We start from the raw sequence: 57,671 nt of genomic DNA, 5'->3' as shown, positions 1-57,671 counted from the left end.
GAAATATTAATCGCAATAATACTGAGATCTAATCTGGCCAAAGTACCAAACATGATATGACATATTAACAATTCCACAGATAAATAAATAAACGTCATCAGGACAGAAGATAACAATTTCATTTTTATAGAAAGGGACTGGAAAATAGGAATGAACAACGTAAACATAAATAAACTCATGCTAAGTAAAGTGAGGAAGTGAACGTAAAACCCATCCCCACCTATAAGAAAGCGATTTATAAGTGAATATATGACTAACACGAAGACGACACGTTTTCCCCCATAAATGACCCCGATAAGAAGGGGAAGAAATCGGAGATCGAAAGCATGACCATGGTAATCGTATATGGGGAAACTCATGCATAAAGAAATGGCTACTGCTGACAAGATGATTAAAACAAGAGTACTGTACCTTTTAACGGTCTTATGTATGTTCACAAAAATTTGGTAAGCAAGAACACTTACCAACAGAATAGAAATGTTAATGTATAAATTTTCCATTTATGCCACTCTCCGTTATAGCGATATATAATACTTCGTCTTAATAAACAATTTTTCCTGCTTTACTGACGGAGAAATCAAGTAGTATTATTCAAAAAAAAATGGAAATTTAGGGGATGCGGTTGCAAAATCGAACAAGAATAACTTTTATCTCAATGGAATGGAAGAAAATAGTTGTCCCTAAAACCTAGATAAACCTAAAAGGCGCCCCCATAAACAGGTCCTTCTTTGACCTGTTGGGGCAGCCTTGTAAAAAACAAGTTTATATACGATCCTGATCCACGGCTGAGGATGTATGTTCAATGACCCACTCCCTTGTCATATCAGAGACAAGGGGCCAGTCAGGAATTTTATCACTATGTTGTTGAATCCAGTTCATACAAAATTGAGGATCAATACTTTTCTCTTCACATTGCGATAAAAAATGCTGAATATTACTAGTACTGCAGTTTTCCCATGAACCACAAGTTACTCGCCAGATCTCTTCCATCTTATCCTGAACCTTAGAGTCTACACGTGGATTGAATTGATCATTTGACATTCGGATTCCCTCCTAAATGAATATACATAATCAGTATTTCCAACTAGGGAAAAACCATGTAATGAAAGGGAAATCAAGAGATGTGTTGTTTGAAAAAACTTCTGCTTAACTAGCCTCTTTTTTAGAGAACGATTTCTGATTACCATGTTTGGAAAAATAGCTGTGCGTTAGCATCCCAAAAATAATAATAAATATCCCGAGTAAGGCGTAACCACTTGGGAAAGGACTGGATAGTAACCATACTTCTCCGATGATGACGAATAAGATAGCAGTGGACTGGGTTGCCTCTACCGCTGCTAATTTCCCTTGATCCTTGCGCGCTCTATCTGTTGCGATAAAAAATAATGTAGTCGCAATTACCCCAGATGAGATGGCAACAATCAATGTCTGAAGGAGTTGATCAGAAGAAGGTGGCCCGACAGAAAGGAATCCATAGACACTTATAACAAACCAAAAGGGGATGCTTACTAACGTCATCCCAAAAACACGTTGAAATGTATCCAATCTTCCACCGGAGACTTCCATCATTTTACGGTTTCCTAACGGATAAGCAAATGCTGCAATGACAACAGGAAGAACGCCTACCAAAAGCATGTTGAGGGTGAAACCATCAGCGTGTTGCCATTGTATGATGATCGCACCTGTTAAGATGAGCAATGAAATAAATAGCGCTTTTAGCGGTATTTTCTGTCTAATTTTAATAGACCCAATATCTGAAGGTGACGTCTGAAAAAAGAGGGGACTTAATAATACACCAGCAACAATTGTTAATTGCCACGTTCCTGCGATTAACCAACCTGGTCCATAGGAAGCGGCGTAAGTTAACGGGGCATAAAACAATCCAAATCCCACCGTGCTCCAAAGGATCCATTGTATTGGATTGCTCTTTATTTCATGAATGACTTGTTTAAAGTTGTTTTTTAATATGACAATGAGAAATAACATAGGGAGCATGAAGAAGAATCGCAAAGACGAACTCCACAACCAACTTCCCCCACTTAAATCCATGGAGCGATTTAAAATAAATGTAACAGCAAAAAACATGGATGCTATTATGCCAATCGCGATTTCTTTCATGTAATTCCCACCTCTTGTTCGTTGAACGAATCATTTAAACGTTTATTGACTAGAAAAAACTTTTCGCTGATAAGATACAATGTTTTGACGTTATTACTCCTATTTGTTAATGGAATTTGTTATACTATACTTAACTTTCGGATAATTATACTATATTTTTCAGGCGATGAATAGAAACAAATAAGGGGTAGTGCATAATGGAGGATTCCAATTCATTACATGATGCTGAAAAGCTTGCTAAACAGGTAGGAGAGACACTGAGACGAATACGTCAAGAGCGAGGTTTAAGTTTACAAGAATTGGCGGAGATCACAGAGGTGAGCAAATTAACTTTAGGAAAAATTGAAAGGGGGGAAGCAAATCCATCCTTGACGGTTATTTGGAAGATAGCAAATGGATTAACGATTCCCATTTCTGTATTAGTGACGGAACACCAAGATGTAGTGGTTTCCAGAAAGAATAAAGGGAATAAAGTGTTGAGTGCGAATGGGGCCTGTTCGTTAGAACCCATATTCGATTCAACGAACTACGGATCGTCTGAAATCCACAGGGCTTTTTTAAAACCAAATAGTGAATATTCCCCTGACCCCCATCAACCTGGAGTGGTGGAATATGTGACGGTGATGAAAGGGGAGCTAATATTAAAAATACAGGAAGCGATTTATCATCTCCATGAGTATGATGCGATTAAGTTTCGAGGGGACCAGAGACATACGTATAGTAATCCAACTAATTCAGAGACGGTCCTTCATTTTGTCATGACGTATTCAAAAATATAATTTACAACGTAACGAGAGGAAGGGAAGTTTGAAGATGGAATTGGACTATCTTTTGTTTATTCTTGCGATATATAGTATCTCTGTTTTTTGGTTAGGTAAAAAATACTTTCGGTCCAAGAAAGTAATTCGTATGGCTAGTAACGCCATTTATCCAACTGTCGCTGATGATACAAAAGGAATGCGCACTCCATTAGGTAAATTAGAAGGCATGACATTTTGTTCTAAGAACTGGAAAAACATCAGGAGGCTTTCGTATGGAGTAATGCTATTTATCACTTTAGGTCTTTTGGTAGCGTTTCGTTATCACGAATCCTTAAACTTGTTTAACGCACTATTCTTTTTTATTTACCCAGTAATGTTTATTTCGGTTTATTCAAAAATACCGAGCTTTTTTGTTGTGGAAGGTGGCTTTTACCTAGATGAGAAGTTTTATAACTGGTCCACTATTGAGGCAGTGAAGATCGATAAAGTTAGGATGGGAGACCATATTTATGGAATGTTTGAGGGTGCATCTGAGTATAGCAAAGTAACCTTTGTCACTGGGAAAAGGGAGACAGTAACAATGCCCAAGGAAATTTATGTTTTAGAAACGACACAGCTCGAAAAATTGCGCAAGGTGTTCCAAGGGCTTGGTGTGAAAGAATTATGTGAAACTACAGAAAGTAAGAAGATAAAATGATCAAGGGCTGGTGGTGAAAATTAAATGAAAAGTTCAGAAGGAGATAAATATTCGACGGAGGAGCAGTAAAGAGGGGGAACATATCAGGGAGAAGAGGAGATAAATTAACCAAGGGGGAGATTGAGGAAGAACATAGTAACGAGATATTGGACAATAAGGGAATTAAGATTATAGACGGGAAGGTGTGGAAGGTGTGTGTGGAAAAATGTAAGGTATGTGGAAAGTAAGAAAGATGTGTGGGAGTTAAGAAAGATGTGTGAAAATAGAAAACGCAATATTTTGTGAAGTTCATAACAAAAAGATTAACAAGTGAGACGTTTGTTTGTATAATGTAGAAAATTTGTATTTCCCCAATCAAATAATAGTCCGTTAAGTTGTAAGGAATCACACTGCAAGTCTTCAAATTTCTTATCAACAATCAGTTCCCCTTCATATCCTTTCCTCAAAGACTTTAGGGTATAAATAAATTTTTCTGGCATAACCATTCGGACATTTAGAGCCGTCAACAAAACAAACTCGTAGGACTTCTTTCGCGAAGAATAAACAAAGCTATGATACTACAAGGATCCTTCCATTTATGTGAAGTTAAAAATATGGAAGGGGAGTATTATATAGAATCAGGAGAGTGGTATTCATCCAATAGTAACAAAAGTATAAACAACCCATTAATACAGCTGGAACGTAACAAATCGATGATCCAGCAGGTATTCAATCACTACCGTATTAATTTACCCATTAAAGCTTACACCATATTCCCCAATCCAAACTTCACTTTATTTCAGTCATCAAGGGATCTTCCTATTATTCTACCAACTCAAATCATTCCTTTTATTAATCAGATGAATAAAATAACGTCTTTAATTAGTAAGGACCATATGCAAATCGCAGAAAGATTACTGTCCTTAACCGTTGATAAATCAAGGTACCTTCGTGTTCCAGAGTATGACTATCCCATGCTAAAGAAAGGGATAATTTGTGAAAAATGTGAACAAGAAATGATGTCTCCAGTTGCAAGACATTTAGTCTGTCCTAGTTGCGGGCACATAGAATCTATTGTTAATGGAGTCATGAGGAATGTAAGGGAACTGAAAATGCTTTTCCCGGAAATGAAGATAACATCGGCTATTGTTTTAGATTGGTGCGGTTTGGATTCCGTGAAGTGCATCCGCCGAATTCTTATGATGAATTATGAGAAAATAGGAAGGACTAGTGGTACTTTCTATGTTGAAAAATAAAGTATAAATGTTCCAAACTATTTTACTTATATCATAAAAACTATGGTCTTTTTTCCTAATCGATAAGAATTTGCTGGAACTAGTGCCCGAACAGGAGCGCCGGTCGGCTGTTCGGTAAGAAGAAGAGCGAAGTTGTGCCCGAACGGGAGCGACGCTTGGTCATTCGGTAAGAAGAAGAGCGAAGTTGTGCCCGAACGGGAGCGACGCTCGGCTGTTCGGTAAGAAGTAGCTCGAACTAGTGCCCGAACAGGAGGGAAGCTCGGTCATTCGGTAAGAAAAAGAGCGAAGTTGTGCCCGAACGGGAGCGACGCTCGGCTGTTTGGTAAGAAGATGAGTGATGTTGTGCCCGAACAGGAGCGACGCGCGGCTGTTCGGTAAGAAGAAGAGCGTCAGCCGTTCAGTTTGATATGTCGTATAATCGGATAAGCAATTCGGTAAAAAATTCATACCTAGTTAATCATAATCAACTACAAAGGCAGACATTATCTTCCTGGCTTGGTTAGTTGCTGTCTGTCCTCTACCTGAGGGGGCTCTTCCATCCAACCATTTTTTATCATTATTTCTCCCCCTTCTTTCGCGAAAGAAAATATTTGTTGGGCAAGCTTAGCCATGGTAAGTGGTAAATCACTACGTAAACTAAATGCCCCTCCAAGTGCATGACTTCCGAGACCAAAGGTACTTAATAAAGAAGTGATATACATCATGATCTTGTCTGAAAATGGGGGAGTAGTGGAATTTGTTGCTTTTCCTGCATGTGTGGCAGGAGGTTCGATGTAATCCCTACGCAAATACTCTCCTAGTGTGGTTTCAACTTCTTTTGATAACTTCATTCCTTTAACAAAATATTCCTTCACTTTCTCATCCCTTGCAACTTGAGCAAACCCCATCATAAGCTGCATCCCAGTCAAATTCGTTTCGATAGCGTGGTGTATTAAAGATAACTCAACGGTGTTCAATGATCGCTTTTCTTTAAATATATTTAATCCAGATAAATAATTGGTATCTTCTACAAAAGATACTTTCTGAGGCATTGTCACATACGGTGGTCGAGCTAATACTCCCTTTTCCAAAAGGAATTGTGCAGACAAGTCAAACTCCATTTGATATGTGGAGGTTAACTCCCGATAGAACTTTCGAATATCCTGTCGATAGGACATGGTAGAGTAAAGGGAAAAAAGACTAGTTCCAATTTTACTGATCATATGTAAAAACATAACTTCGTAGAGGAAATCAAATAATTTCGGTGTTCCCTTTATAAAATCCCTTTCTGTAAATCCAACTGGAATGACTGCTCCATCAAGATGAAAGAAGTTGATGATCCTATCGACAGTTTCTCCACAGGAATCATAACTTTTTTTCAACATCTCATTAATTTCATCGTCCTCAGCATGCTCAAGAAAATGTTCTAAGAACCTCATTTGCATTGTTTGATGCTGGTAAGTCATCCATAAATTGCTTAGTTCTGATGCAGACAAGGGTATATGAGTTGATTTAGTCACGTTTTCCCCTCCTTTATTTTTGTTATAATTTACTTTTAATATAAAATTAATTCACCTTTTTGTAAGAAAATGAACACAAAATGCATCAGTGACGCCACGATTAGACTGGATCTAATCATCTCGACTTATTCACAAAAAAAATTCTTAAATCAATAAAAAAAAATACTTGATTCACTGAAGAAAGTAAGTTATCTTAAATATGAGGGATATATCGCGTTGCCAAAACATGCAAACGCTTAATAAACTATTTTTTTACATACTTAATTCGTTTAACGAATAAAGATAGAAGGTGATTACGTAATGGGACAAAAAGTCAGAGTTGGAAATCGGGAATTAATTAAGGATATTAATCGGTCACTTGTCATCGAGCAGGTTCGAAATCACGCTCCGGTAAGTAGGACAGAGATATCGAAAGAAACAAAACTGGGATTATCTACTGTGACAAAGATTGTGGATGAATTGATGAGTGAAGGGTACCTCTATGAGTCTGGTGAGGCCACGTCTACAGGAGGAAGGAGACCAATCCTGCTTCATTTCAATAATAAAATTGGGTATGCCATTGCTGTAAAAATTGAACAAGATTGCTTGTTGTTGGCTGTCACTGATTTATCAGCAAATATCATCGACAAAAAAGAAGTGCCATTCTCCTATGGTGAAACGTCGGCAGGTGTTGTGGAACTACTAATTAGTACGATTCACGAACTTCTGAGCGAGACTAAGATACCGATTGATAGTGTATTAGGAATCGGTGTTGCGGTTTCTGGATTAGTAAATAGTCAAGATGGTAGGGTTCTCATCTCTCCTCTATTAGGTTGGAAAAATATTAATCTAAAAAGTATTTTGGAAGAGGAGTTTGATACGTCAATTTATATTGATAATGATGTTAATGCTTATGCTGTTGCTGAAATGAATATCGGAAAAGGGAAGTTTCTTACTAATTTTATAGGACTATCTATTGGAGCCGGAATAGGTGGTGCCATAGTAGTTAATAAAAAATTATATCATGGGAAATTCGGTGGAGCGGGGGAATTTGGACACTCCATTGTCGTCCATAATGGGAAACCATGTTATTGCGGACAACAAGGGTGTCTGGAAACCTACGCATCAGAAAAGTATTTCAAACATGAAATCCCTCTTATTAAAGATCAATTTCCAGACAGCAGAACATGGACAGAAGGTCCTTTAACTTTTGATACCTTATACCAAGCAGCAGTAGAAAGGGATAATTTGGCGTTAGAAGTTTTAAAAAATGTTGGAGAATATCTCGGGACTGGGCTACTTAATATCATCAATAGCTTTAACCCTGGGAAAGTAATTTTATTTGGAGAAGGGGTAATTGCAAAAGATTATTTTTTGCCATATGCCATTCAGAGAGCTAATAATAACTTTTTCTCCCGAGCAAATCTTGAAACAGAAGTACTTGTATCCGAACTAGGAAAAGATGCTTGGCTACAAGGAATTGCACTATTGTCTATTAACCATTTATTTATGATACCGATGTATGAAGATCATCAGAGGTAGAAGTTACAAGTATAAAAAGCTTTCGATGATCAAAGGAGGGATGCATTATGGTTGGCTTTCATGGGTGGAAAAAACTTTCTGTACTTGCCATTTTCCTTTTGCCAAATCTGATTGGATTTTCTATCTTTATCTTATTTCCAATACTGGGGTCTTTTGTTATTAGTTTTACGGAATGGGATCTTTTATCTCCCCCCCAATTTATTGGAATCGATAATTATATACAAATTATACGAGATCCAGGTTTTTACAATGCCTTAGGAAACACGCTGTTTTTCATAATCGGCTACTTGCCTACAGTTATTATCATTTCACTCACTATCGCTATTCTCTTAAACAAAAGTATAAAAGGGCGATTATTTTTCAGGGCAGCGTATTTTGTTCCTGTCGTATCTTCCTGGGTAGCTGTTTCTCTCATCTGGAAGTGGCTATTTAATCCAGCATACGGCATAGTGAATTATGTTTTATCACTTGTGGGAATCACAGGTCCCGCGTGGCTTCACGACCCTCATTATGCAATGATCGCAATTATTATTACAAGTGTATGGAAAGATATTGGATTTCTAATGGTGATGTTTTTAGCAGGACTACAAAACATACCAGATACCTTTTATGAAGCGGCATCCATTGATGGAGCATCTTCATTCAGGAAATTATGGAATATCACGATCCCCTTACTCGCACCTACGACCTTCTTCGTATTAATAATTTCCTTAATTAATTCCTTTCAGGTTTTTGACCAAGTGATGATTATGACTGGTGGTGGCCCAGCTGGAACAACAACCGTTTTAGTTCAACAAATATATAATCATGCCTTCCGATATTACGAAATGGGATATGCTTCTGCAATGTCTTGGTTTTTATTCTTAATTATTTTCGTTATTACTGCGTTCCAGTTGCGAATGCAAAAAAGGTGGGTTGATTATGGGAATTGAGCAAAAAAAGAAACGGAAGAGATCTGATCAGATGAAGTTTGTTAAAAATATTGCATTCTACGTCATTTTAATTCTTGGTGCAGTTATCATGATTGTTCCTTTTCTGTGGATGATATCAACGTCATTGAAGACAAGAGGGGCAACGATGGTAATGCCTCCACAACTAATACCAGATAACATTACGTTTGAAAATTATGTTCAAATAACCGAGGCTTTTCCAGTATTACAGTTTTTAGGGAACAGTATCATCGTTGCCGTATTTACGACAATCGGGCAGGTTGTCCTATGTTCCATGGCTGCCTATGCCTTTGCCCGCCTCGAATTTCGAGGTAGAGATATGTTATTTCTACTCTATTTAGGAACAATGATGGTTCCAATGCAAGTAACTATGACACCACAGTTTATATTAATGAGTTATTTTGGTTGGCTTGATACGTACCAAGGTCTGATCATGCCTGGTGTCTTTAGCGCATTCGGAACATTCCTATTGAGGCAATTTTTACTTACTATTCCTAAATCATTAGAAGAAGCGGCATTTATTGATGGTGCAAGTCACTGGAGAATATATTGGCAAATTATGCTTCCGATGGCAAAACCAGCATTAGCAACACTGACTGTATTTGCATTTATGCAATCTTGGAATAATTATCTTTGGCCACTGATTATGGTCAGTCAGGAAAAAATGATGACGCTTCCTTTAGGTTTGGCAACACTTCAAGGGCGCTGGGAAACAAATTGGAACTTGATGATGGCTGGTGTGGTTATAAGTGTCATTCCCGTTCTAGCGGTCTACTTATTTGCTCAGAAATATTTCATCAAAGGGATGACATTAAGTGGTTTAAAGGAGTAAGTGGCTCATTGAGCCTGATATAAATCATCACAAAATAATTAAAGGGGTGTTAAAAAATGAAATTTAACTGGCTGTTTGTTTTGGCGATGTTGCTACTTTTTGCTGTGGGGTGTTCTACGGAAGAAACACAAGGTGATGACAGCTCTGATGATGAAAATCCGGAGACAACCACTGATGGGAATGATACAGGTAATGAAGGAACAAGTGAGGAAGAGAATGTTACGATTCGTTATGCGACATTTTCTCCAGGGGAAGCTCATGAAGAGGATTTAAAGGCTATGATCGCAGCATTTGAGGATATCCACCCGAACATCAAAATTGAATATGAAATGGCTGCATTTGATGACTATTTTACTAGATTGCAGACTCAAATAGCAGGGAACAACGCACCTGACGTATTAGAGTTAAACTATGAAAATTTTGTTAGTTACGCATCTAGGGGAGCATTGATGGATCTCACAGATCTTTTGGCGGAAGATAGTGAGTTTGATCCAACCGTTCTAAATCAAGAAGCATTTAAAGCATTTCAGTATGATGGAACGCAATATGGAATGGTAGAGAGTTTTTCGAACGTTGTTTTATTCTATAATAAAGAGCTTTTTGACGAAGCAGGAGTAAATTATCCTGATGCTAGCTGGACTTGGGAAGATGAATTGAAAGCAGCACAAGATATTATGGCCCACCATGATGATGTGTGGGGAACCTTTTCTCCATTACAATTTTGGGAGTTTTACAAAACAATCGCTCAAAATGGTGGAGGAGTATTTGATGATGCAGGAAATATTGTGCTTAATTCACAAGAAAACATAGAAGCCCTTCAATGGATGGTAGATAAAATTCATGAATATGGTGTAACTCCATCTGATGAGCAAATGTCTGGTCAAGAGGAAGCAGATCTATTCTTAGATGGAAAGATTGCAATGCTCCGTACTGGAATCTGGATGTTTGGGATGTTTGCAGATGCCCCATTTGATTGGGATATAGCACTTGAGCCAGGAAATACAGCAAAAGCCCATCATTTTTTTGCGAATGGATTGGCCATATCTGACAAATCAGAACATGCAGAGGCTGCGTGGGAGTGGGTAAAGTTTATGAGTGCCAGTGAAGAGGCCGCTTCCATCCGGGTAGCTGCGTCCTGGGAACTTCCTGCTATTACAAATGAAGACGTATTAAGTGACTACTTAAGCGTCACTCCACCGGAAAGCAGAGAAGTTGTGTTTGATGCATTAGATTCCCTCGTTACTCCACCGGTAGTGGAAGAGTGGAGCCGAATGACAGATATGATTGGGGAAGAACTTGAATTGGTGAAGTTGAAACAAAAAACTCCTGCAGAAGCATTAGAATCTGCTGAGGAAAGATTAAAAAACATTTTAAACTAATATTTTTTATCTTGGTCGGAAGATCTTTTTCTTCCGACCAAATCTTATCATAGTCTTCTAAACTGGAGGTATTTCAATGAACTCTGCTATAACAAACTATTATCCTACAGGAAATGAATATATTTCAATTCCTACATTAAATGAATCTGGAGACATTGAAAGCATCAATGTTCTTAGTATGAGGCACAGGGGATTACTGGAGATGTGTGGAGATATGGGAAAGGCGCCACTAATGTCTCCGATAGTAAAGGTTGACGGCACTAAACATAATGAAAGAAAACAATGGTCCCGCCTGGAACATTGGATTCCAAGCTGGATGTTGGATGTGAAAGGAATTCAAGTGGAATCCGTAATTTGTGCTCCAATGGGGGAAAAGGCATTTTACTATTCGTATACATTGAAGAACAGTTCTAAAGAAAGAAAGAAGGTTACTGTTGGGTTTACAGGTACTTGGGCAATAACGTATCACACTGTTAATGAACAAAAGAGGATGAGAACAGAAGTAGAGGCTTATAAAAGTCTTTGGAATGAAGGAATGATGTTTGAGATGTATGGAGAAACTCCACTGTTAGCACTTTGTCCCATGTCTTCTCATCCCTTAACTATAGAAGAGTTTGAAAACAAGAACCGTGGTGTCGTATATACCATCGAAACAGAAGTCGATTTATCCCCAGGAGAAGAAGAAGAGATCACTTTTTATTGGGGAGTTGGATTAGAGGAAGTCAGTGCTGCAACAGCGGCAAAAGAATTAATGCGTCAAACAAGAAAAAAAGTTGAAAGTAAAACGAGAGAATGGCTTTTTACTCGCAAACTCAAAAGCAGTGATAAGGAATTAGAATCTATTATTAATTTAAATAGTTTTTTTAACTATTTTTATGCAATCGGAAATACTTATGATACGGAAGAATTGGTCTTAGTAACTTCCCGCAGTCCGAGATATTATGTCAGCGCAGCATATTGGGATAGGGACAGTATGTTATGGAGTTTTCCGAATGTGTTACACATTGATCATCAAAAAGCTAAGGAAATGCTGCTTTACGTTTTTAAAAAACAATGGAGAAACCGGGGAATCCACAGTAGATTTATCGATGGAACTGTACTAGAACCAGGTTTTGAACTAGATGAATTATGTGCTCCTTTCCTTGCGTTAGATAAGTATATTCAAAGTACAGATGATTCGGGAATTCTGGATGAACTAAATGCTCAACAACTGATAGATGAATTTTTATCAGTACTTATGGAGAATAAACACTCGATACATGCACTCTATCGAACGTTCTTACAGCCTACAGATGATCCCGTTGTTTACCCTTATTTAACATATAATAATGTACTCGTATGGAGAACGCTTGAGATTTGTTCAAGATGGAGTGATAAGAGAAGAACAGAGTTACATTCCATGGCAGAGATGACGAAAGAAGCCATTTGGAATTATATGATAACAAATAACGGTGAAGGACAAAAAATATTTAGTTGGGCAACTGATTTAAAGGGAGGATTTCATATTTACGATGAACCCCCTGGCAGTCTGCAGCTCCTTCCATACTATGGATTCTGCTCAAAAGATGAGCCGGTATTGATGGAGACTATTAAGGAAATTCGATCTGAGAAAAACAAGTATTCTTTTAAAGGAAAACAGTTTGAAGAGCTTGGATGTAGTCATGCAGAACATCCATGGGTGCTTGGGATTGCGAATAGCCTCCTTTCAGGTCGGAAGGAGGAAGCAAAAGATTTGTTGTTACGTGCCCCTTTAGATAATGGAATAGCTTGTGAAAGTTTTCATGAAGAAACCGGAGTATCAACAACAGGAGAACATTTTGCCACTTGTGCAGGGTTTCTTGCCTATGCCCTTTATGAAGCCTTTGGGGAAAAGAAGGTGAAGCACCATGTCAAAAACTAATTATCCAGGAGTTACGGTAATTGGGGGAGAAAATATTGCAGCATTATATGGTGTGAATAACGGGATGATAGATTGGCGTGGAACAGGAATTCAACATTTTTTTTACAATAACTATGAATTGGATCTGATACATTCTGCTACTTCTTTCCTCCGGTATGGAGATGGGGTGGTCGAGATTGCAAATAGAAAAGTGGATGGTAAAAGTCACCCGGTCCACTGCTCCCCAATACAATGCCAGGTGAAAGGTGGATTTCTCTATTCCACAACGTTTCAATCACAACATATAGATGGAATAAGTTGGACCGAACGGATTATCGCATCTGAAAAAGATTGTATATTAGTGGAAACAATTATTAAAAATGATTCGCACATGCATCATGAAGTGGAGGCAGGAGCATATTGTATCCTTCGAAACCCTGGAAATTCCTCTGTGAACGTCGAAGGGGACAGTATCATCTGGGAAGGGGAGCAAAATTGGCTGAAAGTGTCATGTCAACATAGTCAATTCAATGATATTTATATCGAGACGCCAACAGGATTTGTTTATCGAACGTTGCAGCAGATGAATCGATTTATATCTGGTGATGGGAAATCCCTAAAACTAAATAAAATGGTTGGGGCAGTTGCAGGCAGAAAACTTAGTTTATCTCCTGGAAGTGAGCATGTCGTGACTTGGTGCTTATCTGCTGGTAATGAAAAATCTAGAAGTAATGAGACTATAGATTGGAATGATACTTTTGAGCAAGCTGTTACTTTTTGGAAGGAATGGTTGGCAAAGACGAAGGTGGAGAAGCTTAGTATAGCAGATCAAGTGAAACAGATTTATTATACAAACCTTGTTGCGCTAAAAGCTGCCGTTCTCGACGGGTTCGTTCCTGCGGATATCACTGGACACTATTTTTCTGGGGGTTCTCCAAGTTATTATGCCAGAGATGCTATGATGATCGCGAGGGCATTGATTCTTGCAGGCTACAAAGAGGAATCGGCATCTATTCTGACCTATTTGGAAAAACGTCCGGTCAAAAAAAATGGGGAATTCTATCAAAGGTATAATGCCAAAGGGGAACCGAGTGAAGGGGCAAATAACGATGTTTTTCATCAATTGGACTCTCAAGGGTATTTTATTAGAAATATATTATCTTTTGAACGACAGTTCGGGGAGAAAGTAGTTTCATATGATAGAGTCCGCCAAGTTTCAAATGTTTTAAAGGGAAGCCAACACCCGATTGGTTTAGTAGGTCCTGAAGGGGGAGTAAATGAAGGGGTCTTTGGACCTGCTTATATAACCTCCAGTAATATGTTCTTATATGGTGGATTGCAGGCTGCAATTGAATTAGCTAAGTTAAATGATGATCATGATTCTATGAAAGAGTGGACTTCCCTTTGCGAAAAAATTGATGAAGGAATACAAAAGATGTGGATTTCCGAAGAGGAGCGATATGGGTATGGATTAGTGGATTATATCCCTCAAGAAGTAGTGAAGAAATACGATACCCCTCAGTACTTCGGCCCTCTGTATGGTTATCCAGTAACAGAACGGATGGAAAAAACGAATGCCTTTTTATTAAAACATGCCAGATTTTTTGGAGCTGGTGTTGGCTATACGGAACAGGAGTACCATCATGGTCCTTGGTTGTTTAACACGGGAGCATGTGCACAATACCAGGCAATCACAGGTAATTGGAGAGAGTATTCTCTGATCGTAGATTGGATGGTAAATCATGCGAATGAATATGGCTTAATGCCGGAAGCGATAGATGGAAATGATGAAAGTATTTGCTTCATTAATCCGTTAACTTGGGCATGTGCAGAATTTGTATCCACGATTGCTATTTGTCTTTCAAAAGATGGTTTGTTGTCCGTACAGTCCGATGAAAAGGCGACGCTTGGAGGGGGAGGGCTATGAAATCTGAATTATATATGAATACGGCCAAGTTTTTTATGATTCGACTGGACCAGCTGAAGGGGAATTGGGACCGATCAGTGGAAGAGTTAAATCGGTTTCCAAAGGAACTGCCAATCTATCATTCTGCCCTATGGCTTTGGCTTGCAGCGGAGCAGGTGGAGAATACTGGGGACTTAGCTGATCAAAGCCTAAGTTTAAGAAGTGTTAAACTGGGTGAGGACATTCGGAAGAATTGGCGAACTCTGAAACCGAGTGTTTTCAGTGAGGATGAGAAAATCTGGATGAGTAATTTAGGGTTTGTGTATGGTGCGTTGATGAATGGAAAACGAATTTTTTCAACGGATGACTGGCAAAAAACTCTAATCGAAATTAGGGACTTTGTTTTTAATCACGGGTTAAAAGGTGGAATGCTAGTTTCCCATGAGAATTCAAAGGTTCCATCAATGGATTTACTTGGAACGGTGATGCCGTTTGGTTTGTTTTCTCCTGAAGATTTAGTTGTCGTAGAGGCAGTTCAATATATGGAAACCTACCTTGTATCTGAAGATATGGTCAGGAAAAGTATCGATGAGAATACGCACTCTCCTGCTAGTGCAGCTTGGTTAGCCTGGTATTTTTGTGAAAAGGGAGACATGGAACGTGCAAAAAAATACTTGAAGATGGCTAAGAAAACAGGGAATGAACAGGAGCGACTAGTAGCAGATGCAATAAGCAAACTAGTTATGCATTATTTGTCAGAAAAAAATTCTTCTACAATCATCATTCATCACAAACCATTAGGGAATGAGAATGTGTATGAGCAATTACCATATGAACGAACCCCACGTAATCCATTGATCGGAGAAAGAGTAAAGGTTCGTGCGAATGTATGGCCGCTGGAAACAAATGATAATGTATTTATAAAAAAATGGTGCAATGGTATAGAAACAGACATTGAATGTCAGTTGGAACGGGAAAAGTCTATCTGGGAAGGGGATTTAGGCGAGGTTATTGAGGAAGATGTGGCTTATCAATTCTATGTGAAAAACCACACGGCAATAAAGGCCAAGTCAAAAGTGTTTTACTTCAAGCCTCGTATGGAGACATATGTAAAAATCATTCATGGAGTGAAGCGGGAGAGAGACCGTCTGCTTATTTTAGTAGAAGAGGCATTTGAAGGAAAACAATTTATTATCTCCATTCATGCAGATAGCAAACAAGTCAAGCTAGACGTTAAATTAACTCATGAAGAGCAAAAGGATTTTATTCCTCTTGAAAAGGCATCGAGATTTGATCTGAATCAATTTGATGTTTCTCTAACTGAAAAACCTAGTTTGAGTATTACTTCGAAAGATAAGAGTTGGAGCCTGCAGTCTTCCTTAACCATTCCATTCCTTGAATGGGAGATGGACAAAGAAACAATGATTTATTCTGTTAAGTGGAATTTCCTTTCTCCGCTAGAAGAACGTTTTTACGCACTTGGAGAGCGCTATAAAACACTCGAATATCGTGGAGAACGATTAGATTGTTATGTATACAACCAGTATCGAGATCAGGGGAATAAAACATATATGCCCGTACCTTTTTTTCTTTCAACGATGGGTTATGGCTGTTATGTCCCAACTTCAAATTATACCATGTTTGATTTTGCATCAACATTGTCGACCATCTGGTCTGTTTCTGAAGAGGTAACAGGTAATGGAACTACTTCCTTGTCGAAACTAGTTTTTTATTTAGGGCAAATACCTGATGTTTGCAGTTCCTTCATGAAAGAAACAGGTCCTCCCGCCCTCCTACCAGCATGGGCGTTAGGTCCTTGGATGTCTAGTAACAACTGGGACAGGGAATCTATTGCACGGGAACAAGTGGAACTTACAAAAAAGTACCAGATACCTTCAACCGTCATTGTGTTAGAACAATGGAGTGATGAAGCCACTTACTATATTTTTAACGATGCCATATATGACGTGAATTCAGGAAAAACTGCCCACCAATATGAGGAATTTCGATTCCCTGCATGGGGGAGATGGCCAAATCCAAAAGGGATGATAAATGATTTTCACAAAGAAGGTCTTCGAGTAATACTCTGGCAAATTCCAATACAAAAGTATTTAAATAAGCAACAGCATAAGCAAAAGGAAATGGATGAAAAGCACATGATAGAGCAAGGGTTTGCTGTTCGCCATTCAGACGGAACTCCTTATCGAATTCCAGAAGGATGGTTTAAGGAAAGCTTATTGATGGATTTTTCTAATCGGGAAGGGAAGCAATGGTGGTTTGAAAAAAGGAAGTATTTATTGGATATCGGTGTAGATGGATTTAAGACCGATGGTGGGGAATTTGTTTTTGGTAATGACGTTCAATTTTATGATGGGCGTAAAGGAAACGAAATGCGTAATGAATATCCAAATGACTACGTGAAGGCATATTATGAGTTTGCGAATGAGGGGAAAAACGGGGATGCCTTAACATTTAGCCGTGCAGGGTATACTGGTGCTCAACAGTTTCCTGCACATTGGGCTGGAGATGAGAGATCTACTTTCGATGCCTTTAAGAACTCCTTAATTGCGGGATTATCAGCCGGATTATCAGGAATTATTTTCTGGGGATGGGATTTGGCAGGATTTAATGGGGATATTCCTAGTTCCGAACTTTTTATTCGATCTTCAGCGATGGCTGCTTTCTGTCCAATTATGCAGTATCATGCTGAAAGTAAAGGGGAATTTAATCAGGACCGAACACCGTGGAATATAGCAGAAAGAACAGGGGAAGAAAAGGCGATATCAGGTTATCGATTTTACGCAAACGTAAGAATGAATTTATTGCCCTATTTATATCATCAAGCCCTCCTGTCTACTCGGGAATATAAGCCAATGATGAGAGCAATGGTTTATTCTTTTCCAAAAGAACCTGAATGTCACCACCTCTATGATCAATATATGTTTGGTGAAGATCTATTAGTTGCACCGGTAATCGAAGAGGGAGCAACAGAACGTTTTGTTTATTTTCCAAGAGGAAATTGGGTAAGTTTATGGGATGACATTGTAGTAACGGGACCATGCCGTAAAAGAATAAGTGCGGATTTGACTGAAATTCCCGTCTACGTAAGGGAAGGGGCAATGTTGCTATTCAATACAGATAAGTCAGGGAAATTAGGATCGTGGGTAGGAAATCGGATGACAATGGCGTATCCACGGTTAAAGCTCTGTCCTAACGGGCCGGACAAACAGATCTTAATGGACCATTTATCTAACGAAACAACTGTCAGTGTGGAAGTGAAAAATGGAGAGGGGATTATTGAAGTAGATTCCCATTATTTTTCTATTACTGTAAATGTGAACACTGCACTGATGAGTAATAAGGTGAAAAAATGGATTATTAACGAAAAGGAAGTACTTGTACAGGAGAAAAATCCTATAATAGAAATTACTATTTAAAAGAAGGGGGGCGTGAATAACGCCCCCCTTCCACATGGTAGTTTAGTATAATATCTCCGGGACCATAGGAGTTCCGCATGCACAAACAAATTCTTGAAAAAGTTTGAAGTTGGCTTGGTCGGTTTCATAATTAAACTCCGGGTGCCATTGTACAGCTAGAACAAAGCGTTTTCCAGGCATATGGACAGCTTCCACCAATCCATCCTCCGCCCTTGCATTGCAAACGAGTTGATCGGAAAGTTCATGAATGCCTTGATGATGATAGCTATTGACCATCATAGAACGTAAGTTCAAAAGTTTGGATAGGAGGCTTTCATTATCTATGGAAACGTGGTGTACAGGTTTATCATATGGGGCATTTTGTTTGTGTCCAACCATCTTTGAAAACTGTAATGGAATATCTTGATAAAGGGTCCCTCCTAAAAGGGTATTGAAAAGTTGAATTCCACGGCAAATTCCAAACATAGGTTTGTCTAAGAGAACTGCCTGATGAAATAAAAATTTTTCCATTGTATCTCGTTCATGACACAGTTCTCCACAAAATTCCTCGACTTTTTCTCCGTAAAGTTCGGGATTCACATCCTGTCCACCTGTAAACAGAAATCCATCATAAGTTTTCGCCAATGTCATTATCAAATCTCTGTCTGTTGTTAAAGGAAGCATGACGGGTATTCCCCCTGCCAATTCAATGCCTTTCATGTAACCAGGCAACATCCAGTAACTTTCTTTGTCTTTGTCGTATAGGGGCAAAACACCAATCATTGGTTTCTTCATAGTAATACCCACCTTTTTTAGAGATAATAAAGTGTAAGTTTCTTAGAATTGTCTAGCTCTTGCGTCAGTCTAATAATTTTCCTATTATACCATTCACAGTAAAAAAAGTGGTAGATTGCAATACAGTATGACAGGGACCGAATCCAAATTATACCAATATGAGTTAATTTGAGAGTTTGGTTAATTCGTTATTGAGAATCCTATCTGTGAGGATTATTGTGTATAATTATTGTAGAATTCTGTAAACTGATATCGATTATAGTCATGAGAGGTCCTCATTATGAAAATGGTTAAATTATTTCCGTCTCAGCAAGTATCTGTTGAAAAACAACAGTTACTGGAAAAGTATCTTTTTGATGATAATATCCAACGTTGTAAACTTTTCGCGAGTATTGTTATTTTGTTTGAAGCCGTTTTTATTGTCATGCACTCATTCTCGAAGGGAAGCTTTTTTCCCGTTGATTTTTATTTGGCAATGTATCTTTCCTTGCTTTTTTTGAGTCTTATCGTACTTATTTACATTCGATTATTTGAGATAAAAAGTGATCCTTCCGAACAATTCCAGATTGCCGTCCAAAGGGGATTACATGTATTTGTTATCGTCTTTTTAGTTTGGGGAGCAGTCATTACCCTAGCAGATCAATCCCATTATGGGCATATCATGGCGTTTGCGATTAATTTTATGTGTGTCTCTATCCTGTATCATGCCACGAATAGGACGATCATAAAAATATATATAATACCTGTGGCGGTTCTTTTGATAGGTTTACCATTTTATCAGCCATCAAGTTCTGTATTAATGGGACATTATATCAATTTATCTGTATTCCTTTTTTTCTGCTGGCTTGCTTCCCGATTACTTTACAGGAGTATTGCAAGGAATTTTTTTAGTGAATTACTCCTAAAGGAATCCAACGAAAACCTTGCATTGAAAATAGCAGAAAATGAAAAAATGAATGTTAAATTAACGGAAGTCAATCAACAGTTAAAACGAATATCGTTAACCGATGAACTGACCAATGTTTTAAATAGAAGGGGAATGTATGAGTCTCTTGAAAAAGTACTGAGAGAATCTGAGGAGAAACGTCCTATTACCATGATGATGATCGATATTGATGCTTTTAAACAATATAATGATCATTATGGGCACTTACAAGGGGATGAAGTTATTCAATTGGTTGCAAGAAAGGTATCTTCTTTTATCTCATCTGAAAATACTATTTTTGCCAGGTTTGGTGGAGAAGAATTCGTACTTGTAACGTTAAATATGAATCAGGAACGTGCAGGAACACTGGCAGAGGCAATAAGACAAGAGGTTGCCAGTATGAAAATTCTTCATGAATATTCTCCCGTTTCGGAATATGTATCCATAAGTATAGGGATTGCGATTAAAGAAGTGAATGAACAAAGCAACGTGGAATCTTTGATGGAGCTGGCGGATCAAGCTCTATATAAAGCGAAGTCGAAGGGTAGAAATCGAATAGAATTAACAGTGGATAACACGTGAGAGCAAAGGGAAATTCATTGATCACCCCGCTTTCACTCTTTTATTTCCTACTCGTTTTGCTTCCCTTCGGTAGTACTACAAGTACCTTTCGAATCAATGGAAAAAGATAATAACCAGTTACGACTCCAAGTACATTAAGGATTAAATCATCCATATCTAAGCTTCCCCTTTTGGTGAGAAATTGAGAACTCTCTATAATACAGACGGAAACAACAGCCACTAGGAGTAATTCAGAGAGCCGCGGCACTTTTCTCACATAGACATAGTACACTCCAAAGGGGAGAAATAGTCCGAAGTTTGCGGCAAGATTATATACAGCGATAATCGTATTTACCTCACCAGACAAATAGAAAAGAATCGTTTCAAAGGGAACAAGATTTATTTCTCCATAGTCTTGATTGGCGGGGCGAAAAAACAATAAGACAAAAAGTCCAATCGAATACAGGCCCATAATAATTTGAAAATAAACGATAGGTAATCGCAATTCCACATTTTTGGCAAGACACACTACAAATAACACGAGGACAGAAAAGCAGAACCAGACGATACCTATCACCAATGGATGGAGATAAGAGGTTAAGTCTGACCAAACCGGATATAAACATAAGAAAACAATTTGAGAGAAGGAGAAAGTGATTAAAATAATCTTTTTCATAGTATTTTTAGTGGTTTAATGGAGTTCAACCAATATTTCCTCCAATCTCTTCTTTGTTATTTTTGGTACTTTACAATCGTGGGAAGGATACCCTACGGGAATTACTAACATTGGTATTTCATTTTTGGCCCTCCCTAAAAGATTACGTAGAAAAGTCATTGGACTTGGTGTGTAGGTAAGGGCACATAAACCAACATGCCGTAAATTTTATGTAGGAAAGATGTTCCCTTTTTAATTTGTTCAGCAGTTGTCATTCGTGTATAGTTCAAATCAATAAACTGATTTGCATTTACCATATATTTCAACTCCAAATACATCAGTAGTGTGTCAGCAATTAGTACATATCATTCTAGCACTTTCTCAAAGAGATTGGTAGATTGTACCTGATTCGGTGGCATTGAATATCATAATACAATTCAGTTTCTTCTTAATTATGGATCTATGGAAAATTCTTTAATCGCAACTTTTATCATAAACATTCCGTCTAATTTAAAACGCTAATTCAGGGGGGACTAATAAAAGATGAATTGGAAATTGGCATACAAGATATTGCTAGCGGGGTTTATGTTATTCATGTTCAGTAATGGTGTATCTGCAGATAATAACGGAAAAACTTTTGAAGAAAGACTTATGGAATGGGAAGCGGAAGGTATTGATGTAAATCATACTGAAGCGATTGAAAATGTCCGGGAATATATTTCGCAGATGGAGAGGCGAGATACTTTCGCAAGTCTCCATATTGACAGGGAGGAACGGGAGTTAGGAATCATAGTTTTGTCTTTTACAGAGGAAGTTTCGCCAATTGTTGTGGAAGAAATAGAGGCTATAGTGGAAGATCCGGCCCAAGTTAGTTTTCGAGTCGTTTCCTTTACAGAACAAGAATTGATCGAAAAGCAAAGGGAAATAGATGGGGTAGTTTTCGGGGATGAATTTGCAGAAAAAGAAGGAATATCTGTTTTCCATACTGCTACAGACATTATAAACAACAAAGTGGAGATTGGGATATCCCCTTTTAACGAAGAGACGGTTGAGACGATGGAAACTTATTTTGGAACAGATATGATTCGGGTGGTGGAAGGACAACAGGCACAGTTGTTAATTGGGGAAGACGCGAGTAATTCCTTGGAAGGGGATGCAGTAGGAGAAGAGGCCTCCCTTGAACACCAAGGGGATAAACAAGGATTATTTTCAAGACTCCTTAATTGGCTTCGAAGCTTGTTTAGATAGGAGGCAAGGGCTCACATAGAGGGTGTATAAGGTGGATGGGATCTATATCTTCATTCACCCTCTGCTAAGTCAGAAAGTGAAGGTGAATACCATGAATAGATCTTTAGTAAGCTTATTCTTTAAGTTCGTAATAATAGCAATGATGTCCATAGTAGTAGGCTGTGGCCAAGGTGAAGAGCAATTCATGTCAGAGGAAGATGAATGGGAGACAGGGCACGGTGAATTACCAAATTCCATTAGGTCATCGGAAAACTTCGATCTAAATATGGATAAAGATATATTGGATTTTTTATATCAGTTTAATGAAGAATATTGGGGGAGAACGGAGTACGAACAGGCTACAGGTGAATGGTTTTTCCAGGATGGGATTGGATCCTTAGGATATGGGTTATCTAATGGTATTCATAGGAAAGAAGAGGAGATTTTTGTCTCTTTTATTACCCATAATGATGAAAGTATATTCCTTGACCGGAATGTACGTATTCAATTGACAGAAAGGGATGGTCAATTAGAGAAAAAGGATGAAATCGTTAATGAAACTATTTATATAGACGAAGTGAATGGTGATCATACAATCTATACAGCACTACTTCCTGAAAAAGAAAACACTTTTTATTTATTAAGTGTGGAGATTATTAACAACGAAGGAGTGGTGGAAGATACAAGAGTCTCATCCATATATGTACCTGTTCCAGAAATTAATGCGACACTAGAGACGGAAAAAGAAATCTATGGTTCCTCCACTTCGGAAATAACACTGCTTTTACAAAACCATGGTCCAACTATCTTATTTTTTGGAACGTATTATACAATTGAGAAAAAAATAGATGGTGCTTGGCACAAGGTGCCACTAGATATTGCTTTTCCAGACATTGGAATAACCCTGTCAGTTAATGATACTTATACGGAAAATGTTGACATTAGTACATTGGAACAGGGAAAATACCGAGTTGTAAAAGAAATACAAGCGGACGGCTTATCTCTAGATACTGTTTTGGCAGCAGAATTTACGAGAGAGTAAGGTTATGGTGGAGTACGATATGTTGGAAGGAGTAAACGGGATGTTGTACAAACAGTTTTCTAACGAAACAAAGAATCAGATACTGAGCCAACTGAAAGATTACTTTCAAGAAGAACGATTAGAGGAAATAGGGGATCTTGCAGCAGAAAATATTTTGGATTTTATCTCAAAAGAGATTGGACCATATTTTTATAATCAAGGAGTAAAAGATGCGAAAGGAGTTTGTGAGGAAAAACTGATAAATTTGGAAGAAGATATTCTTTCACTTGAAAGACCAACGGGCAGCAGGAAATGATTTTATCTTCTTTTATTGTGATATCACCTGTTCTGGAGTGTCATAATAAAAGGATGGTGATCATTATGGGATTTAAAGACAAACCGTTAGAAGAAACTTCACTTAGAAGAAATGATAAACTTTGTTGAAGTAAAAAAACGTTTATTTTCCGGGAAATAAATTGGTTCTTGTCGAATGGTTTAGTTTCTTGCGTAGAATTCAAGGTCAGTTTTAATTGTCCATAAAGCGTTTCGAAGTGGACAATAAGAGCAGTGAATCAAGTTTAATTGTCCAAAAACACGCTTAATGGTGGACCATAGGAGGAGCAATGGAATTGAAAAAAAGCAGCAACCTGAAATGTGGTTGCTGCTTTGATTTGTTTAGGCATCAAACAATGTTAACCACCCATTTTTCTGCGGGTAGATTGTGTTTTCCGGGATTGTTGACTCTTCATCTGATTCTTGTTTTGAAGTGGATTAGAGTTAGATTTACTGTTCATCTGATTCTTTTTTTTGTTTGCTAACTGTTGTTTAATTGCTTCTTGAAGGTTGATTTTCTTCTTTGGTGTGTTTTCTGATTGATTTGAATCCATTTTTAATTCCTCCTGAGGGTATTAATAACACTAGTATAATCTATTCTTCCACAATTTTCTTTAAAATTATTATGTTTGAGCAAAAAAAGACTAGTTAATAATTCTTAAAACAATGTAGTTTCATTAAACAGAGACGCATCATTCTAGTTCAGTCTATAACTAAGGCTCTTTTCGTAAACTTTGTTGCTTTTTGAGGAAAGATTGGAGAAGTGAAAGGCGGTGCCTTCAGTGACGAGCAAATCCCTTTGGATAAGATACAGAGCAATGCTTTTAGAGGAAGAGACAGGAAAGCTAGGTGAAGACCACACAGACACGGTTTTCGTTCATATCAGGAGCCCGAGAAGGGTTTCGGTCAGAAGCTGGAGCAACTTGATCCCGAACGAGCGGGTGGAGAAGGGTTTCGGTCAGAAGCTGGAGCAACTTGATCCCGAACGAGCGGGTGGAGATAGATTTCGGTCAGAAGTTGGAGCAAGTTGATCCCGAACGAGCGGGTGGAGAAGGAGTTCGGTCAGAAGATGTCTCAAGTTGATCCCGAACGAGCGGGTGGAGAAGGGTTTCGGTCAGAAGCTGGAGCAACTTGTTCCCTAACGAGCGGCTGGAGATAGAGTTCGGTCAGAAGTTGGAGCAAGTTGATCCCGAACGGGAAGGCCGAAAAGGATTTCGGTCAGAAGTTGGAGCAAGTTGATCCCGAACCAGCGGCTGGAGATAGAGTTCGGTCAGAAGTTGGAGCAAGTTGATCCCGAACGAGCGGGTGGAGAGGGGTTTCGGTCAGAAGCTATCTCAAGTTGATCCCGAACGAGCGGGTGGAGAAGGAGTTCGGTCAGAAGCTGTCTCAAGTTGATCCCGAACGAGCGGGTGGAGAAGGAGTTCGGTCAGAAGCTGTCTCAAGTTGATCCCGAACGAGCGGGTGGAGAAGGGTTTCGGTCAGAAGTTGGAGCAAGTTGATCCCGAACGGGAAGGCCGAAAAGGATTTCGGTCAGAATCTGTCTCAAGTTGATCCCGAACGAGCGGGTGGAGAAGGGTTTCGGTCAGAAGCTGTCTCAAGTTGATCCCGAACGAGCGGGTGGAGAAGGGTTTCGGTCAGAAGTTGCCTCGGCATAGAAGACACAGCGAAGAATGAGCAGATTTCGCACTTGTGCCTGTGGTGAAATCGTCCACCTGTAGTGTATCCAAGCAAAAATTTTACTTTAAAAACAACAATCTATGGCGAAAAGAGCCATAACTATACAGTTTGTGTTTGTTCCAAAGAAACCGAGCATCATTATTTCGTTTAAGCGATTTTATAAACGATAGTATCATGCTAACTCTTTAGTGGTATACATAGATTCACAAATAATTATTACGTCCATCGCCTGATGTGAAACTCGGCGAAATCAGTGGCTAACATAGCGAGGTTAGAACTAAAGATTAAATAGATAACATCGTCAATTCATACGTTTGTTCATGTTATGTTCATAAAACAATGATAAATTTAAAGTACTATCGTTAATATATTTTTGAGAAGTATTTTATTTGAATTTATTCTCCATAGTTGAAGCGCAATATATGTCAGGAGGAGAGTTATGTCTAAGGAACAAATGACTAAAAGAAATGGAATAAAAGAAATCGCCGATAAACTAAAAAAACAAGGTATTGATGCAGAAGTGTGTCAAAGGTTAAATAAAGACATGGAGAGGGGAGGGATGAAAGTGTGAACCAGACATTAAAAGTGCTCGTCATTGAGGATGATCCAAATATTGCAAATTTATTGGAATTATATTTAAATAAGGAAGGCTATTCTGCAGCTTTTGCTGGTGATGGGGAAGAGGGTTTGGTCACCTATTATGACTTCAATCCTGATTTTGTGATCTTAGATATCATGTTACCGAAAATGGATGGTTGGGAAGTCTGTCAGGAAATTCGAAGAGACAGTCGTGTTCCAATTATTATGATAACTGGAAAAGGGGAAAGCTACGACAAAATTAAGGGACTGGAACTTGGCGCAGATGACTACGTAGTAAAGCCCTTTGACCCTAAAGAAGTGATTGCGAGGATTAAAGCCGTGATGAGACGTACAAATCCTCATTTTGGATCAGGGGAAAATATAGAGGTTCCAGGATTGAAGATAGATCTTCTGGAACATAAAGTATATCGAAATGAAACGGGAATCATTCTCCCGCCGAAAGAATTAGAATTACTTTATTTTTTGATTTCTCAACAAAATCAAGTATTTACACGGCAACAATTATTGGACAATGTATGGGGATTCGACTACGAAGGTGATTATCGGACCATCGATGTTCATATTAAGCGGATACGGGAAAAATTGGGAGATGATGCTCCTAACTGGTCTTTAAAAACGATCCGTGGTGTGGGCTATAAATTTGAGGTGAAAACAGGTGATTAAGTTTTTCCGTAAAGGGATGTTCATAAAATTATTTTCCACCTATATCTTTATATTTGTGGTATCCACTGTCTTTATTGGGCTCGTTTTTCACGAGATGTTTCAAAATGAAATAATTAAGCGCTATCATAGTACGTTCGAACATCAGGAAGAGCAATTAGTTCATTTTTTTAAAAAGTCTAGAGAAGAGGCGTGGGACGACACTTTGGTTTTGTCTTCACTAGAGTTAAGTATGAACCAGGAGGACAGGCTGGTGTTTTTACTTAATTCCGATGGGGAGATCTTATATAACACATCCTTTTTGGGGAAATTCGACTTAAATTTCCACTATAATGAATTGAATCTCCAAGGAGAGGAAACATCAGAGTGGGTTTCGAATGATGACCAAATTTATTATGTTATTTCGGCACCGATCCATTTGCCTGATGTTGATAGAAATCTTTCAATGGTAATGGTTTTCCATGAATTCGACAAGGAAGCAAAATCCATGCGGGATATTATTCTCATGACTATTTTGTTAGCGTTGGTTATTGCAGGATTTATCATTTTTTTTACTTCGAGAAAAATAACGTCCCCGCTAAGGGAAATGAACCATAGTGCCCTCCAGTTTGCAAAAGGAGATTTTAATCATCGGGTAAAGATAGAGACAAAAGACGAAATTGGTCAACTTGGAGAAACGTTTAATTACATGGCGCAAGAATTGGCTAGCATTGATCAAATGCGTAAAGATTTTGTAGCCAATGTGTCCCATGATTTGAGGTCACCTCTCACTTCCATTCGCGGATTCTTAGGAGCGTTAATGGATGGAACGATTCCAAAAGAGCAGCAAAATAAATATTTAGAGATTATGAAAAATGAAACAGAGAGGTTAATGAAACTAGTGGAAGACTTATTAGATATGGCACGCTTAGAGGCAAATCAAATAGATATTAATCCAGTTAATTATAATGTTTCTGAACAACTTCGACTTAGCATTGCAAAAATGGAACCACTCATCTCCCAACATGAAGTGGACATTGAATTAAATGGAGAAGATATTAATGTTACTGCTGACCGGGATCGGATGGAACAAGTAATCAATAATCTCCTTCAAAATGCCATTCAGTTTTCAAAGAAAAACAGCAAAATTGAAGTGACGATTAAAAAGGTTGGAGAGGAAGCGGAAATAAGTATTCGTGATTTTGGTCTCGGAATGGATGAAGAGGATTTAAAGTATATATGGGAAAGGTTTTACAAAAAGGAAAAAGCCAGATCAACTAAAGGTGGGACAGGTATTGGGTTGTCTATTGTGAAACATATTATCGATCTGCATGGGACTTCCATTCAAGTGGAAAGTGAGTTGAACTACGGGACCACTTTTTCCTTTACCTTAAAACTGGCAGAAGAACAATAGATTAAATTGAATATCAAACTCAGCCGTGAATGAGATAGTTCAGATTCACGGCTTTTTTCTATAGAGAATATACTATTTTTTCGGCACCTTTTGGGATTTTCTAACTTCGCCGCCTATTCCGAATATTGAAGATTTGCTTGTTATTGATGTTCACAAATTAAAAAGGCCAAAACAATACCAAATAATTGAATAGTTTCACATCAAAATTATTACCAGGTACTAGTATCTTGTGTTAGTATAAAGGAGATTAGAAGGAAAGGGGGGGGATTTTGTGGAAGAAACCTTCTTTAAAGAAAACTTGGAAAAAACAAGACAGAAGCTTATAGAGGAATTTGTACACCTAAGTGAGGAAGAATTGAATTGGAAACCTGACAACAGCTCATGGAGTATTGCTCAAATAGTTCATCATCTAGAACTATCGGAAGTAGTATTTACTAAGGCAATTGGATATGGCTTAAAAAAACAAAGTGATGAAGGGGGATTAAAGGCTAAGAAGATCGAATACGTCTTAGACAGGTCAAGGAAAGTGGCTGCCCCTGAAATGGTCCTTCCAAGCGATAAACCATTTCGCGTAGAAGAACTTGTAGACCAACTTTCGAAATCGAGAAAACAATTTTTTTCTGTCATTGCAAAGCTAGATAGTAAAGATACTTTGTATCAAAGATCGGTGAAACATCCTATTTTTGGAGATTTACCATTAGTTCAATGGGTAGAGTTATTGTTTCTCCATGAACAGCGGCACATTCAACAAATGAAGGAAATAAAGGAAATGATAGAAGGAACTCTAAAAGCATAAAAAGTCACATTTCTCTGAACACATGGCAATAGCATGTGTTTTTTGTTTTAGAAAATAAATAGGTAAAAATCCACGTGACTTCAGTTATTGGTTGTTGAAAAATGCTAGAATATCTTTACTCATGTGTAGTGTGCAGAGGCCTATTCTACACAGGGTCCTTGAAACTTTTTCCTATATATTCCGTAGGAAGAAGTAATTAAAACATATTAGAGATCACAAGTCTGTGAAGGGGAGATTTGTATATCATCTGAATCAAATGATTTTTCATGGAGGTAGTAGTATGCAGAAAAATAATAAAAGGAAGAAAGCAGTAGTAAGCGGTATGGGTATTGGATTAGCGATAGGTGCTGCTTTAGGTATGGCAATGGATAACTTGGCGGTGGGAATGGCAATTGGAATTGCTATTGGTGCAGGATTAGGTGCGTCTAATAGAGAAAAGAAGGAGTAATGTTGGTACCGTATAGTGGAGCATCCCAAATATCTTTCGAAGATATCTAGTATATGGACGGAAGAATGAAGATGAATGTGCACGGATTTAATGGATGAGAGGTGTTTGGCATGTTTCCCAGTTTTACCGAAGCGGTTCTTTACTTGGGATTTGGTTTCATCATTTGTATGGCAGGAGCTTTTTGGGAACTAAAAAATAAGAAAGTGAGACTTATTATAGAGATTATTCTGGCAACTTTCGTACTTATCTATCTGTTTACAACGACTGCTTTTCTTGATAGCTTTATCTACCTCTTTTTCCTGGCAAGTGGGTATTCTTCTTATCATTCCATTACGGAAGGAAAAAAGAAAACAGTAGAAATTAAGAAAAAGCTGCTGGATCAAAAAAGCGAAGGCGCTGACAACACAGACAGTGTTCCATTATTCCGGGATTCCAAAAGAATCCTCGTGGAGATTGGCATCACATGTATTGTGTTATCAGGTGCCATATTATTCCTTGTGTATGGACCAGAGTACAGCATTTTGAAACTGTTTATCTTGATTGCCTTTTCAACGATTCTGCCAGAGTTAGTCAAACGAGCTTTCTCCTATCAGACGGTTAAAGTCTATTATTCGAATAGTCACGTCTACATCGTATCCCGTTATGAGTCTAGAGAAATCCCTTTGGAAGATATCAAAGAAGTGAGAAAGGAATCGGATGTGGATCTATTGAAACTTCATCCGATGTTGACGTTCCTTTCCTCCAATACAGACTTTACAACAGGGTTTCGGAAAGTGGTGTGTCTGCGCCTGTTGGGAGAGAGTTTGTATCTGACGGTGGAGGATGTTGACGAATGGGTGGATACGATCGAAGAAAAGTGTTCCATTGTTGCGGAATGGGGAGTATTAGCTAACCCCAGTTCGATCGTGGAAGTCCTTCCTTTTTATCATTGGAAAAATATAAAGCGTCTCTTTGGAAAACTGTATTTTGCTATGACAGTTAAAGGAATAGCAGCCTATACTGGTCTATTTTTGATTCTCTATTATGCCCATTCGCCTGAATGGGTGATAGTAATAGTGATCCTGCTATTTTGGATATTTAATTTATACATTTCGGACCGCGTTTTAATAACTGCAATGGATGCTAAAGAAGTGAGAGATACGGAAGTAATCGAGTCTGCTCACCAAATTTTTACAAAAGCAGGAATTCCCGAGGTGAAGGTTTACGAGACAGAATCTCAAGAATATAACGGGTTAGCAATTGGAATGGGTATTGGGAAATCAATGGTTACATTAACGACGGCAACACGGAAATTACCCCTTGCAGATGTGGAAGCTATTTTAGCGCATGAAGCGATTCATGTAAAAAAAAGGGATGTTTTATGGGGACAGCTTTTGCGTCTTCCTTACATGTTATTATTACTAGGAGTTGGACTTTTTCTTTTTTATTATGTTCCCAATCTGGATGATTATAAGATTCCCCTCTTTTTCCTCATGTGGGTCGTTATTATGTTTTATCCAATCTACCAAGCTTTTTTCCTTCAATGGATGGAAGTAAGGGCAGATCATCAAGGGGCGGAATTATTAGAGAATGGTAGGGAGCAAATGGCCAATGGCTTGACAAGTCTAGGTCAAAAACAGGATGAAGCCGTCTCGAAGATAATGCAACACCGGTATAGTAAAGAAGAACAAAAGGAGAACGTTTCTTCCTTAGAACGTAGTTCATGGCTTTTTCGGTTTATGGAGTTTTTATTCCTTCCCCATCCCCCATTGTATTGGCGAATTAGGACACTTAGAGACAGTGATGTTGGCTGGAAAAATGGAATCATTAAACGCTGGATGATAGATAGGGTCAGAGAAATTCTTTCGAAGTGATCATTGTAGCCTCCTATCCTTTGTTTAACAAATCAGTATTTTGGAGGAATGGGAAATTAGGTTAATAGCATTTACCTATCAGGCTGTTAACTGAATGAAACATCATATGGACTCAAATAAGTGGAACTTTTTATACAGTGGATTCGTAAAAGAGTATATCCAAAGTACGATACAAAAATCTTACCTCCACGGGGAGTGTTTTCATGTTCCTGATTATATTTTTTATTTTTCTTATTATCTTTGACATTACGGCACAGCGAATATTGACGAAAAAATTCCAGATCGAAAAGGGGAAGAATTTTTTCTATGAACATGTGAATGATAAACATAAATTAGGAGAAAGATTTCTCCTGATAGCAATGATTGCTATTCCTTTTATCTTTGTGTTCATGCTTGGTTATGAAAGTATAGAATACTATTTTCTTGGTGTACCATGCATTATATTGATCTATCGTACATACATGGAGTGGAAATATGAGCGGGAGTCAAAAATGTATGTCCGAACCATATTTCATTTTGTAACGGCTTTTCTTCTCTTTATCAGTATCACAGTCTACACGGCACCGGAAGAGATTAACAAAACGTATCAGGCCTATGCTTTTTCCGCAGATAGATCCATCAGTGAGGTGATAGAACTGACACTGGAAGTAGAATTCCAGAAACATGTTTTTGCAGACCTTATGCACGGAACGGTATACATGGATGGGGAAGATTATTTTCTCACTAGTTTCGGTAAGGAAAGATCAGATTTAATGAAAGATAAATTTAAAAGGGACAGTTATAATTACATGATATACGGAGACCATCCAGGGGAGCTTTGGATATCCAAGGATTTCAATGAAATGGCAGGGCAAACGGGAACATATAATGAGTTGTATTTTGCTGCACCGGCAGGATCTAGAGAAGAAGCAGAGAATCTTTTTAAGAAGTTGTCCGAATCCCAGAGTGATTAATATTAATATTGCTGATTTTGAGTAGGAGGATGGAAGGAATGGATGAACGCTATCCCATAGGTAAATTCAATTATGATGGTGAAATATCTACAGATGTTTTACAGGACTGGATAAATAAGATTGAAGAATTACCAGAAAGACTGCGCAAAGCGATTGAACATTTAAAGGATGAGCAATTAGATACACCTTATCGGAAAGATGGATGGACAATACGCCAAGTGGTTCATCACCTGGCGGACAGTCACATGAATGCTTTTATTCGGTTGAAATTGGCGCTGACGGAAGAGAGTCCAGTTATAAAACCTTATGATGAGACAGAGTGGGCAGAGTTGACTGATTCCGCGCTATCTGTGGAGAGTTCCCTGCTAATCTTGACAGGTTTACATCATCGTTGGGCGAATCTATTACAGAGTTTATCTCCAACCGATTTGGAAAAACTATTTGTCCATCCCGAATTAGGTGAAGTACCAATAAAGCAAAATATAGGTATGTATGCTTGGCATAGCAATCATCATCTCGCACACATCACAAATCTTTGTAAACAAATGGATTGGTAGTAAAGTCTTTTTCTAAATGGAAAAAGGGAGTGGATCATAAATAATGGCTTTGATATTAACGAAAGAAGAACGGGATGAAATAGTTGGAAGTCTCTCCGAGGAACAACGTAATTTCATTCTAAACTATGTAAAAAGGGGCAAGAAAACGGTATTTGCCAATGAATTGGCCAAGGATAAAGGGATTGTCCTCCCATCTAACATTTCAAGTGAAGAACTGGAGCATTTACTGGATGAGTGGGTACTTGTGGATTATATTGACAATGGATTTGTGAATCCTGAAACACCTTGTGAGTGTGGCAGACCGTTACGTTATCAATACATCGTCAAACATAAGACTACAAATGAAGCCAGGTGTTTTGGTATCAAACATTTTGAAGAACATACGGAGATACCTGCTGAGATAGTAGCGAGGATAAAAAACGGATTTCAAACCATTGAGTACGAGATGGATGAACTCCTCGTAAAAATAAAGTCTGATTGGAATTTAATGCAGGAGATTCCATTTCTGCCAGAGGACTTTAGTTTTTCAAAGGACATGGATTTGCATTTAAAAAACAAAGTTCCATTATTGGACAGGCAGATCCGAAGGCTGCGACAACAAGTATTAACCTTTATGAATACAGGTGAAAGCCAGCCGCATGAGAGAAAACGACCTGAAATAAACGAGAGTCTATTAGAAAGGGAAACGGAATCCAAAGTAAAGGAACCTGTTGCAATCAATTTATTCACAGAAGAAGAAATGCCAGCCCCCAAAAGGGAAAAGGATGTATCTCCACATGCCCTTGATCCACAGTACAGGGAGGCTGTACAAAGGTATCTGAAAGAAGGGGTAACAAGCGCCAGAGTTATAACGGAGCTATTAATAAAAAACAATGGAGCACCTCGTGAAAGATACACTACTAGAAAACCGAAATTATATGTAGCTGTTTGCTTTTACCTAGACTTATTAGTAAGTAAGGCGAAGGCAAAACACATCGGTGTCCTGGAGTTAGAGGATCGTTATTACACATATATAGGCTGTAGTTAGGAGGTCACTGAAAAGTATAAACCAACTTTTTCAGTGACCTCGTATTTAGCCGTTTGAATCCTCTTTGAAAAACCATTTACGTTATGATTATAAAAAAGGAGGATGGACCATGAGTAAATATTCCATTGATAAATTTATAAAGCAAACTGTCCAAGATGACAGAGGGAATGACTTTTTTGAACTGGAAACACCACGTATTTTGGAAGTGAATTTAAAAGATACCGTGTGGGCAAAGGTTGGATCAATGGTCTCCTATAATGGAAAAATAAAATTCGAACGGGAAAGAATTTTAGAACATGGGGTAGGACGTATGTTTAAAAAAGCGCTCACCGGTGAGGGGAGTGCATTGATGAAAGCCCATGGTAATGGCCAATTGTATTTAGCAGATCAAGGAAAGAAAATTATCATCCTCCAGTTGGATAACGAGGAAATAACAGTAAATGGTAATGACCTGCTGGCGTTCGAGCCAAGCATTGAATGGGATATAAAACTGATGAAACGTGTAGCTGGTATGATGTCTGGGGGATTATTCAATGTAACACTTAAGGGTAGGGGGATGATTGCAATAACTTCCCACTATGAGCCACTGACATTACCGGTTCGTCCAGGGATTCCTGTGATGACCGATCCGCATGCAACTGTTGCATGGTCTGGACATTTACAACCGGAGATCCGAACAGATATTAGTATTAGAACCCTCTTTGGCCGTGGAAGTGGAGAATCATTTCAAATGGAGTTTTCTGGTGAAGGTTTTGTCATTGTGCAGTCTGTCGAAGAAGTGAACTGGGAGAACAACAATTCCAAGTGATAGGTGGAGATTGGTGGGGAAAAAATGAATATTGTATTAACGAAAAAAACTGCACAACAAATAGAGAATGCAGAAGTAGATGCATTAACTTCTAGACTTTCTGCCATTCAACAGATTGAGGGGAACCCGATGGACGTGGCAATGAGGAAGTTTGGAAATGCCATGGCCTTTTCCGTCAAAAATATTCCAGGACCTTCTTTTAATAAGGTTCTGGGAATAACTGCTGGAGAGGAAAAATATATAGAGGAAATTCTGGATTTTTACAAAAAAAGGGATATTCCGGCTCGTTTTGAAATCACTCCTGCCTACTCAACGCCGGAATTATTTCACTATTTTAATGAGCGGGGATTTTTCCAAACCGATTTTCATTCCACGCTTTATACACCTGAATTAAACAATAATTACATAGATGAAAGAACTACTGATCCTTTTATTAGAATCCGCAAATTAAAGGGAAATGAGTTTGATTTGTTTGCGGACATTTACACAAAAGGATTTCAACTTCCAGAATTCTTAAAATCGGGTATAGCGAAGAATAATGAAGTTCTATATGATCAGGACAATTGGACCTTCTATCTTGCAATGGTTGATGATAATCCTGCAGGTATTGGTGTATTATTCACGAAAGGGAGTGTGGGAAGTCTGGCAGCATCTGCAACTATCCCTGTTTTTCGCAATAAGGGAGTACACCAGGCTCTAATTAGAAGGAGGTTGTCAGATGCCCTTGATCAAGGGTGCCAAACAGTTGTTGCTCAAGCTAAATTTGGCTCAATAAGCCAAAATAATATGGAAAGAAACGGATTAAGGATCGCCTATACAAAATCCATGATGGTTAAAAACTAGAGTGGGTGTACAAAAAATTGATAGAATAAAAAATAAATACCATAATAGCAAAAATTGGAGGAAAGTACATGTCAGAACAAATTTTGTCCTATTTAAAAGAAAATCGAGAGCAGTTGCTTCGAAAATTAACTGATTTTTTAGCGATACCAAGTATTAGTACCGATAGTAAACATAATGAAGATGTGGTCCGTGCAGGTAATTTTGTGGTGGACTACTTAAATGATATAGGTTTTAAAAACGTGAAATTACATTCTACACCAGGTCATCCCCTTGTATATGGGGAATGGCTCGAGGCAGAAGGGGCGCCTACTGTACTTCTTTATGGACATTATGATGTGCAGCCTGCCGATCCGTTGGAGCTTTGGGAAAGTGAGCCTTTTCACCCAGAGGTCAGGAATGGAAAATTATATGCCCGTGGGGCAAGTGATGACAAAGGGCAGACCTTCATGCATCTTGCTGTTTTTGAAGCCTTTATGAAGACGCTAGGGCGACTTCCAATTAACGTGAAAGTTTGCATTGAAGGGGAAGAGGAAATAGGCAGTAAACACCTCTTTGGTGTCCTCCAGGAGAAGCTGGATCAGTATCGGGCTGATTTTGCCATCATTTCCGATTCCGGAATGGTGGAGGCAGGGCAGCCTACCATTCTATATGGATTAAAAGGATTTACAGGTCTCGAAGTTACGGTAACGGGACCGGACCGTGATTTACATTCGGGGATTTATGGTGGTGCCGTGAAAAATCCAGCGATGGCTTTGGCCCATATGATTGGCTCTCTGAAAAACGAAGGAGAACAAGTTACCGTACAGGGTTTTTATGAAGGGATAGAAGAACTATCCGAAGGGGAACGCCGTTTAATGAATGAAACTCCTGGGGAAGAGTATACCAAAACAGTGGGGATTGAAGAAGTGACACCGGAAGTGGGATATACAGCAAAAGAGCACACCATGGCAAGACCAACTCTCGAGATTAATGGGATGTTTAGTGGTTATCAAGGAGAAGGTACAAAAACGATCATTCCTTCCACAGCAACAGCGAAAATTTCCTGTCGTCTTGTTCCAGGACAAGAACCTGACCGAATTCAGCAATTAATTACTGATCACCTATACAATGTGGCTCCGAAGGGAGTAAAGGTTCAAGTAGACCCAGTCCCACTTTTTGGACGTGCTTACAAGATTGACCCAAATCATGACCTTCTACAAAAAGCAGCACAGAGCTACTCAGAGGCATTTGGGAAAGAAGCTGTCTTCGTCCGCCTTGGGGGGTCCATTCCTGTAGTGGAAATGATCGACCGGTTGTTTCATATCCCGGTTGTCTTGCTTGGTTTTGGTACACCGGAGGACAATCTACACTCTCCAAATGAAAGTTTTCCATTGGAGAGTTTCGATAAAGGGATGGAAGTGCTAGTGAACTATTATACTAAAGCAGCTGAAAAAGAGTAGTTCTATCTCGAAAGATAAGACAGTATAAGTTTTCGCATCGTTGTCTAAATCCAGTGTTTTGATATACTGTGCCTGAAGGCGAATTACCTTTACTTTAGGCACAAACCTCACACAGAAACGCGGTTTTTCCCCGCCCCTTTGGAAGAGTATAGATGTTTGTCAGCATTATGATAGATTTCCCGGAAACTGGCTACATTACCCTTTTCAATGTACACTAAGCCAATACTGATAGTAATGGTTATCGGAGTGTTCCCTTCCAAGTAAATAAAGGTTTTCTCAATAGTATCCCGAATCGATTCAGCCTTATTATAACTTTCTTTATTGGATAGTCCCTTTAGGAAAATAGCAAACTCATCGCCGCCAATTCTACCCACAATGGCATGCTCTAAGTTGTTGTTCATCAAGGTTTTCGTAAAATGAATTAAGGCATCGTCTCCTGCAAGGTGTCCGTAGGTGTCATTGATATGTTTAAAATTATCAAGGTCAATAAGCATCAGAGTTTTGGAGAGTTCAGGTTTCTTCAACTCCAAATTTACTTGTTCCACAAAGTGGCCACGGTTATATAAACCAGTTAAGGAATCGTGAGTGGCCCTCTTCAGCAACGATTCTTCATAGCGTTTTTTATCTGTTATATTCGTGAATATCAGTAGCGTACCATCCATTTTTTCCCCTGCATGTTGAAAAATCCTAGCAATGCGGATAGTATAAAACTCCCCTTTCCCTTCGATGAATATTTCCCTTGTGTCTTCTGTTTTCTTCAAATACAACTCTTGTAAATCAGCGTGGGACTTAATATACCTGATAATCGATTGTCCCTCCATCTCCAGATTAGAAGAGGAAATCTTACTCAACAGTTCTTTTGCGGATGCGTTAATATCCACAATGAGGTCGTGTTGGTCGGTAAGGATAATACCTTCCCTGAGATTATCAAAAATTTTATCCTTTGAAATGGGCCAGGTGGAAAGAAATTTGTGTTTAAACAAACCGTAATAAAGGACCAATGCACCTGGAAGAAAACTGAGGGCGATGATACCAATGATATTACTAGGCATTAAAGGTAAGAAAACGACTGTTAAAGTAGGTATGCATAATCCAACAAATAAAATAATATGCTGTTTTCGGTTATATTTTTGCGTGTAACGTAAATTGGAAAGTAATACAGCGAGTGCCATGAGTACAACAATTTGCGGATAAATCATTAAGATTATATTTAGTAACGTAGGTTCTACAACAATCGCTGTCAATCCATTCGCTGTGTAGAGTCCCACAGATGATCTCATGAGGTGATGATATTGGTCAGTGAAAATGAGAGAAAGAAAAATGAAGTTAGGAATGAATAAAACGGAAAGAAACTTCTTAGATGTAAAGGCATGTTTTCCTGTGTAATCCATGATTAATGCGAAAGTAAATAAACTGGCTAAAACAAGGGGCGCTTGCTGAATGTTTCTCCACCATAATTTTGCCTGGAAGGAAGTAGAAAGCACTTCAAACAAGGTAAGTAGTGGAATAGTGGAGATGATAAGGGCAAGAACAAAGAAAAATCTCTTTCCTGGAGTATGTCTATAATTATAGGAAAGGATAGCTAAAATGAAGGAAAGGATAAAACTAAGTAAGAAATAATAAATAGAACTATTAACCCACTGCATAAGGAAACGCCTTCTTCCAAATTATTGTTATTTATATAGTATATCCTAGGAAGAATCTTGGATTCTAGTATTAATAACAAATTTTAATAGTTGTATTAAATACTCCTAGTTCCACCTCTATTTCTACAAAATACCTATTTAACCATACCTCCTTTCGACAAAAAACACTTATTAATAAACTATTTAAAAAATTTATAACAGAACGTTGTGTTCGTTATATAATTAGTGTATATTCTTTATATAGAACAAAGATGAGAAGTTGTGTCAGTGATAGAACCATGGATTACATTCGTGAAATGATATAGGGGGCATGTTTTATGAATTACTTTGAGATTCTAGGGGTTGATGTTCATGCATCTACTGATGAAATAAAAAGAGCGTATCGTCAAATGGCTAAGTTACATCACCCCGATGTTGGCGGGGATCCTTTCAAGTTTAAACAAGGACAAAAGGCATACCAGGTGCTGATGAACCAAACATTAAGACAACAGCATGAAAATAACACGGGTCAAGACAGGAGAACGAAGTCTCCAAGATCCTTTACGTGGAAAGATATAAATGTTCCTCCAAAGAGAAATTCATACGCTGAATCATCCTATACTTATAAAAAGTTATTTCCAGAAATATCACCGGGTACAGTTGGGGCTAACTTACTTAATGGTGGTTTTGTAGCAACAGATGGGGATTATGTCTATTATTCCTGTAAAAAAGGTCTATATAAGATGAGAGAAGATGGTTCGTCCATCTCAAAGCTTATGTATGATGAGGTACGGTATATTAATGTAAAAAGAAATGACTTATTTTGTGTCACTGATACGGGAATACATAAAATTAATCTAGTAACTAACGAAGTGACGAAACTTATCAATAGAGTAGTAACAAATTTCGTTGTTTATGGGAATAGATTATATTTTCTCATTCCTAATCAAAGTGGTGTCTTCAGTACGGACATAAATGGTCAAGATCCAACTTTTATTAATGAAGAAGTTCAATCTATGATTCTTAAAGACGAGTGGATCTATTACATTGGTGGGAGCAACGGGGTACCACAACTCTATAAAATGCGGACAAATGGTACGGAAAACCATATGATTATGAAAAAGGAAGTTGGGACGTTTGATATAGTGGATCGATCCATCTATTTTTCCAATCAAAGTTCCCCTTTAGGCAACCTCTCAAAGATTTTTGCAAACGGAAAAACAATTTATCCTATTAAGGACTTTTATCCGTCTCATTTACTTATCTCGGATAATAAAGTGATTTATATAGACGGAAGTGAAAGCCGAAACAAAGGTGGACTTTTTATCTCCAGGTTAAATTACATGGATAATGTCCAGCTTGCACACCCTGATAAAAAAGTGTTTCAAGGGATTAATTTAGTCGGTGATTGGATTTATTATCATGACAGACATGGGTTATATCGGGTTCATAAAGAAAATTATATCAGGGAGAAAGTGGACTAACCTGGGAGTAGTTCATCCCTGTTCAGATTCATCAGTCGTTATGAAAGAAGTCTGTAGGGACAAATTCAATCACTTTCGTTTTCTTAAAACATAAAAGATAGCGTAAAATGTCAGAAAAAACCGTCTCAAAATTTGTCTGTCAGATAATCTTACAAAAATCCTTTTTTATTCCCGAATGTGTCTTACTATTAAAACATCACAAACGATGTTAACAAAGTTCACATGAGGGGGATGTTTGAAAATGACGATAGCGACTAATTTAGAACAAGCAAATAGTATCGCCACGATCGAAGCGGAAATTAAAGCAAGGAATGTGGAGTTATTACACTTACAATTTGTAGACCTTGAAGGAATCTTAAAACATGTAACGGTAACCGCGGAGCAGTTAGATGCAGTCGTAGATGGAAAAATCATGTTTGACGGATCTTCCATTAAAGGTTTTTCTCCAATTAACAAATCGGATCTTTACCTTCAACCTGACTTAAGAACATTTGCTGTTCTGCCTTGGTCGGTGGAAGAAGGGTACTCCGAGGCACGGTTCCTATGTAGTGTTAAAAATCCAGATGGTACAGATTTTGAAGGAGATCCAAGGTACGTATTGAAAAAGACGGTAGCACGGGCAGCGGAAAAAGGATATTCCATCAATGTGGGACCGGAATTGGAATTTTTCTTATTTGAAACAGATGAAGAAGGACGTCCTACTCAACAAACACAAGATTTTGCAGGTTATTTTGAGCCATCTCCACATGATAACGGAGAAAAAGTACGTCTTGAAATCTATCGTGCATTAAAACAAATGGGCTTTACCATTGAAGCATCTCACCATGAGGTAGCCCGTGGTCAGCATGAAATCAATTTTAAATATGCGGATGTATTAAGTGCTGCAGACTTGGCAGTAACATATAAATGGGTGGTTAAGACGGTGGCTAAAAAGTTCGGACTACATGCCACGTTTATGCCTAAACCAATAGCAGGAGAAAATGGTAATGGAATGCACACGAACATCTCGTTATTTAACCTAGAAAAGCAAGAAAATGCATTCTATGACGAAGGAGACGTTCAACAACTTTCTGAAACGGCCTATCAATTTATTGCTGGATTGTTAACAAATGTAAAAAGTTTTGTAGCAGTGACAAACCCACTTGTGAACTCATATAAGCGTTTAGTACCGGGATATGAAGCACCTTGTTACATTGCGTGGTCTGCATCCAATCGTTCTGCACTAATTCGAATTCCAGCAATGCGTGGTCCTGCAACTCGAGTGGAAATTCGTTGTCCTGATCCATCTTCCAACCCTTACTTAGCATTTGCAATTATTGCATCAGCTGGATTAGATGGAGTGGAAAAAGAGTTAACAGCACCTGACTCATTTGATGAGGATATCTTCAGTATGTCAGCAGAGGAACTATTCCTTAAAGAGATTCAAAATTTACCAACGAGCCTTGAATTTGCAGTTATGGAGTTTGAAGCGGGAGAAATTGGACGTAAAACATTTGGCGATCACGTCTTTAACGAATATGTCGATGCGAAGAAAGAGGAGTTAGACAGTTTCAGAACGACGGTTCACGGATGGGAATTGGAAAACTATCATACGAAGTTTTAAAACTATTTATGTGAATGGAGGATGTCATTGGCGACATCCTCTTTTTTCTGCAATTCTGTTCAACAGTATAGAACTTTCATGAACAATACTCAAATTCATGAAGAATTTACCATCGTTATTAGGGAATGAAAATACAATAACGGAAAGGAATTACTAAAAAAATGTCGAAAGGAAGTAGAATGTACAAATATTATATATTAGATAGTATCTTTTTTTTGATAGAATAGTAATGATAAACTATTGATTCAACGGTGTTATGTTAAACTCCACATAAAAAAATTTACTTCTAAGGAGGGATCAAAACGGGAACGAATAACTTTAATGCGTGCCTTAATGAAGAAGGCAAAAAGGGTATTATAGTAATTTAAACGAAACCTCTATTCATATTGATCGTAGTTATATAATACTCTTAAATGTTGAAAATACTTTCCGGGGGTGTCTCAAGGATATGAAACGAACGATGACTCAAGATTTTAAACGCTCAGACCTGCTCGCTGAAATGGGAGTAAATAAGCAAGATACAAGTGATTTTTGGTTAAGGTTAGACACATTAATTGATGTTTGCTCACTGACAGAATCAGACAAAACATTTGCAGATGTTATGAGTGAAAAATGGTCTGAATTTTTTACGGAATATTCTTTTAATAACACTACGTATAATTATGCATCCAAGTATAAGCTGGGCTTTATTTTTTATTTTGAGAAAAAAATTAATTTATTACGCAATGATAAGCAATTGTACTCCATGCTTGCTGGCTTAAGAACGAAGACAACGGCCCTTGAGTTAGGGGAATTTACATATAACGAACTGGTGGAGCAAGTAATGAAACACAGCTCTCCTGTGGTGGATAACCAGGAACACTATTTCAGAAAAGAACTCCATTATAGTATTAGGAGATATTTTAATACTAAGGGAGAAGAAGATAAAGTCAAATTGAGTGGGGAAACTGTAACCTTCTTACAAACGTATCAGAAGGAAATTAACGAATTGATCACAGATATAGAAAAAGAGATTACGAAACGTAACACGAAAGGAAATACAACTGCAGCAGCAGGACAACCTAACCCCCCTGTAAAACAGCAGACAGTAGAGCGAGAGAAAGTTGCTGTGACCGTTTCGGATGACTTTAAAGGAAATGATGTGTTAAAAGAGTTCGGAGTAAAAAAGGAAGATGAAGGCTACTTCTGGTTGAAACTAGATACACTAATCGAGGTACTAGCGCTTAAAAATGATCCTCGGGAACTGATCAGCCTCATGCAGGAAAGCTGGAATATCTTTTTCTCAGATTACGAATTTAACCGGGAAGTCCTTTATCAATATATCCATAAGTACAAAATCGGTTATAACTTAATGCACAACCAAAAACTCTCAGAGATAAGGAAGATTAAGTTCTTCTATACAATGCTAGCAAGTGCCATCTTCAAACTCAAAATCATTCAAAACAATGATTACTTAATTCAGAGTTTGCGTTTGGAAATAAAAGATGAAGAAATTAAGTTTGTGCGAAACATGGATAGCCATTACACAAAAGAACTGCAATTCTTCTTTAAGCGTTATTTTATGTCCGGGCAATCGAACTTTAATCAGACAATTACATTTGATAAAAAATATAAAGCGTTCCTTGAAAAATACGAAGAAAATCTTTGTATTTTACGTGATTGTATTTTAGAGGAAATCGATAATCGCATTAGTCAAGGAATTGAAAACGAGCAAACTCAACAATCAGCAGACGAGAATGCCCCCTCTTCAGATAACAGTCAGTCTATGGAAGAGCAAATGAAAAAGCTCAGGGAACGCTACGAGCTGATATTGGGACAGAAGAACAGTGAAATCCGTGACCTGCAGGATGAATTAGACCACTATCAAATTTCAGGGCAAGACGAATTCATGTATGCAGCGGAACAATATGATAAGGCAATAAAGGACCTTCTTTATAAGCTGAACTCGAATACAAACGGATATATTTTAGATCAATTATATTGCTACAGCGAAGATAAAACAGAGCTTTCTGATGAAAATGTGAAAATGCTTATTCAAAACATGTTTTATACTTTAAGCGGTTTTGGAATCTCTGCTTATGCAACTGGTTCGGTTGGAAAAGAAATGACAGTGGTACCGGATAAAGTGGGGATTGATTATCGCATCTATAATAATGCGATTATTTCAGGAGAGGAAAAGGGAACACAAATTTATTCCGGATGGAAGTTTAAAAATAAAACCATCATTCCACCACTAGTGGACATAGACAAGGAGGTGTAACGATGAGTAAAGCAGCACGTTACGCAATTGACTTAGGGACGACAAATACCGTTATTGCAGAGGCAAGTAAGAATATCGTCAAACTAATTGAATCAAAAGTGGTACCGATTCAGCAGCGGACAGATGAATATAATAACGAACGGAAAGAATACCTTTCTTCTACCCTCTTTTTTGATCAAAATGGTAGTGTCATTGTGGGGGAATATGCTAAGAACATGAAAGGTAGCCAGCCCGACCGGATCTTATATAATACGAAACTTAAGATGGGGACAGATGCCACATGGAGGATGACTGACAAGGATTTTACAGCAAAGCAAAGTGCTGCTGAAATCCTGAAGGTTTGCCGGCAAACTATTGAAACCCGACTTCGCCATGAAAAAACTTTACCAGCGATCACCATTACAGTTCCAGCCTCTTTTAATATCGACCAGATCAATGATACGATCGATTCTGCAGTTCAAGCAGGGTTTGACTACAATAAAATAACGATATTGGACGAACCTACAGCAGCCATCATTGAATTTGTTAACTCCCAGGTGAACTTGGCCACCTCCCATCGGGAAATAGATTTTAGCGAGAAAAAGAGAATCTTAGTTTTTGATTTAGGTGGAGGAACGTGCGATGTCTGTGTCGTCGATGTGGTTCTTTTGGACAGTGTCGAAGGAAAAATTGATATAGAGCAAATCAAGGTAGGGAGATACAACGAGTTTGGGGGAAGCCATTTCGATGTGAAATGTGCAACGGATTTGTTTAATGCTATCTGTAGGGAAAAAGGTATTGAAGAATCGGAACTGGATAAGAAGGTAAAAGACCGAATGCTCCACTTACTTGTAAAATTCTCTGAAGAAGCAAAAGAGTGGTTTTCACAGGAATTGGAATACTCCGATCGGGAAGATGTTCCCCCATATAAAAAGAACATCCCCCTATTTAAGAATGAGATGTTTCCAGTAACCATTGATGTGAAGACATATGATAAATATACAGAAGATTTATATATCAAAAAGAGATCTAAGTTTTCCCGAGATCGTCTCTCCATTGAAGAAGTCATAAAACATACCATTTATGAAGGAAAAATCGAAACGAGTACGATTGATTATGTCTTTTTAACTGGTGGAATGGCACAGTACCCTAAAGTGGAAGAAGTGGTAAAATCCTTGATTCAAAAGCCGGTTATTCGGCCCAATGAGATGATGTCTGCAGTAGCTAGAGGTGCTGCCATCTCGATGTTCTATGAGCACGACGTGAAACAGATTCCGTCAGACCCATACATTATTGATTCAAAATCAGATATAGATTATGAAGCCCTCGAAAGGGAAGAAGCGAAATCAACAGCGAGCGTTCAAGAACAAGAGGCAAGCGACTCACTGAGTTTTGATCGTGGATTGAAACTAAATACGAAACTCGCAGAGGCAATCATGATTGATGTGGATGATAATCTTCCGCTCGAAATTGTACCGAGCAATACCACATTGCCATTTAATAAAATCTATCCAAATAGTTTTACCGTGGCAAGCCCAAGTGCCATTCGTCTCGATTTATTCGCAGGAAAAAATAATATGGACTCGGAAATGCGAATCCAGCGTTCCTATATGAAAATCCTGGATAAACCAGTGAAAATCGGTACACCGATCGATATTGAAGTCTCCATCGATAAAAATAAGTATTTAAAGCTAAGTGTTCAGATAAAAGATTCGTTCCATGAACCGATTGTTCTCGATGTCACATCCGACGCGAAAGAAGAGGAGGGGGAAGTAAGTGGAGTTAAATAATGCTTTGCAGGAACAGTTGTCAAAAATAAAAGGCAGTCTTAAAAACTATGCAACTCTTAATTATAACGATGAAGAATCCGTTGCGATCGGGATAAAGCCGGATCACGAAACGCAAAATAAAGTCTTCGTCTTCCGATTCTCGGAAGAGGATGTTATCCAGTTTAATGATATTCTCTCAAAAATAAAAAAGTCCAACAGCCGGAGTAACCGTGAAAACATCCGTTCTCAGCTATTAGTAAAATGTGACGAAATGTTACAAAGACAAATTAGTCCGGTGGAGTGTTTACTATATTCCACAAAGATTATTAATAAAACACTCTCCGATGAAATGTTAAAGGACTTATTGGCAGATGTGGTGGCAGATTGTGTCAAGCGGAATAATATTTGTACGATCTCCATGAAGAACATTTTAGACAACTGGAAATGGACGAATCAAGTAAATATAGTGATCCGGGCTTGCGGGAAAGCTGGATTGACGGAACTTCTGGAGGAAATCTGCAACAAGTATTCAAAAATTAATGAGTATAAATATTCTTGTTTTATCGCTCTTATGAACAGTAAAAATCATCAGCTGTTAAACTATATTTTTGAAATCCTCGTTTACTACAATGACGAACTGGAAGACGACAAGAAAATTAAAAATTACTTCTCCAGACATTTTGTGGTGAACTTTCAGGAGAAAGGAATCGAAGAACTGCGTAATATCTTATCCAGTAAGAATTTACACCGCGCGGTTCAAAACACGATTGACAGCATCATTGGTTCAGAGAATAACATCATCGAAAAAGCGAGAAACAGCAATCACGGAAACTCAAATGATGTCTTTTCCGATTGCAAACGAATTATCACGTCCAATAAAAATGCCGGGAAACGGATTCAGGCATTTATGGCACTTGGTCATCTGAACAGTACGGACGTGGGACCGTTTATCATTAAACATCTGGCTAATAAAAATCACAGTATCAGCAGTAATGAAAAGACCGAAGCCATACTGACACTTGGTTTCTTAAAGTATTCTGCCGGGAAAGATTATTTACACGAATTAGCTTCACAACGTCAATATAAATATGCTGCTAACGGAGCCCTTTTGTTGATGGGGGAGAAAGGTGTATTTAAAAAGATCATCATGGATTACTTTGAAGAAGACGATGTGGAAGCTATTATGGTGGCAAAAAGAGTGCTGCGCAGACTCCGGAATAAAGTAAAATCACCGGAAAACAAACGAGATTATATTCAGCATATGAACCATATTTTTACCCATTACAGGGGTGAAAGACTGTCCCTTGCCATCTATAACTTTAAAGATTTAATCACGTATTGTGGAGAATTATATTTTAACGACTTGAATGACGGAATCTTTCAATTGTTCGGGTATCAGCAGAAAAGAAATAACAGCGATGATATGGGAGTATCTGAAATTCCAATCTCCGTTATTGATCAGAACTACATGCTAGATACACTAACATCCATCATTGATAAAAAGAATTCAAATAAATTCCACGACTTTTTATTCTATTTATTTAACAATGATGAGTTATTTAAGAAAACGATTCGTGGAAAGGCACAAGTACTTTTGACAGATCAGACGAAATTTGAAGGGAAAGCCATCGTGGCGAATACCAAGTTTTAATTTGGTGATGTTGGGGGAACAAATATGGACTTTATAAGGAAAAAATTAGACAATAAAATTCACCGAAACCGGTTAAGCGGTAGATCAGCAGATGCGGCAGAATTGTATCGGGTGAAAATCGAATATTTGTTAACGCTCATCTTTGCTTACTTATGGAATAAAAACTCAGAGAGAATTAATGCCGAAAGCAAAAAGGAAATTCTTGAAGGAGAAAGACCAAGCATGGGCCACTTGGTCGGGTTTATCCGACACTTAGATGTGGATGAAGAATTTAGTGATTTTATTAAGGTTTTTGGTTCGAAAAAATCATATACAAATTTCCGCAATAAAACCATTGGTCATGGATATCGGTTTGACAGTGACTTATTCATGGATGATATCTCCACCATCTATGAGCAAATTCAGAACTTAAATAACCCGTTCATTTCTCGAAAAATCAGAATGGTGACCATTGAAAATTATGTGGACAGCAACAGTATAGGGACGGCATTTTCCGCCGACTCCCTGGAACCGGAATTCTTTTCCATGAAGGATGAGTCACAGTCCCTCAAAATTAATAATACGTATATTCAATATGAAGATGAATATTACAGGATTACACCATTTATTCAGATAAAAGATGAAGAATCAATTTACATGTACTGCAATTACAATCGAATTAGTGGCACGTTTGTCTACAATCAATTATTCGCCTATAACGCACAGATTACAATGACGTGGGGAGAGTTTAAAAGTGTAGAGTTACATCGCACTAAAAACTTGAGGACATCTCTTAACGGTACCATTTCCAACGTCTATGAAAACAACTATGACAAGGATTCCTATATTGAAATCAGCAATGAGTATATAAATAAAATTAATGACTTCCTCTTATCGAACCAATCCAATGCCTGCTGTACGATTTGGGGATTTGGTGGGGTGGGGAAAACAGCAACTGTTCAATATGTCTGTGATCAGCTCCGAAATAGAAAAACAGCACAGTTTCAATTCATTATTTTCATCTCAGCAAAGGATCGTCAATTTAATCCTGTGAAGTTAAAGGGAGAAATTGAACCTACTACAGATAGAGTAGAGACTTTTGAGGAAATCATTAAACAGATAAATCTCATTATGAATGATAACGAGACGTTTGATGTGGAAGAAGTAATGAATGTAAAAGAGAAGTTCTTACTTGTTATCGATGACTTTGAGACTCTCGAAAGATCCGAACAGAAGAAAGTTATCGAATTCACAAAGCGGTTAAATGTCTCTACCCAAAAACTCATTATTACTACAAGGTCCAGTCATATTATTGGTGAAGAAATTCTCATGGACGAGTTGAATAAGGAAGATACGTGTGCTTTCTTATATGACGTGATTAAACGAGAGCATAAAAACTATGTTTTTCAACTGGATAACTTATACGCGGATGAAGAAAATAAACGGAAAATCCATCAAGTAACCTCTGGAAGACCGTTGTTCATATTGCACCTGGCATACATTCTTCCGCAAAAGGGACAGGAGATTTTAAACGAAAGCCTGTTAAATGGTCAATCTGCTTCTGAATTCCTATTCGGCCGTCTCTTTGACTATATTGTTGACCCAGTGAAAGAAACTTTGGCCTGCTTAGTATTTTCGTGCAGCTCTAATTCTCTCACCGGAGAATTGGAACTAGTCAAGTTGTTAAAATATAACGATTCGAACGAACTGGATTATGAGTATGAATTTGATGACCATTTAAATATCTTAAAAAAGTATAAACTCATCAGTGTGAACAAAGATTTGGATACATTCTCCATTACTTCCAAAGAAATTAGGATGCGTGTTGAAGATAAAATCCTCCCATATTTAAATAACCTGGATGAGAAAAAGAAAGTCCTTCTGAAGGGGATTAAAGAGTACTTACCCACTTCTATCAGTGTGGAAGATGCATGGAGTAAATACTTAAAGGATCAGGAAGAATATCAAAGTGTGGAAGATATCGAACTAAGTTATAACCGATTGCTCACCCGTCGTGGGATCCCTGTAGGAACTAGGTTAAGGAGTCTAACTAACTACTATAATTACTTGAAAACACAAAATAGACAAAACCGCAGTTTAGATATGTTAAATAAAGTAGAGTCTTATTTTGAAGATCCAACTTATTTTCCGTATTATATTCTGAAAGCTCAAATCATTGCAGAGGTGAAAAAAGATACGAAAGAAGCGTTGATTCTCATCAAGAAACAAGTTGATAAGCAACCGTCTACGAAGGATTATCTGCTCTTATGCAGTGAGTTGATCTACTATGTTATCGAAGATGTGGCCAAAATGGCCGAAGAGGCTCATGTGAAATACAATGAAACAGGGGAAATCACCCGGAATGAATATAAGAAATTGGAAGAAGAGTATAAAAAGGAATTCCAATATTTAATGGAAACTTTGTCGACTATCCTCACTGAATATTTGAGTACGGTGAAAGATTCCATTGGGGAAGAGTATTCAGAATCCTTTAGAAGGCTGAAGAAAAACACAAGAAAACTGGTGATGTTCTTAAGGGGAACCAACATCTTTCCTGAAGAAGAAAAACAAAAGTCTATCAGCTTCGTGACGGAATTCTTCGAAACGATTGATTACTTGTTGGATGAGTATTTTATTTCGAATTAACTTGTACTTCTAGTTTAGATTATAAAAAGGTTGTCCGGTACGATACCGGAACAACCTTTTTCAATAGATAGGAATGTATAAGTTTTTGCACCTTCGGGCAATTTGTCCAGTTCCACCGCCTACTCGCTGCGGGGCACTTCGGAAGTGACAACCGAAGTCAAAGAGCGGACTTCTATCTACTTCTTCGAATTCTCTGTCCAACGAGCGTTTACTTCAGTGGCAGCACGCGAGCGATGCTGCCCTTCGAATATGCTTCGAGTTGCCTCGACGGACAGGACGTCCTAATATCGGGCATGCCACAGGACGTGGCGTTTTGCCCGATGGACGGATACTCTTCAGAACGATGCTTGTAGAGGAAGAGGCACTGCCCTACGCTCGTGAGCCTAGGCGCTTATGCTTTTCTTATTATCTCCCCTCAGCCCAAGATACTTCTCTCGGATCGGCACTACCTATTTTATTACCGGTCTCTTGATCTATCATAACGGTTAAAACAGATCCAAACTCATTATGCCAGTCTCGTAAAACCTCAATCTCATAACCCATTCTCTCCAGCTCGTCACCCACTTCTTCGTATAATGACTCTTCTAGTTTAATCAAACCAGGGTCATATTCATTTGGTGCAAAAGATATTGGGAAGTTGTAGGATCCAAATCTCGGAACACTGACCGCTTCTTGGGGATCCATATCAAAGACAACAATATTCAGGAATACTTGAATCATCGCTTGAGGCTGCATGTCCCCTCCGGGAGTTCCATAGCTTAGGAATAACTCCCCGTTTTTCAAAACCATACTTGGGTTTGGGGTGAGACGCGGCCGTTTTCCAGGTTCAAGTGCTGCCGGATGATCTGGATCAAGCCGGAATTGATTCATTCTGTTGCCTAGGTTGATTCCCGTACCGGGTATCATTGGTGTCATTGGAAAATCACTAGGTGTCAGGGAAATGGCATTCCCTTTCCCATCCACAACGCTCAAATAGCTTGTATCCAACTGTGAATTCATGATGTTGCGCGAGGTTTCGTGTGAACCTGGCTTTACTTCCGGGTTCGATATGGCTGCAACAGGAAGACGCGCTTCCACGTCCTGATAGTCCCATGGATTTCCAGGTGGAGGCATTTCTCCAAAAGCAGTGTCCGGTGTCAGCGCCATCCGGCGACTTTCTGCATATTCCTTGTTCAAAAGTCCTTCAATGGGAACATCCACAAAGCGAGGATCACCAAAATACGCTTCTCGATCAGCCATGGCTAAGTCAATTGCTTGAAGAACGGTATGAACGTATTCCGGCGAATTGTGTCCCATTGACTTCAAGTCTATTTCTTCTAGAATTTGTAATGCCATTGGCACAACGCCACCTTGATTCCATGTGTCATTAGCAAAAATCTGGTACTCCTTAAATGTTCCAGAGATAGGGTCTTCAAAATGCCCGCGATAGTTAGCTAAATCTTCATAGGTAATGAGGCCATCTTTTTCTTCATGAAGGGCGACGATGGCATCTGCAATGGGACCTTCATAAAAATAATCCCGGACAGCCCGTAAACCCTCCTCCCGCGTTCCCCCATTCCGGAGAACATCCTGTTCCGCATCAGCCATCCTTTGCAGTGTATTAGCAAGATCAGGTTGTCGAAATCGCTCCTTATGATGAAGTGGTCTCCACCATTCTCCGCTTAAATAAACTTCCACGTTATACGGCATGAGAAAGGCAAAACCTGCTCGTTCTAATAAATTCATATCCAAGTCAGCGAGGAACTGTCCATGAACGGGAAATCCTTCTTCTGCAAGGGTAATGGCAGCCTCACTAATTTCGGTAAAACTCATCGTACCATATTCTTCTAAAATGGCGATGATAGCGTCTGGAGAAGCTGGGAGCAGTTGTGATAAAATACTCATTTCCGGTATATCGTCGTATCCTTTTGATTTAAATAATTCAATCGTTGCAGCAGCCGGGGCAGTACCTAAACCGGCATAACTGACTACCTCCCCTTTTTCACTATCGTAAAGAAGTGCAGGGGCGACGGAAGTGAAGCTTGCAGGAGCAGGGAAGGTGACATTGATGGCTAACAAGGCTGCCACACCAGCGTCAAAGGCGTTGCCGCCCTGTTCAAGAATATCCAATGCAGCATCTGTTGCCCAAGGGGTTCCGGTAGATGCCATATACTCAGGTGCTTCCGCAATGGTCCTTTCTGTTCGATACGGATCATCAAATGCCATGATCTCATCGGGACTCTTAGGGAGTAATAGATAGATTACGAACAGAACAGCCACCAAAGACAAGAATACAATACCAGTTATTTTTAATATTTGCTTGAATTTTTTCAATGATATTCCCCCAAATAGAGACTAACGTCTAGTTTTTAAAATGAACTTTTCTCTGCTTGTTTTGAATATTTATTTAAATAAATAAACCTCATTAAGTAGCATTCCAACGGATGAATCGGTTTTGGTTTTCCAAAGAGTGATGCCCCTAAATAGGCTTTACAAGATTTTTCGGTTACCATTCCTACTGCAAGGGCATCATCTTTATTTTTCCCTGTACATAATGCCCCCCTTGAATGAATAAAGACAGCAGAAGCCTTCTTAAGTGCGGCAGTAATGGTCTCTGGCTGGTTGTCTATAATCTTTGCTGAAGTACCGACGATTTGTGCGAAGTCATCTAGAAGTGGCTTGAGTTGAAGGGTGGAGCACGATATAGCCAACGTTTCAGGCGTCTTTTTGTGAAAAATATAGTTGATGTGTTTATGTTTCTTGAAAATAGAATTATAAATGGCAGCTTCTTCTGGTAAAGAAGGATTAAGTTGATCTGTTTTCACTTTTTGTTCGACTCCGTCTTCTGGATAAAGGACAAACCCATCTTTTGTCCGTTCACTGGAAGCATAGGTTACAACTTCTGAGGAATGGGGAATCGGACTGTTCAGTTTTTGATGCAAAGAGAGAATGAATTCATTCATTTCCTTCACATGAAACGAATCGTTATCACTGACTTGCATATATTTGTTGATGATGTACTCTTTACAGGCATCTTCCAATTCAGATGCTACTGTGAAGGTTTCTGTTTCGTCTTTGCCAAAACAAAGTGCCCCATGATATTTTAAAATCATTGCTTTGGCACTGGAAGTGGATAAGGATTTCCCAACATTGCGACTGAGCGATTTCGTACTGGGAAGTGCATAAGGGGCACAGATGACTTTTCCTTCAAGGACAGAATAGCCCTCTGGTACAGGAATAAAGGAAAGTCCTGCAGCACTTAACACGGAGGCATAGTCTTGATGAGTATGTATCACAAAGTTCACTTCAGGATAAAATTTGTAAACCTCCCCGTGAATTCCCTTTTCAGAAGAAGGCTTTACTTTTCCGCTATAAGATAAATCAGAAATTTTAACGGGAACAATATCATCAGGTACAAGGGAAAGATAGTCCCTCCCGCTTGGGGTAATGACAAAATAATCTTCACTGACCCTACAACTAACATTGCCCCATGTTCTGGCAATGAGTCCTGATCGGACTAATTTTTTCCCAGCTTTAATGACAAGTTCCTTTGCTTCGTTCATGGAAGTCATTAGATTCCCCCCTACCAGTCTTTTACCACAACATTTTGGAAAACACGGTCAAACCGTTGGAGAATATCGTCCAGCATATCATCTGTGTATGCCGCATTTGTATAAAGCCTGCTTCCTGCTAAAGTAACAATTCCTTCTGCCATATAAGCTGCCCCCATGTGTTCCATTTCTTTTTTCCTTTCGGATGTGGCAGCGATGACTTTAGGAATTTGCCAAGGTTTAGACCAGTCGATGGAAAAATGCATTGTACCTACGGTTTCTAAGTGACATATGGACCCTTGATTAAAGGCAACAAAGGGGAGATCGTGCTTTTGAATGAGTTTTTCGAGCCCAGCAGTGAGTTTATCCGCAAATAATCCTGCCTTCTTTGCTGCATCTGTTCTTTCAATTTCACAAAGGGTGTAGTATCCAGCCACACAACTGAGAGGATTTGCTGCCATTGTTCCCCCCACTAATGCCTTTTTATGTTTATCACCGGCTTGGATTCCGGCGGAAAGATATTTCATATATTCTTTTTTGCCACCTAAGCCGCCAGCACTTGGATAGCCACCAGCAACGACCTTCCCGAACACAGTTAAATCAGGAGAAACATCAAAATATCCTTGTGCCCCTGACATTCCAATTCGAAATGCTGTAACTACTTCATCAAATACGAGGAGTGCACCGTATTTTTTGCATAACTGTTCCACACCTTTATTAAAGTCTTTATGAAGTGGTCTTGTTCCACTTTCCGGACCGACTGGTTCCATAAATACTGCTGCTGTTCCACCTCTTAGTTTGTTTCTCTTAAGCTTTCGTTCCAGATCATTTAAGTCATTAGGGAAAAACTCTTGTGTGTATTTAAAATAATGTTTTGGAACTCCATGGGATTGGGTCCACTTAGAACCTGGTATCCGAATTCCGTAAGCAAGTTGATCACTCCAACCATGGTAAGCTCCTCCCATTTTGATAATGTTTTTCTTTTTCGTTGCAAGTCGGGCAACTCGGATGGCTGCCATACAAGCCTCTGTTCCAGAACCGAGCATCCGGAACATTTCTACCGATTTCATACATTCTGTTATTTTTTTTCCCAGTTTATATTCATACTCATGAAATAGACCAGTGGAAGGACCGCAAGTATTTAATAGATCGATGACTTTTTCGCGGACTTCGATTGGATTACTCCCGAGAACGGTTGGTCCCCCCGCCTGCAAAAAATCATAGTATGTATTTCCGTCAATATCATGAAGATGTGCACCTTCTGCCTTTGTAAACACTAATGGAAAAGGATGGTTAAACGCCAGATTGTGCTGCACTCCCCCAGGAATCACTTCCTTTGCTTCTTCAATCATTCCTTTCGAAGTTGCACACCTTTTCTCGAAATAATTCTCTTCATAGGATTTCAATGCTTCCGGTGTAATGGTGTATATGGGCTTTTGGATTAATTGATCCAACTGGTCAATAATCTTGTGACTGTCAGGATAAGTGGATATTGCAAAGCTATCTGACATGGCAAGTCCTCCTTTATTTGTAGAAAAATGTATAAGAATTGTCAGCTACTGGCAAGTCGTTTCATTAAGTGAGCGAAGGTTCACTCACTTAAAACATATCACCATTTTCTGAAAAGTCAATAAATTTATTGCGGAATTTGCATAAAAATGGTTAAAATAAGAGTGAATATTCACTCACCGTTTTTGGTCAAGGGGAAAAACGTGCATTGGTGCGATATTTAGTAGTTTACTAATTGGAAAAAAGATTGGGAGGTGTCTTGATTGAATAGTCCAAAAAACACTTTTAACAGAATATCAGAGGCAAAACAGAAAAAAATTATTGAATCGGCATTGACGGAATTTGCGGAGAAGGGGTACACAAGTGCCAATATAAATATTATTGCTGAAAAAGCAGGTGTCAGCATCGGGGCTATGTATAAGTATTTCGAGAATAAAGAGGATCTTTACATGAAAATAATTGCTTACGCAGTGGAAAAACTGAATGGGGTCTTAGGGGAGATTGTTACTAGCCATGGCAATCTGATAGTGAAAATCGAGCAGATCATTAAAGCCATACAGAAACACACTAGAGAAAATGTCTATTTAACAAAACTTTATAATCAAATGACAACAGAAAGTCACCCTGAGATCGTCCAAAAAATCGTGTCAGATATGGAAGGAATATCGGCCCAACTATACGCTGCCCAAATCATTGAAGCTCAGAAAAAAGGGGAAATAAGAAAAGATATCGATCCAAAAATGTTTGGGTTTTACTTAGACAATCTGTTTATCCTACTGCAATTCTCATATTCTTGTGATTATTACAAAGAGCGCTTGAAAATGTTTGTGGGAGAAGATGTATTTGAAAAAGACGAAGCCGTCTGTGAAGAACTGATGAAATTCATAAAAGGAGCGTTTTTCTTGAAATAAGGCTATGTTAAAGGGAAATGTTGATTTTAATAAATGAGCTTTTTTAATAAGGGGAGAGAGGATGCACACATATGACTCATGTGATTACCTATGACATTGGCACGACGGGACTAAAAACCTGTGTGTTTGAAATAACTAATCAAATACAGTTGATCGGCAGTACAACGGAAGGCTACGACCTAAAGATCCTTGAAAATGGCGGCGCGGAACAAGATCCAAATGACTGGTGGAATGCCATGTGCCTTACAACAAGGAGGGTGCTGCAGGAAAATCATCTTTCCCCTGAAGATATTCAAGGAATATCGTTTTGTGCACAAATGCAGGGACTTGTCTTAGTGGATAAACATGGGGAACCTATTCGCAAAGCAATGAGTTATATAGATTATCGTGCAAAAAAGGAACAGAAAGAAGGTATTGGCAATGGATTCAAGATTGGTGGAGCAAACATTGTTAAACTATCAAAATCCCTTTATATAACAGGCGCAGTATCAGCTAGTGTGAAAGATCCCGTCTGGAAATACAAGTGGGTGCAGCAGAACGAACCGGAAAATTTCCATAAGGTTCATAAGTGGTTAGATGTGAAAGAATTCTTGATCAGTAAATGTACAAATAAGTTTGTCATGACGGAAGACAGTGCGTTTGCCACATTACTTTACGATGTCCGTAAGGGTAAAAAGAGGTTTAGCCGTGAGATATGCCAGATGTTTGGGGTCAAGATGGAACACCTCCCTGAGATTATTCGTTGTACAGATATGGCTGGTAAACTAACTGAAGGCGCCGCAAACGAACTATCTCTAAAAGAAGGGGTACCAGTATTTGGCGGGGGCGGAGATGCTTCGTTAATTGGTGTGGGTGCAGGTGCTGTCGGACCAGGCAGTACTCATATTTATTTTGGTACTTCAGGCTGGGTTTCCACGGTTGTGAAAAAAAGGGTCTTGGATATTAATCATATGATCGCCTCCATCATTGGGGCAAATAGCGGTCATTTTAATTATTTCGCCGAGTTGGAGACTGCGGGAAAATGTCTCGAATGGGTAAAGGACCATCTTGCCATGGATGAATCCAATTTATACTTAGAAAAAAATCAAATTTCCGAAGAAAAAGCAGTTGTATATAAGAACTTATATGATTACATGATGGATGCCATTGCACATGTGCCTGCAGGAAGTAATGGCGTCATCTTTACCCCCTGGCTCCACGGGAACCGATGCCCGTTTGAGGATCCGAATGCAAGGGGAATGTTTTTTAATATTGGAATAAATTCCGGAAAATCGGATTTAATTCATGCTGTTTTAGAGGGGATCTGTTATCACTTCAGGTGGCAACTGGAAGCACAGGAAAAGAAAGTGAACACTTCTCCAGTGATCCGATTTGTTGGTGGAGGAGCATTAGCTCCAATCACATGTCAAATACTATCCAATGTCCTTAACCGTAACATTGAAGTGGTGGAAGAACCTCATAATGTTGGTGCCGTGGGAGCGGCGGTAGTAACAGCCGTTGGTCTAGGTCTCCTAAGCAAAATAGATGATGCCAACCAGCTCATTCAAGTTCGCGATAGATATACACCAGACCCGGAAACAAAACGGACGTATGATAAATATTTTCCTGTATTCCAATCCCTCTATAAAAATAATAAGAAGGCTTTTGAAGTATTAAATAGCCAATAAAATAGTAAAAAGTAACCAACCAAAAGGAGATTTAGGTGAACCAGGTTCGGTTGAGCTGAGCTCTTGCGAACCAGGATCAGGTATTCTATGTTAGGTTGACCTATATCGTGTGAATCAGGATCAGTTGACCTCGGCTCGTGCAAGATCAGGTGAACTAAGTTAGGTTGACCTAATATCGTGTGAACAAACGTGTGATCCTGGTTCGGTTGAACCAGGATCAAAACCCCCAGGTTCAATCCGTGAGCATAAGCGAGAATGAGGGAGCCTGAACCAGGGGTAAATGAACCAGGTTCA

The 57,671-nt window shown here is 38.6% G+C and carries 45 protein-coding genes (1 of these 45 running past the window's edge); 34 read left to right on the top strand and 11 right to left on the bottom strand.

All coding sequences use genetic code 11. The features are described from left to right. The 3 genes from KS419_RS19345 to KS419_RS19335 form a co-directional block, all read right to left on the bottom strand. A protein-coding gene (locus KS419_RS19345; protein ID WP_217068090.1) for a sensor histidine kinase crosses the window boundary here: on the bottom strand, nucleotides 1-500 show its beginning. The gene continues 799 nt to the left of window position 1, outside the view; 500 of the gene's 1,299 nt are visible here — the first part of the coding sequence; the start codon lies at nucleotides 498-500; its stop codon lies off the left edge, out of view. A gap of 262 nt (nucleotides 501-762) precedes the next feature. Beyond that, nucleotides 763-1,041: a hypothetical protein gene (locus tag KS419_RS19340; protein ID WP_217068088.1), complete on the bottom strand. Its 279-nt coding sequence runs from the start codon at nucleotides 1,039-1,041 to the stop codon at nucleotides 763-765. A gap of 105 nt (nucleotides 1,042-1,146) precedes the next feature. Then, the gene (locus KS419_RS19335; protein ID WP_217068085.1) at nucleotides 1,147-2,118 is read right to left on the bottom strand and encodes a DMT family transporter; all 972 of its coding nucleotides are present in this window, start codon (nucleotides 2,116-2,118) and stop codon (nucleotides 1,147-1,149) included. Between the two features lie 197 nt (nucleotides 2,119-2,315). On the opposite strand from KS419_RS19335, the gene KS419_RS19330 reads away from it, so the two are divergent. The 3 genes from KS419_RS19330 (at nucleotide 2,316) to KS419_RS19320 (ending at nucleotide 4,811) form a co-directional block, all read left to right on the top strand. Beyond that, the gene (locus KS419_RS19330) at nucleotides 2,316-2,897 is read left to right on the top strand and encodes a helix-turn-helix domain-containing protein (RefSeq protein ID WP_217068081.1); all 582 of its coding nucleotides are present in this window, start codon (nucleotides 2,316-2,318) and stop codon (nucleotides 2,895-2,897) included. A 34-nt stretch (nucleotides 2,898-2,931) separates the two neighbouring features. Next, nucleotides 2,932-3,576 carry a hypothetical protein gene (locus KS419_RS19325; protein ID WP_217068079.1) on the top strand — a complete coding sequence of 215 codons (645 nt, stop codon included), beginning with the start codon at nucleotides 2,932-2,934 and terminating at the stop codon, nucleotides 3,574-3,576. Between the two features lie 551 nt (nucleotides 3,577-4,127). Then, nucleotides 4,128-4,811, top strand: coding sequence for a nuclease-related domain-containing protein (locus KS419_RS19320; RefSeq protein ID WP_281419855.1), 684 nt, complete (start codon nucleotides 4,128-4,130; stop codon nucleotides 4,809-4,811). Nucleotides 4,812-5,293: 482 nt separating this feature from the next. Here the strand turns inward: KS419_RS19320 and KS419_RS19315 are convergent, their stop codons facing one another. Then, nucleotides 5,294-6,310 carry a DUF3231 family protein gene (locus tag KS419_RS19315; protein ID WP_217068075.1) on the bottom strand — a complete coding sequence of 339 codons (1,017 nt, stop codon included), beginning with the start codon at nucleotides 6,308-6,310 and terminating at the stop codon, nucleotides 5,294-5,296. A gap of 300 nt (nucleotides 6,311-6,610) precedes the next feature. Here KS419_RS19315 and KS419_RS19310 point away from each other — a divergent pair, with 300 nt between their 5' ends. The 7 genes from KS419_RS19310 to KS419_RS19280 all read left to right on the top strand — a co-directional run bounded on the left by KS419_RS19310 (nucleotide 6,611) and on the right by KS419_RS19280 (nucleotide 18,214). After that, a complete protein-coding gene (locus KS419_RS19310) occupies nucleotides 6,611-7,831 on the top strand; it encodes an ROK family transcriptional regulator (RefSeq protein ID WP_217068073.1) in 1,221 nt (406 codons plus the stop codon). Nucleotides 7,832-7,878: 47 nt separating this feature from the next. Continuing rightward, nucleotides 7,879-8,763 carry a carbohydrate ABC transporter permease gene (locus tag KS419_RS19305; protein WP_217068071.1) on the top strand — a complete coding sequence of 295 codons (885 nt, stop codon included), beginning with the start codon at nucleotides 7,879-7,881 and terminating at the stop codon, nucleotides 8,761-8,763. Beyond that, nucleotides 8,753-9,613 carry a carbohydrate ABC transporter permease gene (locus KS419_RS19300; protein ID WP_217068070.1) on the top strand — a complete coding sequence of 287 codons (861 nt, stop codon included), beginning with the start codon at nucleotides 8,753-8,755 and terminating at the stop codon, nucleotides 9,611-9,613. The genes KS419_RS19305 and KS419_RS19300 overlap by 11 nt, the downstream gene beginning before the upstream one ends. A 56-nt stretch (nucleotides 9,614-9,669) precedes the next feature. Next, nucleotides 9,670-10,992 (top strand): ABC transporter substrate-binding protein, encoded by a 1,323-nt coding sequence (locus tag KS419_RS19295; protein ID WP_217068069.1) that lies wholly within the window; start codon nucleotides 9,670-9,672, stop codon nucleotides 10,990-10,992. Nucleotides 10,993-11,068: 76 nt separating this feature from the next. Next, nucleotides 11,069-12,892 (top strand): glycoside hydrolase family 125 protein, encoded by a 1,824-nt coding sequence (locus KS419_RS19290; protein WP_217068067.1) that lies wholly within the window; start codon nucleotides 11,069-11,071, stop codon nucleotides 12,890-12,892. Beyond that, entirely contained in the window at nucleotides 12,879-14,798 is a 1,920-nt protein-coding gene (locus tag KS419_RS19285) for a glycoside hydrolase family 15 protein (protein WP_217068065.1), read from the top strand. The genes KS419_RS19290 and KS419_RS19285 overlap by 14 nt, the downstream gene beginning before the upstream one ends. Beyond that, nucleotides 14,795-18,214, top strand: coding sequence for a glycoside hydrolase family 31 protein (locus tag KS419_RS19280; RefSeq protein ID WP_217068063.1), 3,420 nt, complete (start codon nucleotides 14,795-14,797; stop codon nucleotides 18,212-18,214). Before KS419_RS19285 ends, KS419_RS19280 begins: the two co-directional genes overlap by 4 nt. Nucleotides 18,215-18,256: 42 nt before the next feature. On the opposite strand, the gene KS419_RS19275 is transcribed toward KS419_RS19280, so the two are convergent. Next, on the bottom strand, nucleotides 18,257-18,988 hold the full coding sequence (locus KS419_RS19275; RefSeq protein ID WP_217068062.1) for a gamma-glutamyl-gamma-aminobutyrate hydrolase family protein: 732 nt from the start codon (nucleotides 18,986-18,988) through the stop codon (nucleotides 18,257-18,259). A gap of 280 nt (nucleotides 18,989-19,268) precedes the next feature. Between KS419_RS19275 and KS419_RS19270 the strand changes: the two genes are divergently transcribed. Then, the gene (locus tag KS419_RS19270; protein ID WP_217068060.1) at nucleotides 19,269-20,495 is read left to right on the top strand and encodes a GGDEF domain-containing protein; all 1,227 of its coding nucleotides are present in this window, start codon (nucleotides 19,269-19,271) and stop codon (nucleotides 20,493-20,495) included. Between the two features lie 40 nt (nucleotides 20,496-20,535). Here the strand turns inward: KS419_RS19270 and KS419_RS19265 are convergent, their stop codons facing one another. Next, complete coding sequence (locus KS419_RS19265) at nucleotides 20,536-21,150, bottom strand: VanZ family protein (protein ID WP_217068059.1); 615 nt, start codon at nucleotides 21,148-21,150, stop codon at nucleotides 20,536-20,538. A gap of 522 nt (nucleotides 21,151-21,672) precedes the next feature. Here KS419_RS19265 and KS419_RS19260 point away from each other — a divergent pair. The 3 genes from KS419_RS19260 (at nucleotide 21,673) to KS419_RS19250 (ending at nucleotide 23,693) form a co-directional block, all read left to right on the top strand. Continuing rightward, on the top strand, nucleotides 21,673-22,377 hold the full coding sequence (locus tag KS419_RS19260; RefSeq protein WP_217068058.1) for a hypothetical protein: 705 nt from the start codon (nucleotides 21,673-21,675) through the stop codon (nucleotides 22,375-22,377). 91 nt (nucleotides 22,378-22,468) lie between these two features. Beyond that, on the top strand, nucleotides 22,469-23,398 hold the full coding sequence (locus KS419_RS19255; RefSeq protein ID WP_217068057.1) for an immunoglobulin-like domain-containing protein: 930 nt from the start codon (nucleotides 22,469-22,471) through the stop codon (nucleotides 23,396-23,398). A gap of 19 nt (nucleotides 23,399-23,417) precedes the next feature. Continuing rightward, nucleotides 23,418-23,693, top strand: coding sequence for a DUF2164 domain-containing protein (locus tag KS419_RS19250; RefSeq protein WP_246594280.1), 276 nt, complete (start codon nucleotides 23,418-23,420; stop codon nucleotides 23,691-23,693). A gap of 376 nt (nucleotides 23,694-24,069) precedes the next feature. Here the strand turns inward: KS419_RS19250 and KS419_RS19245 are convergent, their stop codons facing one another. Next, entirely contained in the window at nucleotides 24,070-24,264 is a 195-nt protein-coding gene (locus KS419_RS19245) for a hypothetical protein (RefSeq protein ID WP_217068056.1), read from the bottom strand. Nucleotides 24,265-25,826: 1,562 nt separating this feature from the next. Between KS419_RS19245 and KS419_RS25355 the strand changes: the two genes are divergently transcribed. The 12 genes from KS419_RS25355 to KS419_RS19190 all read left to right on the top strand — a co-directional run bounded on the left by KS419_RS25355 (nucleotide 25,827) and on the right by KS419_RS19190 (nucleotide 36,764). Continuing rightward, nucleotides 25,827-25,958, top strand: coding sequence for a hypothetical protein (locus KS419_RS25355; RefSeq protein WP_281419854.1), 132 nt, complete (start codon nucleotides 25,827-25,829; stop codon nucleotides 25,956-25,958). After that, entirely contained in the window at nucleotides 25,955-26,650 is a 696-nt protein-coding gene (locus KS419_RS19240) for a response regulator (protein ID WP_217068055.1), read from the top strand. The genes KS419_RS25355 and KS419_RS19240 overlap by 4 nt, the downstream gene beginning before the upstream one ends. Continuing rightward, nucleotides 26,643-28,040, top strand: coding sequence for a sensor histidine kinase (locus tag KS419_RS25570; protein WP_217068053.1), 1,398 nt, complete (start codon nucleotides 26,643-26,645; stop codon nucleotides 28,038-28,040). The genes KS419_RS19240 and KS419_RS25570 overlap by 8 nt, the downstream gene beginning before the upstream one ends. A 271-nt stretch (nucleotides 28,041-28,311) precedes the next feature. Then, nucleotides 28,312-28,836, top strand: coding sequence for a DinB family protein (locus KS419_RS19230; protein ID WP_217068052.1), 525 nt, complete (start codon nucleotides 28,312-28,314; stop codon nucleotides 28,834-28,836). Nucleotides 28,837-29,116: 280 nt separating this feature from the next. Then, nucleotides 29,117-29,284 carry a glycine zipper domain-containing protein gene (locus KS419_RS19225; RefSeq protein WP_217068051.1) on the top strand — a complete coding sequence of 56 codons (168 nt, stop codon included), beginning with the start codon at nucleotides 29,117-29,119 and terminating at the stop codon, nucleotides 29,282-29,284. Between the two features lie 110 nt (nucleotides 29,285-29,394). After that, the gene (locus tag KS419_RS19220) at nucleotides 29,395-31,137 is read left to right on the top strand and encodes a M56 family metallopeptidase (protein WP_217068049.1); all 1,743 of its coding nucleotides are present in this window, start codon (nucleotides 29,395-29,397) and stop codon (nucleotides 31,135-31,137) included. A 203-nt stretch (nucleotides 31,138-31,340) separates the two neighbouring features. Beyond that, nucleotides 31,341-32,090 carry a DUF4181 domain-containing protein gene (locus KS419_RS19215; protein ID WP_217068045.1) on the top strand — a complete coding sequence of 250 codons (750 nt, stop codon included), beginning with the start codon at nucleotides 31,341-31,343 and terminating at the stop codon, nucleotides 32,088-32,090. Nucleotides 32,091-32,128: 38 nt separating this feature from the next. Then, nucleotides 32,129-32,647, top strand: a complete 519-nt coding sequence (locus tag KS419_RS19210; RefSeq protein WP_281419853.1) for a YfiT family bacillithiol transferase — start codon at nucleotides 32,129-32,131, stop codon at nucleotides 32,645-32,647. A 43-nt stretch (nucleotides 32,648-32,690) separates the two neighbouring features. Continuing rightward, the gene (locus tag KS419_RS19205) at nucleotides 32,691-33,674 is read left to right on the top strand and encodes a DUF3895 domain-containing protein (RefSeq protein WP_217068043.1); all 984 of its coding nucleotides are present in this window, start codon (nucleotides 32,691-32,693) and stop codon (nucleotides 33,672-33,674) included. A gap of 109 nt (nucleotides 33,675-33,783) precedes the next feature. Then, nucleotides 33,784-34,482 (top strand): AIM24 family protein, encoded by a 699-nt coding sequence (locus KS419_RS19200; protein WP_217068042.1) that lies wholly within the window; start codon nucleotides 33,784-33,786, stop codon nucleotides 34,480-34,482. Nucleotides 34,483-34,506: 24 nt separating this feature from the next. After that, nucleotides 34,507-35,325, top strand: coding sequence for a GNAT family N-acetyltransferase (locus KS419_RS19195; RefSeq protein WP_217068041.1), 819 nt, complete (start codon nucleotides 34,507-34,509; stop codon nucleotides 35,323-35,325). 68 nt (nucleotides 35,326-35,393) lie between these two features. After that, a complete protein-coding gene (locus KS419_RS19190; protein ID WP_217068039.1) occupies nucleotides 35,394-36,764 on the top strand; it encodes a dipeptidase in 1,371 nt (456 codons plus the stop codon). Between the two features lie 107 nt (nucleotides 36,765-36,871). On the opposite strand, the gene KS419_RS19185 is transcribed toward KS419_RS19190, so the two are convergent. Continuing rightward, nucleotides 36,872-38,410 carry a histidine kinase N-terminal 7TM domain-containing diguanylate cyclase gene (locus KS419_RS19185; protein WP_217068037.1) on the bottom strand — a complete coding sequence of 513 codons (1,539 nt, stop codon included), beginning with the start codon at nucleotides 38,408-38,410 and terminating at the stop codon, nucleotides 36,872-36,874. Nucleotides 38,411-38,727: 317 nt separating this feature from the next. Between KS419_RS19185 and KS419_RS19180 the strand changes: the two genes are divergently transcribed. The 6 genes from KS419_RS19180 (at nucleotide 38,728) to KS419_RS19155 (ending at nucleotide 49,760) form a co-directional block, all read left to right on the top strand. Then, nucleotides 38,728-39,873 carry a DUF5050 domain-containing protein gene (locus KS419_RS19180; protein WP_217068035.1) on the top strand — a complete coding sequence of 382 codons (1,146 nt, stop codon included), beginning with the start codon at nucleotides 38,728-38,730 and terminating at the stop codon, nucleotides 39,871-39,873. 241 nt (nucleotides 39,874-40,114) lie between these two features. Further along, the gene (glnA, locus tag KS419_RS19175) at nucleotides 40,115-41,476 is read left to right on the top strand and encodes a type I glutamate--ammonia ligase (RefSeq protein WP_217068033.1); all 1,362 of its coding nucleotides are present in this window, start codon (nucleotides 40,115-40,117) and stop codon (nucleotides 41,474-41,476) included. A 448-nt stretch (nucleotides 41,477-41,924) separates the two neighbouring features. Further along, nucleotides 41,925-43,736, top strand: a complete 1,812-nt coding sequence (locus tag KS419_RS19170; RefSeq protein WP_217068031.1) for a hypothetical protein — start codon at nucleotides 41,925-41,927, stop codon at nucleotides 43,734-43,736. A 2-nt stretch (nucleotides 43,737-43,738) separates the two neighbouring features. Next, a complete protein-coding gene (locus KS419_RS19165) occupies nucleotides 43,739-45,505 on the top strand; it encodes an Hsp70 family protein (RefSeq protein ID WP_217068028.1) in 1,767 nt (588 codons plus the stop codon). Further along, a complete protein-coding gene (locus KS419_RS19160; protein ID WP_217068024.1) occupies nucleotides 45,492-47,135 on the top strand; it encodes a HEAT repeat domain-containing protein in 1,644 nt (547 codons plus the stop codon). Before KS419_RS19165 ends, KS419_RS19160 begins: the two co-directional genes overlap by 14 nt. A gap of 24 nt (nucleotides 47,136-47,159) precedes the next feature. Then, nucleotides 47,160-49,760, top strand: coding sequence for an NB-ARC domain-containing protein (locus tag KS419_RS19155; RefSeq protein ID WP_217068022.1), 2,601 nt, complete (start codon nucleotides 47,160-47,162; stop codon nucleotides 49,758-49,760). A gap of 405 nt (nucleotides 49,761-50,165) precedes the next feature. Here KS419_RS19155 and KS419_RS19150 read toward each other — a convergent pair whose 3' ends face one another. Genes KS419_RS19150 through KS419_RS19140 form a run of 3 tightly spaced genes read right to left on the bottom strand, consistent with a single transcriptional unit; the run spans nucleotide 50,166 to nucleotide 54,801 of the window. Further along, entirely contained in the window at nucleotides 50,166-52,073 is a 1,908-nt protein-coding gene (locus tag KS419_RS19150) for a gamma-glutamyltransferase family protein (RefSeq protein WP_217068013.1), read from the bottom strand. A gap of 35 nt (nucleotides 52,074-52,108) precedes the next feature. After that, complete coding sequence (locus KS419_RS19145) at nucleotides 52,109-53,311, bottom strand: class II aldolase/adducin family protein (RefSeq protein WP_217068010.1); 1,203 nt, start codon at nucleotides 53,309-53,311, stop codon at nucleotides 52,109-52,111. 11 nt (nucleotides 53,312-53,322) lie between these two features. Next, entirely contained in the window at nucleotides 53,323-54,801 is a 1,479-nt protein-coding gene (locus KS419_RS19140; RefSeq protein ID WP_217068009.1) for an aspartate aminotransferase family protein, read from the bottom strand. Between the two features lie 261 nt (nucleotides 54,802-55,062). On the opposite strand from KS419_RS19140, the gene KS419_RS19135 reads away from it, so the two are divergent. Further along, the gene (locus tag KS419_RS19135) at nucleotides 55,063-55,710 is read left to right on the top strand and encodes a TetR/AcrR family transcriptional regulator (RefSeq protein ID WP_217068004.1); all 648 of its coding nucleotides are present in this window, start codon (nucleotides 55,063-55,065) and stop codon (nucleotides 55,708-55,710) included. A 71-nt stretch (nucleotides 55,711-55,781) separates the two neighbouring features. Further along, entirely contained in the window at nucleotides 55,782-57,377 is a 1,596-nt protein-coding gene (locus tag KS419_RS19130; RefSeq protein WP_217068002.1) for a xylulokinase, read from the top strand. Nucleotides 57,378-57,671 lie beyond the last annotated feature (294 nt).

The organism is Evansella tamaricis (assembly GCF_019042215.1).
Taxonomy (GTDB): domain Bacteria; phylum Bacillota; class Bacilli; order Bacillales; family Salisediminibacteriaceae; genus Evansella; species Evansella tamaricis.
Note: the sequence above shows the minus strand (reverse complement) of the source record. Positions and strands in the feature narration are given on the sequence as shown.

Coding starts and splice junctions, on each gene's coding strand:
- KS419_RS19340 (WP_217068088.1), bottom strand. CDS start 1,041: ATGTCAAATGATCAATTCAATCCACGTGTAGACTCTAAGGTTCAGGAT.
- KS419_RS19335 (WP_217068085.1), bottom strand. CDS start 2,118: ATGAAAGAAATCGCGATTGGCATAATAGCATCCATGTTTTTTGCTGTT.
- KS419_RS19330 (WP_217068081.1), top strand. CDS start 2,316: ATGGAGGATTCCAATTCATTACATGATGCTGAAAAGCTTGCTAAACAG.
- KS419_RS19325 (WP_217068079.1), top strand. CDS start 2,932: ATGGAATTGGACTATCTTTTGTTTATTCTTGCGATATATAGTATCTCT.
- KS419_RS19320 (WP_281419855.1), top strand. CDS start 4,128: ATGATACTACAAGGATCCTTCCATTTATGTGAAGTTAAAAATATGGAA.
- KS419_RS19310 (WP_217068073.1), top strand. CDS start 6,611: ATGGGACAAAAAGTCAGAGTTGGAAATCGGGAATTAATTAAGGATATT.
- KS419_RS19305 (WP_217068071.1), top strand. CDS start 7,879: ATGGTTGGCTTTCATGGGTGGAAAAAACTTTCTGTACTTGCCATTTTC.
- KS419_RS19300 (WP_217068070.1), top strand. CDS start 8,753: ATGGGAATTGAGCAAAAAAAGAAACGGAAGAGATCTGATCAGATGAAG.
- KS419_RS19295 (WP_217068069.1), top strand. CDS start 9,670: ATGAAATTTAACTGGCTGTTTGTTTTGGCGATGTTGCTACTTTTTGCT.
- KS419_RS19290 (WP_217068067.1), top strand. CDS start 11,069: ATGAACTCTGCTATAACAAACTATTATCCTACAGGAAATGAATATATT.
- KS419_RS19285 (WP_217068065.1), top strand. CDS start 12,879: ATGTCAAAAACTAATTATCCAGGAGTTACGGTAATTGGGGGAGAAAAT.
- KS419_RS19280 (WP_217068063.1), top strand. CDS start 14,795: ATGAAATCTGAATTATATATGAATACGGCCAAGTTTTTTATGATTCGA.
- KS419_RS19275 (WP_217068062.1), bottom strand. CDS start 18,988: ATGAAGAAACCAATGATTGGTGTTTTGCCCCTATACGACAAAGACAAA.
- KS419_RS19270 (WP_217068060.1), top strand. CDS start 19,269: ATGAAAATGGTTAAATTATTTCCGTCTCAGCAAGTATCTGTTGAAAAA.
- KS419_RS19265 (WP_217068059.1), bottom strand. CDS start 21,150: ATGAAAAAGATTATTTTAATCACTTTCTCCTTCTCTCAAATTGTTTTC.
- KS419_RS19260 (WP_217068058.1), top strand. CDS start 21,673: ATGAATTGGAAATTGGCATACAAGATATTGCTAGCGGGGTTTATGTTA.
- KS419_RS19255 (WP_217068057.1), top strand. CDS start 22,469: ATGAATAGATCTTTAGTAAGCTTATTCTTTAAGTTCGTAATAATAGCA.
- KS419_RS19250 (WP_246594280.1), top strand. CDS start 23,418: ATGTTGGAAGGAGTAAACGGGATGTTGTACAAACAGTTTTCTAACGAA.
- KS419_RS19245 (WP_217068056.1), bottom strand. CDS start 24,264: ATGGATTCAAATCAATCAGAAAACACACCAAAGAAGAAAATCAACCTT.
- KS419_RS25355 (WP_281419854.1), top strand. CDS start 25,827: ATGTCTAAGGAACAAATGACTAAAAGAAATGGAATAAAAGAAATCGCC.
- KS419_RS19225 (WP_217068051.1), top strand. CDS start 29,117: ATGCAGAAAAATAATAAAAGGAAGAAAGCAGTAGTAAGCGGTATGGGT.
- KS419_RS19220 (WP_217068049.1), top strand. CDS start 29,395: ATGTTTCCCAGTTTTACCGAAGCGGTTCTTTACTTGGGATTTGGTTTC.
- KS419_RS19215 (WP_217068045.1), top strand. CDS start 31,341: ATGTTCCTGATTATATTTTTTATTTTTCTTATTATCTTTGACATTACG.
- KS419_RS19210 (WP_281419853.1), top strand. CDS start 32,129: ATGGATGAACGCTATCCCATAGGTAAATTCAATTATGATGGTGAAATA.
- KS419_RS19205 (WP_217068043.1), top strand. CDS start 32,691: ATGGCTTTGATATTAACGAAAGAAGAACGGGATGAAATAGTTGGAAGT.
- KS419_RS19200 (WP_217068042.1), top strand. CDS start 33,784: ATGAGTAAATATTCCATTGATAAATTTATAAAGCAAACTGTCCAAGAT.
- KS419_RS19195 (WP_217068041.1), top strand. CDS start 34,507: ATGAATATTGTATTAACGAAAAAAACTGCACAACAAATAGAGAATGCA.
- KS419_RS19190 (WP_217068039.1), top strand. CDS start 35,394: ATGTCAGAACAAATTTTGTCCTATTTAAAAGAAAATCGAGAGCAGTTG.
- KS419_RS19185 (WP_217068037.1), bottom strand. CDS start 38,410: ATGCAGTGGGTTAATAGTTCTATTTATTATTTCTTACTTAGTTTTATC.
- KS419_RS19180 (WP_217068035.1), top strand. CDS start 38,728: ATGAATTACTTTGAGATTCTAGGGGTTGATGTTCATGCATCTACTGAT.
- glnA (WP_217068033.1), top strand. CDS start 40,115: ATGACGATAGCGACTAATTTAGAACAAGCAAATAGTATCGCCACGATC.
- KS419_RS19170 (WP_217068031.1), top strand. CDS start 41,925: ATGAAACGAACGATGACTCAAGATTTTAAACGCTCAGACCTGCTCGCT.
- KS419_RS19165 (WP_217068028.1), top strand. CDS start 43,739: ATGAGTAAAGCAGCACGTTACGCAATTGACTTAGGGACGACAAATACC.
- KS419_RS19155 (WP_217068022.1), top strand. CDS start 47,160: ATGGACTTTATAAGGAAAAAATTAGACAATAAAATTCACCGAAACCGG.
- KS419_RS19145 (WP_217068010.1), bottom strand. CDS start 53,311: ATGACTTCCATGAACGAAGCAAAGGAACTTGTCATTAAAGCTGGGAAA.
- KS419_RS19140 (WP_217068009.1), bottom strand. CDS start 54,801: ATGTCAGATAGCTTTGCAATATCCACTTATCCTGACAGTCACAAGATT.
- KS419_RS19130 (WP_217068002.1), top strand. CDS start 55,782: ATGACTCATGTGATTACCTATGACATTGGCACGACGGGACTAAAAACC.